General features: G+C 32.2%; 47 protein-coding genes (2 of these 47 cut by a window edge). 13 read left to right on the top strand and 34 right to left on the bottom strand.

Going from position 1 to position 57671, the window contains the following annotated elements:
* The 15 genes from CLRAG_RS01070 to CLRAG_RS00995 all read right to left on the bottom strand — a co-directional run.
* Nucleotides 1-1487: the 5' portion of an ABC transporter substrate-binding protein gene (locus CLRAG_RS01070; protein ID WP_065076678.1), read on the bottom strand. The gene continues 64 nt to the left of window position 1, outside the view; 1487 of the gene's 1551 nt are visible here — the first part of the coding sequence; it begins with the start codon at nucleotides 1485-1487; the stop codon falls past the left edge of the window.
* A gap of 307 nt (nucleotides 1488-1794) precedes the next feature.
* On the bottom strand, nucleotides 1795-3174 hold the full coding sequence (locus tag CLRAG_RS01065) for a sigma-54 interaction domain-containing protein (RefSeq protein WP_207644779.1): 1380 nt from the start codon (nucleotides 3172-3174) through the stop codon (nucleotides 1795-1797).
* A 354-nt stretch (nucleotides 3175-3528) separates the two neighbouring features.
* Nucleotides 3529-4116 carry a class I SAM-dependent DNA methyltransferase gene (locus CLRAG_RS01060; protein ID WP_065076666.1) on the bottom strand — a complete coding sequence of 196 codons (588 nt, stop codon included), beginning with the start codon at nucleotides 4114-4116 and terminating at the stop codon, nucleotides 3529-3531.
* Entirely contained in the window at nucleotides 4106-4645 is a 540-nt protein-coding gene (locus tag CLRAG_RS01055) for an ECF transporter S component (protein WP_065076665.1), read from the bottom strand. Before CLRAG_RS01055 ends, CLRAG_RS01060 begins: the two co-directional genes overlap by 11 nt.
* A gap of 568 nt (nucleotides 4646-5213) precedes the next feature.
* Complete coding sequence (locus CLRAG_RS01050; protein ID WP_065076664.1) at nucleotides 5214-6284, bottom strand: ABC transporter substrate-binding protein; 1071 nt, start codon at nucleotides 6282-6284, stop codon at nucleotides 5214-5216.
* Between the two features lie 47 nt (nucleotides 6285-6331).
* On the bottom strand, nucleotides 6332-7135 hold the full coding sequence (locus CLRAG_RS01045) for an ABC transporter ATP-binding protein (RefSeq protein WP_065076663.1): 804 nt from the start codon (nucleotides 7133-7135) through the stop codon (nucleotides 6332-6334).
* Nucleotides 7132-8211 carry a FecCD family ABC transporter permease gene (locus tag CLRAG_RS01040; RefSeq protein WP_065076662.1) on the bottom strand — a complete coding sequence of 360 codons (1080 nt, stop codon included), beginning with the start codon at nucleotides 8209-8211 and terminating at the stop codon, nucleotides 7132-7134. The genes CLRAG_RS01045 and CLRAG_RS01040 overlap by 4 nt, the downstream gene beginning before the upstream one ends.
* Before the next feature lie 50 nt (nucleotides 8212-8261).
* Nucleotides 8262-11795 carry a cell wall-binding repeat-containing protein gene (locus CLRAG_RS01035; protein WP_065076661.1) on the bottom strand — a complete coding sequence of 1178 codons (3534 nt, stop codon included), beginning with the start codon at nucleotides 11793-11795 and terminating at the stop codon, nucleotides 8262-8264.
* Nucleotides 11796-11847: 52 nt separating this feature from the next.
* Nucleotides 11848-15705: a cobaltochelatase subunit CobN gene (gene cobN, locus CLRAG_RS01030; RefSeq protein ID WP_065076660.1), complete on the bottom strand. Its 3858-nt coding sequence runs from the start codon at nucleotides 15703-15705 to the stop codon at nucleotides 11848-11850.
* Nucleotides 15706-15731: 26 nt separating this feature from the next.
* A complete protein-coding gene (locus CLRAG_RS01025) occupies nucleotides 15732-16790 on the bottom strand; it encodes a magnesium chelatase ATPase subunit I (protein ID WP_065076659.1) in 1059 nt (352 codons plus the stop codon).
* 34 nt (nucleotides 16791-16824) lie between these two features.
* Nucleotides 16825-18855 carry a putative cobaltochelatase gene (locus tag CLRAG_RS01020; RefSeq protein WP_065076658.1) on the bottom strand — a complete coding sequence of 677 codons (2031 nt, stop codon included), beginning with the start codon at nucleotides 18853-18855 and terminating at the stop codon, nucleotides 16825-16827.
* 561 nt (nucleotides 18856-19416) lie between these two features.
* Nucleotides 19417-20778, bottom strand: a complete 1362-nt coding sequence (locus CLRAG_RS01010; protein WP_065076656.1) for an MFS transporter — start codon at nucleotides 20776-20778, stop codon at nucleotides 19417-19419.
* A 169-nt stretch (nucleotides 20779-20947) separates the two neighbouring features.
* Nucleotides 20948-22093: a uroporphyrinogen decarboxylase family protein gene (locus tag CLRAG_RS01005; protein WP_065076655.1), complete on the bottom strand. Its 1146-nt coding sequence runs from the start codon at nucleotides 22091-22093 to the stop codon at nucleotides 20948-20950.
* 53 nt (nucleotides 22094-22146) lie between these two features.
* Nucleotides 22147-23331, bottom strand: coding sequence for an MFS transporter (locus CLRAG_RS01000; protein ID WP_065076654.1), 1185 nt, complete (start codon nucleotides 23329-23331; stop codon nucleotides 22147-22149).
* Nucleotides 23332-23404: 73 nt separating this feature from the next.
* On the bottom strand, nucleotides 23405-24514 hold the full coding sequence (locus tag CLRAG_RS00995; protein WP_065076653.1) for a uroporphyrinogen decarboxylase family protein: 1110 nt from the start codon (nucleotides 24512-24514) through the stop codon (nucleotides 23405-23407).
* Between the two features lie 208 nt (nucleotides 24515-24722).
* On the opposite strand from CLRAG_RS00995, the gene CLRAG_RS00990 reads away from it, so the two are divergent.
* Nucleotides 24723-26279, top strand: coding sequence for a PucR family transcriptional regulator (locus CLRAG_RS00990; protein WP_065076652.1), 1557 nt, complete (start codon nucleotides 24723-24725; stop codon nucleotides 26277-26279).
* Between the two features lie 135 nt (nucleotides 26280-26414).
* Here the strand turns inward: CLRAG_RS00990 and CLRAG_RS00985 are convergent, their stop codons facing one another.
* A complete protein-coding gene (locus CLRAG_RS00985) occupies nucleotides 26415-27389 on the bottom strand; it encodes a biotin synthase BioB (RefSeq protein WP_065076651.1) in 975 nt (324 codons plus the stop codon).
* Nucleotides 27390-27461: 72 nt separating this feature from the next.
* Nucleotides 27462-27845: a helix-turn-helix transcriptional regulator gene (locus tag CLRAG_RS00980; RefSeq protein ID WP_065076650.1), complete on the bottom strand. Its 384-nt coding sequence runs from the start codon at nucleotides 27843-27845 to the stop codon at nucleotides 27462-27464.
* A gap of 223 nt (nucleotides 27846-28068) precedes the next feature.
* Here CLRAG_RS00980 and pduB point away from each other — a divergent pair, with 223 nt between their 5' ends.
* Nucleotides 28069-28773, top strand: coding sequence for a propanediol utilization microcompartment protein PduB (gene pduB, locus CLRAG_RS00975; RefSeq protein WP_065076649.1), 705 nt, complete (start codon nucleotides 28069-28071; stop codon nucleotides 28771-28773).
* Between the two features lie 70 nt (nucleotides 28774-28843).
* Here pduB and CLRAG_RS00970 read toward each other — a convergent pair whose 3' ends face one another.
* The 5 genes from CLRAG_RS00970 to CLRAG_RS00950 all read right to left on the bottom strand — a co-directional run bounded on the left by CLRAG_RS00970 (nucleotide 28844) and on the right by CLRAG_RS00950 (nucleotide 32742).
* On the bottom strand, nucleotides 28844-30640 hold the full coding sequence (locus CLRAG_RS00970; protein WP_065076648.1) for an FAD-binding protein: 1797 nt from the start codon (nucleotides 30638-30640) through the stop codon (nucleotides 28844-28846).
* Nucleotides 30641-30658: 18 nt separating this feature from the next.
* Nucleotides 30659-31120 (bottom strand): L-2-amino-thiazoline-4-carboxylic acid hydrolase, encoded by a 462-nt coding sequence (locus CLRAG_RS00965; protein WP_065076647.1) that lies wholly within the window; start codon nucleotides 31118-31120, stop codon nucleotides 30659-30661.
* A 24-nt stretch (nucleotides 31121-31144) separates the two neighbouring features.
* Nucleotides 31145-31456, bottom strand: a complete 312-nt coding sequence (locus tag CLRAG_RS00960) for a 2Fe-2S iron-sulfur cluster-binding protein (protein WP_065076646.1) — start codon at nucleotides 31454-31456, stop codon at nucleotides 31145-31147.
* Between the two features lie 98 nt (nucleotides 31457-31554).
* Entirely contained in the window at nucleotides 31555-31992 is a 438-nt protein-coding gene (locus CLRAG_RS00955) for a MarR family winged helix-turn-helix transcriptional regulator (protein WP_065076645.1), read from the bottom strand.
* Between the two features lie 114 nt (nucleotides 31993-32106).
* Complete coding sequence (locus CLRAG_RS00950) at nucleotides 32107-32742, bottom strand: YdcF family protein (protein ID WP_242872071.1); 636 nt, start codon at nucleotides 32740-32742, stop codon at nucleotides 32107-32109.
* 460 nt (nucleotides 32743-33202) lie between these two features.
* Here CLRAG_RS00950 and CLRAG_RS00945 point away from each other — a divergent pair, with 460 nt between their 5' ends.
* Nucleotides 33203-34033, top strand: a complete 831-nt coding sequence (locus CLRAG_RS00945; protein ID WP_065076644.1) for a DUF6385 domain-containing protein — start codon at nucleotides 33203-33205, stop codon at nucleotides 34031-34033.
* 330 nt (nucleotides 34034-34363) lie between these two features.
* Here CLRAG_RS00945 and CLRAG_RS00940 read toward each other — a convergent pair whose 3' ends face one another.
* Together CLRAG_RS00940 and CLRAG_RS00935 are read right to left on the bottom strand one after the other, a co-directional pair.
* Nucleotides 34364-35473: a metallophosphoesterase family protein gene (locus tag CLRAG_RS00940; RefSeq protein WP_065076643.1), complete on the bottom strand. Its 1110-nt coding sequence runs from the start codon at nucleotides 35471-35473 to the stop codon at nucleotides 34364-34366.
* Nucleotides 35474-35648: 175 nt separating this feature from the next.
* The gene (locus CLRAG_RS00935; protein WP_065076642.1) at nucleotides 35649-35999 is read right to left on the bottom strand and encodes a four-helix bundle copper-binding protein; all 351 of its coding nucleotides are present in this window, start codon (nucleotides 35997-35999) and stop codon (nucleotides 35649-35651) included.
* Between the two features lie 362 nt (nucleotides 36000-36361).
* Here CLRAG_RS00935 and CLRAG_RS00930 point away from each other — a divergent pair, with 362 nt between their 5' ends.
* From CLRAG_RS00930 to CLRAG_RS00920, 3 genes are all read left to right on the top strand, one after another.
* Nucleotides 36362-38410, top strand: coding sequence for a methyl-accepting chemotaxis protein (locus CLRAG_RS00930; RefSeq protein WP_065076641.1), 2049 nt, complete (start codon nucleotides 36362-36364; stop codon nucleotides 38408-38410).
* Between the two features lie 176 nt (nucleotides 38411-38586).
* Nucleotides 38587-39111 (top strand): peptidylprolyl isomerase, encoded by a 525-nt coding sequence (locus CLRAG_RS00925; protein WP_065076640.1) that lies wholly within the window; start codon nucleotides 38587-38589, stop codon nucleotides 39109-39111.
* 30 nt (nucleotides 39112-39141) lie between these two features.
* Nucleotides 39142-39663, top strand: coding sequence for a metal-dependent hydrolase (locus CLRAG_RS00920; RefSeq protein ID WP_065076639.1), 522 nt, complete (start codon nucleotides 39142-39144; stop codon nucleotides 39661-39663).
* A 108-nt stretch (nucleotides 39664-39771) separates the two neighbouring features.
* On the opposite strand, the gene CLRAG_RS00915 is transcribed toward CLRAG_RS00920, so the two are convergent.
* Nucleotides 39772-41487 carry a methyl-accepting chemotaxis protein gene (locus CLRAG_RS00915; protein WP_065076638.1) on the bottom strand — a complete coding sequence of 572 codons (1716 nt, stop codon included), beginning with the start codon at nucleotides 41485-41487 and terminating at the stop codon, nucleotides 39772-39774.
* Nucleotides 41488-41677: 190 nt separating this feature from the next.
* Between CLRAG_RS00915 and CLRAG_RS00910 the strand changes: the two genes are divergently transcribed.
* From CLRAG_RS00910 to CLRAG_RS00890, 6 genes are read left to right on the top strand one after another with little or no spacing between them, the layout of a single operon-like run.
* Entirely contained in the window at nucleotides 41678-42397 is a 720-nt protein-coding gene (locus tag CLRAG_RS00910; protein ID WP_065076637.1) for a lantibiotic protection ABC transporter ATP-binding protein, read from the top strand.
* A complete protein-coding gene (locus CLRAG_RS00905) occupies nucleotides 42394-43155 on the top strand; it encodes a lantibiotic immunity ABC transporter MutE/EpiE family permease subunit (RefSeq protein ID WP_065076636.1) in 762 nt (253 codons plus the stop codon). The genes CLRAG_RS00910 and CLRAG_RS00905 overlap by 4 nt, the downstream gene beginning before the upstream one ends.
* 1 nt (nucleotide 43156) lies before the next feature.
* Nucleotides 43157-43933, top strand: a complete 777-nt coding sequence (locus CLRAG_RS00900; RefSeq protein ID WP_065076635.1) for a lantibiotic immunity ABC transporter MutG family permease subunit — start codon at nucleotides 43157-43159, stop codon at nucleotides 43931-43933.
* Between the two features lie 37 nt (nucleotides 43934-43970).
* On the top strand, nucleotides 43971-44633 hold the full coding sequence (locus CLRAG_RS00895; RefSeq protein ID WP_065076634.1) for a response regulator transcription factor: 663 nt from the start codon (nucleotides 43971-43973) through the stop codon (nucleotides 44631-44633).
* Nucleotides 44624-44905: a hypothetical protein gene (locus CLRAG_RS21005; RefSeq protein ID WP_242872070.1), complete on the top strand. Its 282-nt coding sequence runs from the start codon at nucleotides 44624-44626 to the stop codon at nucleotides 44903-44905. Before CLRAG_RS00895 ends, CLRAG_RS21005 begins: the two co-directional genes overlap by 10 nt.
* The gene (locus CLRAG_RS00890) at nucleotides 44898-46004 is read left to right on the top strand and encodes a sensor histidine kinase (RefSeq protein WP_242872069.1); all 1107 of its coding nucleotides are present in this window, start codon (nucleotides 44898-44900) and stop codon (nucleotides 46002-46004) included. Before CLRAG_RS21005 ends, CLRAG_RS00890 begins: the two co-directional genes overlap by 8 nt.
* 17 nt (nucleotides 46005-46021) lie before the next feature.
* On the opposite strand, the gene CLRAG_RS00885 is transcribed toward CLRAG_RS00890, so the two are convergent.
* Entirely contained in the window at nucleotides 46022-46468 is a 447-nt protein-coding gene (locus CLRAG_RS00885) for a TM1802 family CRISPR-associated protein (protein WP_065076633.1), read from the bottom strand.
* A 139-nt stretch (nucleotides 46469-46607) separates the two neighbouring features.
* Nucleotides 46608-49025: a type IA DNA topoisomerase gene (locus CLRAG_RS00880; RefSeq protein WP_083985479.1), complete on the bottom strand. Its 2418-nt coding sequence runs from the start codon at nucleotides 49023-49025 to the stop codon at nucleotides 46608-46610.
* Between the two features lie 276 nt (nucleotides 49026-49301).
* Between CLRAG_RS00880 and CLRAG_RS00875 the strand changes: the two genes are divergently transcribed.
* Nucleotides 49302-50411: a DEAD/DEAH box helicase gene (locus CLRAG_RS00875; RefSeq protein WP_065076632.1), complete on the top strand. Its 1110-nt coding sequence runs from the start codon at nucleotides 49302-49304 to the stop codon at nucleotides 50409-50411.
* 241 nt (nucleotides 50412-50652) lie between these two features.
* On the opposite strand, the gene CLRAG_RS00870 is transcribed toward CLRAG_RS00875, so the two are convergent.
* The 7 genes in view from CLRAG_RS00870 to hypF are tightly spaced (at most 57 nt apart) and all read right to left on the bottom strand, a layout consistent with a single transcriptional unit that may run on beyond the window.
* A complete protein-coding gene (locus CLRAG_RS00870; protein WP_065076674.1) occupies nucleotides 50653-51786 on the bottom strand; it encodes a nitrogenase component 1 in 1134 nt (377 codons plus the stop codon).
* Entirely contained in the window at nucleotides 51783-53129 is a 1347-nt protein-coding gene (locus CLRAG_RS00865; RefSeq protein WP_242872068.1) for a nitrogenase component 1, read from the bottom strand. The genes CLRAG_RS00870 and CLRAG_RS00865 overlap by 4 nt, the downstream gene beginning before the upstream one ends.
* Entirely contained in the window at nucleotides 53102-53872 is a 771-nt protein-coding gene (locus CLRAG_RS00860; RefSeq protein ID WP_065076630.1) for a nucleotide-binding protein, read from the bottom strand. The genes CLRAG_RS00865 and CLRAG_RS00860 overlap by 28 nt, the downstream gene beginning before the upstream one ends.
* Nucleotides 53873-53929: 57 nt before the next feature.
* On the bottom strand, nucleotides 53930-54934 hold the full coding sequence (gene hypE / locus CLRAG_RS00855; protein WP_023161798.1) for a hydrogenase expression/formation protein HypE: 1005 nt from the start codon (nucleotides 54932-54934) through the stop codon (nucleotides 53930-53932).
* On the bottom strand, nucleotides 54927-55985 hold the full coding sequence (hypD, locus tag CLRAG_RS00850; RefSeq protein WP_065076629.1) for a hydrogenase formation protein HypD: 1059 nt from the start codon (nucleotides 55983-55985) through the stop codon (nucleotides 54927-54929). The genes hypE and hypD overlap by 8 nt, the downstream gene beginning before the upstream one ends.
* On the bottom strand, nucleotides 55985-56191 hold the full coding sequence (locus tag CLRAG_RS00845) for a HypC/HybG/HupF family hydrogenase formation chaperone (protein ID WP_013238956.1): 207 nt from the start codon (nucleotides 56189-56191) through the stop codon (nucleotides 55985-55987). The genes hypD and CLRAG_RS00845 overlap by 1 nt, the downstream gene beginning before the upstream one ends.
* Nucleotides 56154-57671 carry the 3' portion of a carbamoyltransferase HypF gene (hypF, locus tag CLRAG_RS00840; RefSeq protein WP_065076628.1) on the bottom strand. The gene runs 882 nt beyond the window's last position, so the window shows 1518 of its 2400 coding nt (coding positions 883-2400); the start codon falls outside the window, past its right edge — the gene reads right to left on this strand; the stop codon is at nucleotides 56154-56156. The genes CLRAG_RS00845 and hypF overlap by 38 nt, the downstream gene beginning before the upstream one ends.

Here is a 57671-nt window from a genome sequence, read left to right as displayed (position 1 = left end):
TTAGGTGTATATCCAGATATATTTTTGTCAATGCCATAAAGTGCAGTTAAATATGCATCCATACTAAATGCTGGATCTTCTGCTACTACCTTTTGAAACTCATCATAATATTCTTTTCTCTGACTATCATCAGAAGTAGTTCTTGCCTTTTCAAGTAAATCATCTACTTGAGGATTTGAATAATCTCCAAAATTAAATCCGCTTCCCTTTTCAAATTGATCTGATCTAAATATTTTATACGTATGATCATCTGCATCAAAAGGACTTCCCCATCCTACTACAAACGCTTCTGTATCTTTTATTTTTTCAGCCTTAGGATCTCTTGCATCGACTTTTATATCAAATCCAGCTTTTTTAGCTTGTGAGGATACATATTCTGCAACTTTAACTCTAACTTCATCATTATTTCTTGCAAATAAAGTAAATTGAAGCTTCTGACCATCTTTTTCTCTTATTCCATCTGCTCCTTTTTTCCATCCTGACTGCTCTAAAAGTTGATTTGCTTTATCCAAATTATACTCATACTTTTCTACATTAGGATTGTTGTATTTATTTAATTGAATTGGTGAATATGCTGCTTCACCATATCCTAGGAGTATCCCTTTTACTATGCTTTGTTTATCTGTAGCGTAATTAAGTGCCTTTCTAACATTTACATCTTTAAACATAGGTTTTGTCCTAAAATTAAACATTATGCCTCTATAATCTGCAGTAGGTGCTTTACAAATTGTTACTTTACTGCTTTTTTCAAGTTTTGCAACTTCAGAAGGTGCAACTGGAGCTATATTAACTTCTCCTGTTTGAAGCTGCATAGCTCTTACATTAGCATCCGGCAAAAACTTAAATATTATCTTATCTATATTTCCAGTTTTTCCATAATAGTATTTAGATTTTGATAAAATCAAGTTGCTTCCTTTATTCCATTTCTCAACTTTAAAAGGACCTGCTCCTATAGGTTTTACATTAAAATCTGCAGTATTTACATCTTTTCCTTCCAAACAATGTTTTGGAACCAATCCTACTGTCATTTTATCCAAAAATGCTGGAAAAACTTTTGAAAGAGTTATCTTAACTTCATAATCATTAACTTTCTGAATATCTTTTACATCTTCAAATTCAGGCTTCAATTCTGAATTTACTTTGTCATTTAATATGGTTTTTATAGTAAATACCACGTCATCTGCCTTAATTTCTGTTCCATCTTGAAATTTAAGTCCTTTTTTAAGTATAAAATCATAAGTTAACTTATCCTTAGATATTGTATAAGATTTAGCGATTTCAGGTTTTGGGACATTATTTTCATCAAATTTCATAAGTCCCCTAAAAACTAAATCTGTAGCAAAAGCATGTGATGCTGTTAATACTGAATTTATTTTTTCATCTTCAAATTCAGCTCCATAAACAAGTGTCTTCCCTTTTTCTTCGTTAGATCGATTTGAAGTAGCTGTTGAATTTCCACAGCCTGTAAAGACTGTAGTTATAAGCATTATAAAACAAACTACTATTCCTAAGTATTTTTTCAACCTTATCCCCCCTAAATTATAGTAATATTGGTTAATTTGTCACATTAAATTAACCAGCAATATTTATGCCAAATTGACACTATGAAGTAATATTTTTGCTATAGGTGAAAATATCGTCAAATAATACAGTTTTCTAGACAAAATCCATACTTATGCCAATAAACATCCCCAAAAACAATACCCAAAAAATAAACTATAATATCATTATGATATTATTTTGTTCCATAATGATATTATAGTTTCATTGTGATAAAGTGTACTCAAGTTATGTTTAATTTTCAATTTTACTGCTGTACAAATTCAAATCTATGCCATACTTGCTTATTTTTCTATATATAGTAGCCTTGCCTATTTGTAATAATTTAGACGCCTTCATAGCATTTCCCTTACAATATTGAAGTGCATTTCGTATACACTTCTCTTCTACTACTTCTAAAGGCAATATTTGCTTTGGAGAATCATTATTTATTGGTGCTTCAACCTTCACGCTCTTGCCCATAAGATACTTTGAAGTTATCATAGTTTCCTCACAGAGATAATACGACCTTTCCACAACATTTCTAAGTTCTCTTGTATTTCCCTCAAAATTATACATCCTCAACTTTTCTATGTAGGATAGATTTATATACTTGGGATCACACGGATTTTTAGCATTAAGCTGGCTTACAAAATACTGTGCTAAAAGTTCTATATCTTCCTTTCTATCTCTTAAAGGAATAAGATGAATATTCATAACATTAAGCCTGTAATAAAGATCCCCTCTAAAATTTTTGTTTTTCACCTCATCTTTAAGTGTTCTATTCGTTGCTGCAATCACCCTTACATCAATAGACTTTTCATAATTACCACCTACTCTAACTATTTTAAGATTGTCCAGTACTCTCAAAAGCTTGGACTGAATATCCAGGGGAAGTTCTCCTATTTCATCTAAAAATATTGTACCTCCATCTGCTAATTCAAATTTCCCCGGGTTTCCTCCTTTTGATGCACCTGTAAAGGCACCCTTTTCATATCCAAATAGTTCACTTTCCACTAATTCTCTAGGTATTGCAGCACAGTTTACAGCTACAAAAGGTCCTCTGCTTCTATTACTGTAATTATGAATAGATTGAGCAAATACTTCTTTTCCCGTACCGCTTTCACCTTCTATAAGTATATTGCAGTTTGTTTTTGCCGCTTTTTTAGCCAGTTTTATAACAGTTTGTTCTCTTTCATTTTTAGTAATAACATCATCAAAAGTAAAAGAAGCTTTATATCCAACTACATTGTTTACCATTTTATGTAGATCTTTAGTATCTCTAAGTGCAAGTACTAATCCTATAATTCTCCCTCTCAATTTTACAGGAACCAAATTTATAACACATCTTATCTTATTACTATTTATATAAAAGCTGCAATCCTGGGCTTGTTTACTTTCACCAGTAAGCACTACAGTTTTCAATAAATCATCCTTTAATATATCATTTAAATAAGTTGTATATAATATTTCTTCTTTTACTCCCAATATCTTAACGGTTGTTATGTTTACTTTTTTTATTAAAAGATTTTCATCCGTAATTATGAGGCCATCATAACAGCAGTCAAATATAGCCTGAAGCACAAAAGATGATATATCGTATTCTAGTATACTGTCCATATCAATTCTGCACATGTTATTTACATCTTCTAAAAAGTCTGTGTCTTCCAATTTATGAACTCCCCTTCCAGTATTTAAAACTTTGATAATAAGTTAAAGAAACTAGTATTATTATGATATAAAAGTCCCATTATTATTATAATGATACTAATATTTTATCATAATGATACTGTTTTTAAATAGTTTACTGATATCTCAATAATAATTAACTGGCATAAAAAATGCTTTAATAAAACAATGAATATATGTTTGAAAACCATTTTAATAGCCCTAAAACTAAAACTCTTTAAACACTATTTCTAATTAAAAATAATTCAGCACATCTAATCCACTGTGCTGAATTATTTTTACAAAATTTTATCACAAAAATTAAGACTTCTTACCCACATATATGTAAAATTCACTATCATCTTGTGTATAACTAGAAACAAATCCTCTTTTCTGTGCAAACTCAGCTAATTTTTCTACCTCTACAAGTGCATTGGAATCTAACTTGTCTTCTATTTTACTGTGGCGTAAATTTATTACGTCTTTACTTTCTATATGGGCTATGACAAGCTTTCCTGCTGTTTTTAATAAGCTATAAGATTTTTCAAAGAACTTTTCCTTATTTTTAAAGTGAGGATAGCATGAATAAGCGACTATACAATCATAACTTTTGCTGCTCTCATATTCGAAAAAATCAGCTACCTGGAAATTTAAATTGGGGTACTTATTCTTTCTTTTAGAAACTTGTATCATATTTCCTGCAATATCAAGTGCAGTTATGCTGCCACTCTTTCCTACTTTTTTCTCCAGATAAGGTATTACTATTCCTGTTCCGCTTCCTATATCCAATACTTTTTTTCCTTCAGTAAGACCTATGCTTTCAATTACGTGATCCACCTTTTCTCTTGGATGGCAGCACATCGTATCCCATTTTTCAGCTACTTCATTAAAAAATTCTTTATCTTGCATTTTTCATTCCCACCTTACCAACATTTTTTTCAAGTATATTAACTATAATTGGTATAAATATAAACTGTATTATTATTCCCGGAATTCCTGTAATAAATAGTCCTGAAACTACAGATATAAAATTGAAGGGCCTGGTCATAATAATATGAAGTATTAAAAAAGTTCCTATCATGCTTACTATTCTACCGCCTATCATCCCTAAAATTAAGGATGTATATATTTTAAATTTAAATTTATTATATAAAACAGATATTAAAAATGCATATGCAGCTAGCTCCACTATCATCACATATAAGTACGGTATTGGGGGCATGCCTGTAAACAGTGAACTCAACACTGGAGATACTATTCCTACCATAACTGAATATTTAGGTTCAAGTAAAAAGCCTGCAATTAAGACCGGAATGTGCATTGGAAGAAAAATACTTCCTGCATTATTTATACCATGAAAAAAATATGGTAATATCAACGCTATTGCTACAAGTACCGCAGCTCTTACTAATTGTACTACATCTTTATTCTTTGTCATTTTAAAACCCCCATTAATAGTTATAATATTATTAAACAAAGCAATTTTTATGCCAACTTTTGAAATAAGTTCACTTAATTGTTAAATTACCATATAAAACCATATTTGTAGTAAAATTTTGTAATATCTATATTTCAGAATATAACTCAATTTCAAAAGAAATTTGCTAGCTTTTTTATTGAAATTGCAGGACTTTTCGATAAAACTACATGGCCTACTTTTGTAAAAATAATAGTAAAAAATTTATGCAAATATTGAGTTTATTTAAAGATATCACATTTTGATAACAGGTCAAATACGTTGGTATCATTGTGATAAAATATCAGTTTATTATCATAATGATACCATATTTTTTATCATTATGATAATAAATCAAAATAATATGTTGACATTTCAAGCATACTTAATTGGCATAAAAAATGCTTATATTAAAATAGTGAATATATGTTTGAAAAAACATTTTAATAACCCTTAAACACTTAAACCCTTAAATGTTATTTCTAATTAAAAATACTTCAGCACATCTAATCCACTGTGCTGAAGTATTTTTATATATCTTTTCATTCTTCTATTGTTTAGGATATACCCAATTTCCATTATAATCTATATTATAAAACTGTTTTAACATTTTTTTATGTACATTTTCAGGATTTAAATCTTTAAATAAATTTGGATAGCACAATTTTGCAAGATAACATATTCCTACAACACTTCGAGCTGATGTGCCAATTTCATCTGACATCATATACACCTTTTTATTTTTAACTGCATCAATTTTTTCCCATCCGGTTCTACTTATAAATTTATTATAAAATTGATCCATAGCTTTTAAATCATTAATTTTATAACCAAATGGTATTTTAGTACTAGGCACTTTTATTATATATTGAGGGCTTTTTTCCAGTATCCACTCATTACTTACTTTAGGATAAGCAATAGACTGATCTTTAGCAATATTATTTATACCAGCAATACTTAGCATTTCATCTCCACTTGCCCCTTTTGAAACAGAAGTATAGTCAGAATATCCTTCCCAATATGCTGATACTTTTTCTTCAGGTTTCAATTTAGATGTTCTACCTTTTACCAAATTAAGATATTTATCTATAAAACTTACATATTGTTTAGCTTTATCCTGTTTATTTAATATTTTACCTATTGTTTCTATATCGGCATCAAGAGATTTAATTTTAAAACCATCTATTGATATAAATGTTATACCAGCAGCCTTTAACTTATCTATCTGTTCCTTTTTTACATACTGTCCATATCCAAATACAAGATCCGGCTTCATCTCCATAACTTTTTCTATATCTGGGGTGAAAGCCTTACCTACCTTAGGTTTTTTAGCTAAATCTTCTGGGAACTTCAAATCATTTGATACCCCAACGATCTTATTTTTTCCACCTAATACATAAATTATCTCTGCTACAGCATTATTCATTACAACTACTCTTTTTGGTTCAAAAGGTACTATCACTGATTTACCTTTTGAATCTTTTACAGTTATTGTTTTAGGTTTTTGAGATGAACTGGAACTTGAACCAGTCCCTGAATTTGAAGATGCTTGTCCACATCCGCTCAGTGCAAACACTAATGTAAGTATTAATGTTAAAAATAATGTACTAAATTTTTTCATTTTATTTTTTCCTCCCTGGTAAAATTACAATTAATTTATTTATAATGTTATATTATGATCTCATTTCCAAGTTGTATTTTTTCATCAACCATTTTAGTAGGTATAAAACATGTATAATTTTTTATATTAACTGCAGAAACTTCAATCTCATATACGCTTTTTATATTATCTTTTGTAAGAACTGTATCAGCTTTACCCGATGAAAATATTTTTCCATCCTTTAAAAGAAGCAGTTCATCTGAAAATCTAGAAGCCATATTTAAATCATGTATTACCATTATTACTGAAGTTTTACGGTGCCTGCTTATGTTCTTTATTATATTTAAGACCTCAAACTGATGCTTTATATCAAGACTGCTTGTAGGTTCGTCGAGAAGAAGTATTGAAGGTTCCTGTGCAAGAGCCCTTGCAATAAGTACCTTCTGCTTTTGACCTCCACTCAATTCATCAAGATAGCAATTTGATATTTCAGAAAGCTTCATATATTCAAGTATATTCTCAACTACTTTTAGATCTTTTCTTTCCACAGACCATCCTAAATGAGGTTTTCTTCCCATAAGTACTGTTTCAAATACTTTTTGCGGAAAAGCTTCACATGAAGACTGTGGAACATATGCAATAAACTTTGCACGCTCTTTAAGAGGTATATTTTTTATATTTTCTCCATCTAAATATATATCACCACTATTGTTTTTTAATATACCATCTATACATTTTATTAATGTACTTTTGCCTGAACCATTTGGTCCAATTATACTTAAAACTTCACTCTCATGTGCCTCAAAACTTATTCCTTTAAGTACTTCCTTAGTACCATAGCTGAAAGTTACATTTACAGCACCAATCTTCATTTCCAATAACATCTCCTTCCTTTTAAAAGTAGATAAATAAAGAATGGGACACCAATAAATGAAGTTATAATACTTATAGGAAGCTCCGTAGGACTTATTACGGTTCGGGATAAAGTATCAGCTGCAAGTAAAATAATGCTCCCCATTAAAGCAGAACATGGAATTAAAAAGCGGTGGTCACTTCCTATTATCATTCTGCTTATATGTGGTGCAACAAGTCCTATAAAACCTATAATTCCTGTAAATGCAACACAGCTGGATGCTGCAAATGCAGATATTAAAAGGCAAATAAACTGTACTCTTTCCACATTGATACCAAGGCTCGTTGCAATTTCTTCTCCTGACCCCAATACATTTAAATCCCATGCATATCTCATCATAAATATAAGGCAAATTAAAGTAATAGGTAATAATATAAAAACTGCTTTCCAATTTGAGAGCCAGAACCCACCCATGAGCCAAAATATGATATCTCTTAACTGTTCATCATTAGATGCATATTGTAAAAGAGCTAAAAGTGCTGAAAAAAGATAACTTAAAGCAACTCCTGCTAAAATAAGAGTGCTTGAGCTTGTCCTTTTTATTCTTGCAATAAAATACACCACAATCATAGTAAGCATACCAAAAATAAAAGCACATCCAACCTCTGCATATTTATCAACTAGCATAAAACTTGTTTTAAATAGTTTATCCCCTATAACTATGGCAATACCAGCACCAAAAGCAGCCCCTGATGACAACCCAAGAGTATATTCACTTACAAGCGGATTTTTGAGTACACCCTGCATAACAGCGCCACATCCTGCAAGTGATGCACCTACAATTGCTGCACAGATCACTCTTGGCAATCTCACATTCATAATTACAATATTATTTACTCCTTCTGAAGTTTTATTAAATAGTGACAATATTATTATTTTACATACCTTTACTGGACTTATAGAAGCTGTACCCATTACTGTAGTTAACATTAACAATATAACAAGTATTATAGAAAGTATAAAAAGTACAGCTCTCTTTTTCATTAAAGTTTTTTCATAGGAATTTGCACTTTTGCTAACAGTAGATTTAATCATAGTATCTCCTCAAAACTCATTTATTTTTACGATGCATATATACCATATAATTATTGAGCTGTTATATTTATAGTTATCTCTTTTAAATCATCACTTGATGGTACATATTTAGCATAATTACCGTCAGCATCCTTCTCAGTTTCAATTGATACTGTACTCTTAGGTAATACCTTAATTGTATTAGAAAACGATACTATATTTTTATTATCCTTGTTGAATGTAAATTCAACAGTATTTCCATTTACAGATACCGAATCCGCTTCTAAATTTGTTCCATCTTCAGCAATAAATATAAAATCATCTGTCTTCACACCGCTGTTTTTACAAAGTACTGTATCAAATGTTAAATAAATATTTCCTCCATTTTTATCTTTTGTTGCTGTCCAGTAATTTGCAGCAGTCTTAGGTGCAGCTTCATAATCATATATTGTATTTTGGCTTGTACCTGATGTATTCTGCAAGCTGGATATAGGGGTGCCAGCTTCATCTGTTGTTTTAGCACCTGATTTTATTCCAAGGTATGCTTTTTGTCCTTGAGCTTTTATAAGGTCTATTTTAGTTGTATTTTGATTCTTATTTATTTTTCCATTAGAAAAAGTTATTTCTGGAGCTGAATTTTTTTCACTATCCGAAGCTAAATCCCCCTTTTCAAATGTAAGTGTTACTTTATCATCAGAAGCACTTATACTAGTTGGTGCTGCTCCACCCAAAGTAAAATCGCCTACATTTATGTTATCTACAGATTTATCAAAATAAACATCCGCCTTTAAGTCATCTCCATCATAGTAAAGCTTAATTGTATTTGGTTTTACCTGTGCTGCAGCTGAATTTTCCGATATTACACCTGTATACGCTATATCTAATGGATTTTCACTTTCATCTTTTACATTAGAAACTATTATTTTAAGTACATCAGTATCTATACCAGTATTACTAATACTATCCCCAACATCAGCTGTTTTTACCTTATAATTTGATGGGAATTCTATTATAGCACTTTTGTTGTCTCCTCCTGCGGATATAGTTGTGCTTCCCGGAAGTGTCTTATTATCACCTTTTCCATTTACGAATTTATAATTGTCTTTATTTGTAATAGTCCCTGAATCCATAGCTTCACTAAAGTAAACAACTGCTTCATTTTTTCCTGCAGAACTATTTTGTTTGTAGTATACTCCTGTTACCTTAGGTGCTGTATCGTCAATCCCTACCATAGAAACCGTGTAATCATCCATCGTATTTGGATTATACTCTGTATCTATAATATTTTTAATTGTCAAGCTGTATGTTGAAGCTGTCAATCTCCAATCATCCTTAGCATCATTTGGGTTGTTTTTTTTCAGTTTGATATCATAGATATCTGTATCAGTTGTATATGTCTTGTCTTTAGAATTATATATACCTTCAATATGGTCTGTTATATTTATGCCTCTGCTGTCTTTCAATTTGTAATTTGATATACTTGTGGCATAAGAATACTTTACATTTTTATTAAATTGTACCCGGATAGTTTTATTGTCAATTGGGCTTACACTTATGACCTGGGGTTTTGTTTTATCCCTAACATGTTCAAAGCTTACTCTAGTATCATCGCTAACTTTATTTCCATAAACATCTTTAACACTGCTGTTTATATACACTACATTTGAACCATTTGTAATTGTACCGTCAGTTATCTTTTTTAATTTTACTATAGTATCCTTACTGCTGGTTGTAGTGGATGATCCCTTTATATCAGAAAGCTTTTTACCGTTTATTTCATAATTTGATTTATCTTTAGCTGTTTTTAAATCCATTGATCTATCAAATGTAATGGAAACTTCTCCATTTGCGGTTTCTTTCACAGATTTAATCGATGGTTTAGTTGTATTTGTATCTATTTGAAAATCCATTCTGGATTCTTTCAGTGGAAACCCTGCAGCATCGCTTAAAAGTCCATCCCCATCTCCATCTGAAACCTTTAGTGTATGTTTTCCACTTACAATTGGAGAATCAAAATAGAATACGACTTTTTTTGACCAGTTTTTATCTCCTACTATCATTGGAATCTTAATTTTAGTTAAGGATGAACTATTATCTAATCCATAGCCTTCTATATTTTTCCCATCAATTTGAAATTTACTTGCTATCCTATTAATATTTCCCATATTAATAGGCTCTGAAAACTCTACAGTTATTTGATCATTTCCCTGGGCTGTTACTGATTTTAATACAGGTGCCTGGGTATCATAAAATGTCACATTCTGCGCAAAATCAGCTATACTATTTTTCTTATCTGAAGTTAAAATGCCTTTTTTAACTGAAACTTTTATGTTGTCATTTTGTTTTCTTGGAGCTGCCAGTGTTATCAAAACTGTTTTACCATCAGGAGCTGTAGCTACTGCACTATTTTCATCTACTGCCTTTCCATAATCATCTGCCCGAGTTAACTGCACTCCATCTATTTTATAATTTGTTACATCTTCAACTGAATCGCTGTTGACAGCTGTATTAAAGTGAACCGCAATTTGGTTGAGACTAACTGCTTCTATGGATTTAACTGTTGGTTCCCCCGTCTCAACTTCACTGGTACTTACTGTTTTATTTATATCATCTACTATTGTTTGTGAAATAACATTAGTTCCACCTATAACATTTATATCTGCCGCTTTACTTACATTAGCTTTTATATATGCCAGAGCATTATTCTCAGCATCTGTTCCTTCTCTGCCAATTAACACCAAAGGTGAATCTGTTTTTCCAGCTAAGGCGGATGCAACTAAAGCATCTGCATATCCATCATCTTTTGCATTACAGCTTGAAGATGCAATATATACTTTATCTGTTTTAACAGCATCTTTAAATGCAGATAAAATTTTAAAATTAGTATCCCATCTATTCTTTCCTCCATCAACCCGTGTTCCATTAACAGAGTTTAATACCTCATCGTTTATAACATTTTTATTTCCAACTACAGTGACCTTTGATTTGTTTTTGTTTATAAAATTCAGGACAGGTTTGATACTGTCAGCGTTATTGTTCCCTAATAAAAGAATTTCTCCTTTTGCGGCTGCAATTGGGGATACTGAAATAGCATCTGAGAACCCTTCGCCACCAACCATCATTACATTAGTTGGATTCACTCCAAGTTCAACTAGTTTTTCAGCTACAGCCGCGTTAGTTTCATATCTATTAGCCCCACCAAGTTCTATTAAAGTATATTTAGCTTTTAACGCATCCCTTACAGATTGTGAAACTGATGCCTTTCCACCAACTACATATACATTTTTAACCTTTAGCGTGCTTAGTGCACTTTCTGCATCAGTATTTAATGACCTTGATGTAGTTAAAAGTATTGGTGCATTCAATTTTTTTGCCAGTGCAGATGCATTTACTGCATCTGCATAGCCTTCACCTGATACTAATACTACGTTGTCACTAGTTGTCCAGTTTGCTGCAGCAACTTTAACTGCAGTTGCATATCTGTTAGCTTCGCCTATTCTTGTAACTTGTCCTGCTGCTGCTTTAACATGTACAGTTGATAGTACAGTAGTTAAAACTAAGGACATAAGTGCAGCACTTGCAAGTACTTTTGTATTTTTTCTCATGTGTAATTTTCCCTCCGTCTGTTATATAATTTCAACAAATTAGTATGATCATCTATTTTAATTTTTCTTTTATTTCATCCATTTTAGCTTTCCAATCACCTACTTCTTCCGCAGTAAATATATCAACAGAACCTCCTTGAAAATCACCTTCAACATCTCCCATTTTTTCTTCCATCCATCCTTCTATTTCTATATAGTATTCTTTTAAATCTTTAAGCATTTTAGGATCTGACTTCCAAAGGCCTCTATTTTCAGCTTCTAATAATCTGCGTCCGATTTCTTCTAGAGCCCAGGGGTTATTTTCTTTAAAGAATTCTCTATTTTCCTCATTAGAAATAAAAGTTTTTGTTATATCGTCAAAAATCCAGTCATCTACCTGCCCTGTGGTTGCTTCCCATCCATAAATTTTTCCTATACGTTTTGAAATATCTGAAGCTCCTTTGTATCCATGGCGTTTTTGTCCTTCAATCCATTTAGGATTTAAAATTTTACTTCTTACAACTCTCCTTATTTCATCAGCTAGAGTACGCACATCAACATATTCAGGATCTCTAGTATCTCCATAATAAGCCTTTACATCTTTTCCTGATTCAATCTTTGCAGCTGCGGTCATTCCTCCTTGATTGCCAAAGTAGCAGCAGCATCCAAAAAGATCATGGTCATCTGAAACGACTTTATTATAGGTTATATCTACCGATTTTAAACTGGACTTCAACTGCCCAAAGGCTTCTTTGCCAAAAAACTCCTTACCGTATGCATATCCATTCCAGTATTCAAAAACATCTGCCAGGTCTTTTTCATCTTTCCACGCTGAGGCATAAATAGCCAAACTAACTCCAGAACCATAGGTACCTGGCTTAGAAGCAAATATACGCAAAGTAGCATTTCTAAATGAATCTTTATCTGATTTCCCATTTAATTTTTCAAGAGTGTGCTTTCGTACAAAATTTTTTTGAGCAGGTTCTTCCAGTGCAGCTACTTCTTGTACAGCCTCATCTAAAAGTTCTATAGAATTTGAAAAATTATCCCGTATAATTCCAGATGTTCTTACAGTTAAATCAATCCTAGGCCTTTTTAATTTTTCAAGAGGTATTATTTCAAAACCACACACACGCCCATTCAAACTCCATTTTGGCTTAGTTCCTATAAGATAAAGCATTTGAGATAATCCTTCACCATCAGCCCACATAATATCATTACTCATCCACTGAACAGCTATATTCTCAGGATAACGTCCTTCTTCTTCCATATACTTCTCTATTACCTTTTCGGTCAGCTTTATACCTACCTTAAAAGAGGCTTTTGTAGGAACTCTATAAGGATCAAGAGAATAAAAATTTCTTCCTGTAGGAAGTACATCATCTCTACCCCTATTTATAAGTCCTGCAGGTCCTGAAGGTATATACCTGCCATCAACCCCTGATAAAAGTGATTCAATTTCCCTGCTTTCTTCTATTCTTTTATTCAAATCTGTAATCTTAGGTAGAAGCATATTCACTTCATCTAAAGCCTCACTGCATATAAATTTATCTTTAAGGATTTTCTTTGCGTAAACTTCGTCAACCTTATGTCCACCAAGAAGTAATTTTATAAAATCCATACATACAGAATTTATTTCTTCTAAAATCGCACCATTTGATTTTCCATATTTCTCACAAAAACCTTTCTTATCAGTTTTTAAAAAATCCAGATTTAATCCCATCACTTTTGTCACTGCTTTACGCATTGAAGTATCATTTTCATTGTCAAATTTCAATATGGAGTTTATAAATTTTACCCTTCTGTCACCTTCAGGCACTTCTCCAAAAATATGCTGTCCATCTTCTATAGAACTATTCCTTATAATGGTCAGTACTTCATGAGATTGCTCTATAACTTCTCTGAAAGATTTATAATTATTTATATCTATTTGTTTATCTAAATTTAATTTTTTAATTTCTTCAATAATACTATGCTCCAAAATATGAGTTCTCATAGGATCTCCTATTTTAGCCTTTTCATATTCTCCTAAATAACTATCAAGCTGTGCTAATTTGTCATAAAGTCCGCTCTGCATTGTAACAGTCTGCATGTGATCTACCAAAACTGCATAACTGCGTCTTTTAGCAATTGTTCCTTCAGGTGAGTTATCTGAATTATATATATACAGGTGAGGAATATTTCCAACTGCAATATCTGGATAACAGCTGTTAGACAATCCCACTCCTTTGCCAGGTAAGAATTCAAGATTCCCATGAGTTCCTACATGTACCATAACATCTGCCCCAAAATCTTTTTCAAGGTATTTATATGTGGCTAAATACTGGTGTGTTGGAGGTACATCAGGGTCATGGAGTATCTTACAAACCTGTCCATCACATCTTGTGCCTGCACATCCTCTTTTAGGCTGTACACAAACTACAGCATTTCCATAACTTATTCCTGTAACAATAATATTTCCTTCATACAACATAGCTGCAGGTATTTCGTTAACTTTTTCTCCAGGTGGCTTACCCCAGGCTTCAATTAATTTTTGTTTAACGTTTTCAGGCCATGTATCAAACCACTTTTCATATTCTGATTCAGGCACAAGTTTCAGTACCCCACCCTTTTTTACAATTTCATCTGCTGTAGTCCATCTAAATTCAGAAATGGCTTTTCTGTCCATAATTGTATGTATGAGTTCTTTACCGTTTTCTGGAGGATATACTTCATAATCATTGTCTTTCATACTCCGCATAATCCTAGCTACACTTTCTAAAGTATCCAGATTCGAACCGCATCCTACAGTAGCTTCTACAGAAGCACAGGGATTGTTATGCAGTATAAAGGCAACTTTTCTTTCTGAAGCTGGCTTTTTCGACAACTTTATCCACTTATCTATTCTATCTACAAGGTGGCTGCACCTTTCTAAAATAGGTTCTCTAGTTTCAATGTCGCCATCCTGTTTTCCTGCTGCAACAATAATTGGTTCAATAACCCCTTCAAATTCAGGCATGGATATACACCATGAAACATCCCTATCTAAACCCTGCTCACTTTCCTCCCACTCCTTTATAGTGTTATAAAATGATATTACAGGCTGAAAAACAGGTACATCTAATTTTTTTAATAAATTTACTCCTTCTGAAGCAACTTCTTCTCTAATATAATCACTGCTTTTAGATCTGGACGTCAAAAAGAAAGAGGTCATCTTTACTAAACCATCAATAATAGGATGGCCTTCTTCATCGAAAAAGTAATCTTTTACTACCTCTCCTGCATTCCTAGTACCAAGTTCAGTATCTTTTAGTGAATAACAAAATGCAGGAATTACATTATATCCTTTCGCTTCTAAAAGCCTTATGATTTTATTTTCCGTATTTATATTATTATTTACCCAGTTGCCTCTAGATATAATCATTCCTATTGTAGGCGCATCTTTAATTTTGTAGTACCATTTAAAATAATCATTCAAATTGGAAAAAAATCTTTTTGCATCAGGATGATAAATTCCCTCCCATGGAAGCTTAAGTGGCTCCTCATATTTTAAATTCAAACCTAACACTTTAGAACATACATAATAAATCATTCTGACAAAATTTTCTGTTCCACCATAAACTATGTAAGTCTGACATTTAGCTACTATTTTCATATCCACATTTGAAAGTGACCAAAGTATTGAATCACTAGCATTACATATAACAGGAACATCAATATTTTTAATTTTTTGCTCTATTTCATCCCATACTTGCTCAGAAGATCTATATAACATAATTAAGTCTGATTCTTCCATATCTTTAAGTGCCTGTGTTAAATCTTCCTTTTCTTCATTTAAAAGCCTAGCTGAATACACCTTAATATCCAATAAGTCATTGACATTTAACCTGGCTTTTTTCATAACATTAGCATAAGTATGCCACATTATTACAGTAATTCTTTTTATATGCATATTCCCCCACCTTTTCTGAAACTTATTTAATTGTGAATATGTACACGATTATGTGTAAATTTTCCAAGCACATCTTCCAGCTTATTTTCATCCATTCCTACTTTTTCAAAAGGTTTGCGTCGCATTCTATGACGCAAAGTTAACTCCGCTGATTTATGTACATCTTCTTGAGTAATTTTTTCCCTACCATTTAATGCTGCCATAGTTTTAGCTGCCTTCATCATAATTAAATCCGCTCTATGACCATCTACTCCCATCTCTATGGAAATTGAAACAATTAAATAAAGTATTTCATCAGGTATATGTATTTTAGGGAGTAATTTTCTGGCATCAATAACTTTCTTCCTTATTTCATCCTGCTGATTTTTCCACTTTAAAGCAAATTCTTCTGGATTTTCTTCAAAAGCTGACCTTCTTTTTATTATTTCAATTCTCGAATCAACATCTTTAATTCCTGTAATATTTACACAAAATCCAAATCTGTCTAAAAGCTGCGGCCTTAATTCTCCTTCTTCTGGATTCATTGTACCAACTAAAATGAAATTAGCAGGGTGGGTAAAGGAAACTCCTTCTCTTTCTACAGTATTAACTCCCATAGCTGCTGAATCCAAAAGTATATCTACAATATGGTCATCTAACAAATTCACTTCATCTACATATAAAATAGCTCTATTGGCCTTAGCTAATAATCCCGGTTCAAAATGTTTTTCCCCTTTTTTAATAGCTTTTTCAATATCTAAAGTACCTACTACTTTATCTTCCGTAGCAGATATAGGTAAATCTACAACTCTCATTTTTCTTTTTACTACGGGTAAAACTTCACCTTTTTTTAAACGTTCTCTGCATTTGGGACACATATTTGCAATATCATCAGGATCGCAGCTAAAAGGACAATCTTCAACTACACTAATTTCAGGAAGAACATCTGCCAATGCCCTTACTGCTGTAGACTTTGCAGTTCCCTTTTCTCCTCGAACTAATATTCCAGATAACTTAGGATTAATGGCATTTAAAATCAATCCCTTTTTCATTTCATCCTGGCCTACAATTGCAGAAAAAGGGTATATATTTCTTTTATCTTTCATTTTTTATTTTCTCCTTCTTATTTTCATTTTTGAACTAACATATATTTTCTTTTAAAACTTCAATCAAGTTATTAGCCTTAAGGTCCTCAATTTTGAAATACTTTCCTCCAATATTTTGTGATAACTTTTTAGCCAATCCAAAGGTTACTAAATTTTCTTTTTCTACATCTATGACTAAAGTAGTAATTCTCTCATCTTCTTTTATATCAGCTGCAATCTTCTCCACCTCATTAAGTGGCTTGTCTTCACCCATACTTACATTTCCTTTTCCATCAGATATAACTACTAAGATAGGTGAAATATCTGGGTCTTTTAGGATCTCAAATTTAGATAATTTATATGCTTTATAAAGTCCTGCAGATAATGGTGTTTTGCCCCCAGTTGGCATTTTTTCTAAAAGTTTATATGCTAATTCTACACTGCTTGTAGGCGGTAGAATAACCTCTGCAGAATCATCTTTAAAAACAATCATTCCTATTTTGTCCCTTTTTTGATATGTATCTAAAAGCAGCGATAAAATAGCGCCTTTAGTTTCTATCATTCGTTTTTGTACACCCATTGAACCACTGGCATCTACTACAAATAATATAAAATTACCTATATGTTTTTCACGAAGTTTATACCTTATATCATGGGATTCAATGGCTACAGCGGCATCTTTATGAAATCTGTAAATTTGATAGGGTGCCGATGCCCTTAATGTAGCATCTATTGCTAAATCATTATTGTCAGTAATTGTACTTTTTATATATCTACCAACCTTAGAAGATGTCTTTGTATAAGAACGCCTTCCTGATCCTTTTCGTATAACTCTATCTCTGACATTTGCTATGGATTTAACTTGAAAAGGATTTCCTATAGAAAAAACAAACTTTTTATCTCCACTGGACGATTGAGATTCTTGTCCATCTTGGTCTAAGTCACTGCCATCAAAAAATTTATTATCTATATTAGGATTTGTTTTATTGTTTTTGTTACTAGATGATGTTTTTTTATTGCCATCTCGATTCTTTTTAAGATCTTGATTTTCTTTATTTTTTTTATGATCATCATTTTTATCTGACTTTTTTTGCTGCTTTTGTGATTGAGAGGGCTTTTTTATTCTATGTAATAATACCAATTCAGAAGCTTCTTTTACATCTTCTTCTGTTACTTCTTTATGCCCATAATATGCCGCAATCGTACGGCTTGTCTCTTCCATAAAAATATCAGCTCTATGTCCCTGAACAAAAGCTTTCATACAGAGTTCAGCTATAAACTTTAATATTTTATCTGAAATTACAACTTTATTAATAAAATTTTTAGCTTGTATAATTTTTTCTCTTAATTCTTGTTCTTCGTTTACATATTTTTCATTAAATCTTATAGGATCTTTATCAAAAGCCTCCCTATTTTTAATAACTTTTATTCTCTCAAAAGGATCTTTAATTCCTTTTACTTCCACACAAATTCCAAAACGATCTAACAACTGTGGTCTTAAATCACCTTCTTCAGGATTCATAGTCCCTATGAGTATAAAATGTGCTGGATGTGAAAATGAAATATTTTCTCTCTCTACTACATTTATTCCCATAGCTGCTGCATCTAAAAGTAAATCTACAATTCGATCATCTAATAAATTTACTTCATCTATGTATATAATTCCATTATTAGCTTCACCTAAAATTCCAGGACTAAATTTACACTTGCCATTTTTAATGGCATACTCAAAATCTAAACTTCCTATTAATCTATCTTCTGTAGTGGAAATAGGCAATTCTATAATTGGAATTTTTCTCGACACTGTTTTAAGAAGCTCTCCATTATTTATATGCTCCTTACAATTATCACAAAGATGTTTTTTATCTTCTGGATTACAATTATAAAAGCAATCTTTTACTACATTTATTTCAGGCAATAATGCTGCCAGTGATCTAACTGTAGTAGATTTAGCTGTACCTTTTTCACCAAAAATCAAAACCCCACCTACGTTTGTATTAATGGCATTCAAAATCAGAGCTTTCTTCATTTTTTCTTGTCCAATAATAGCAGTAAAAGGATAAACTACCCGCTTAAATACACTCATAAAATTACTCCTTTCTACTAATTCTCCCGCCACTTTTTCAATTTAATAACAATCTTGTATATTTAATTATATATATTTAGTTTTTTAGAGCATTTTTTATGCCAATGTCAATTTGTTTAAATAAAAATATTTCATATCATATTGATTATTCATGTCATAAGTTAACCAATATATACGAAATCTTTATGGTAATTTTTTTTAAAAATAATAACTATTCCTATTTTGATACAAAATTTTACATCATATTGAGACTTAGTTCCATTATGAGCCTTTAATAAATTAGGATTTATTTCTAAACAAAAATACTTCAGCACATCTAATCCACTGTGCTGAAGTATTTTTATCTGATGGCTACCTACTGTAACACTCCCACGCACTCTGTGAAAGCGACTATCACCAAATCAAAGATTTGGGATATCTGCTTTTCTATAAAAGTGGGAGATAACAGTAGCTACGCCTCTAGATAATTCATCTAAACTTAGTGGGAGAAACTGAACTCCCACTAAGTAAGATTCATTGATAATTATATATCATACAATACTACACTGGTTATTAAAAATCTTATTTCTTTACCATATCAGCCTGCATCTCTATAACCTTTTTATCTGTAAGAGGAAATAACAACAGTGCTATAATACATATAACTGATAAGACAGCAGGTATGCCACTCATTAATAATCTAATTCCATTAACTGCATGAGGTGTTACATTACTTTTTTGAAAACCAACCGCAACAAGTCCAAAACCAAGAACAGCACTCCCTACAGTTGTACCTATCTTTGGTACAAGTGAAAACAATGTCATCATGAAAGGCTTCAAATCCTTGCCAGTTTTCCACTTAGTATAGTCTACAATATTTGAGTATAAAGCTGATTCACTTGCATGTGAAAATGAATAGCCTATATATCCAAGGCACATAAGAACTGTAAAAGATACAGCTGTTTTGCCAAAGAAGTATGCAGATCCAAGGCACAATCCATATATCGCCATACCCAAAATGTACATATTACGTGAACCTTTTGCTAGTCTACTTATAAAAGGTGTAATGAAGGAACCAAAAATCATTAGAAATGTGCTTAAAGATAAAAATGTAGTAAGCATTAATTTACTACCAGTTACATACGTATAATAATATGCCGCAAGTCCTGTAATAATGAAGTAAATTGTGCCTTTGCATGATGCACCAAGAAGATAAAGAAGGAAAGGCTTTGAAATTGTATATTTTATCATTTCCCATATTGATGCATCATATTGATCTTTAACTTTTCCAGATTTATCTTCTAATGGGGTAATAACATCATACTCTTTTGCCGCAAAGAACAGCTGAAAAAAGCCTAAAAAAGCCATGACACTTAGTAATAATGCAAACATGGAATAACCTGTGGACTCACTATTTCTCCCAAAAAACGCTATCAATCCAACACTAGTTAAACTAAATAAAAATTTCCCAGCTGAATTGCACATTACACGACAAGCTGAATATGAAACTCTATCATCAGGAGTCTTAGCCATAAGAGGTAATATACCCATAAAGGCCGAGTAAGCCAAATTGAAAAATACATATCCAAGAATGTAAGTACCAGCAAACCATATTGCCCTACCTGATGCAGTAAGACCTAAATCTGTGAAGCTTAACCAGCGGAATAAAGCAGCAAGTACACCGCCAATAATTAACCACGGACGGAATTTGCCGCCCCTTAACCTGCCTTTTTGAAGTACTATACCGCATATAGGTATTGAAATCATATCAACAATACTGCTAAAAGTTAAAATTGTTGCCATTATTGCTGTTTCAACCCCAACTGCAGAAGTTAAAAATATTGCCCAGTAAGTAGTAGTTACCATTGTCATCATTGTTGTAAAACCATTTGTTACACCATAACGCAAAGATTTGACAGTATAAACCGACTTCTTTTTTTCCATAATATACCCCTCCTAAGATATTATAAACAGAATGCGTTGGAGTATTAGAGCGGGTAGTCATCGGATAAATAGGATTCCCTATATAAGAGAAGCATTCACCGATACTCTTATTACACGTAAAGTATAAATCACATAATAATGCAACTTATACTTTACTCTATAACCTTCTCTATTTACCTAATGTTGCTAATACAACAGCTTCTACATTCTCGCGCTTTGCATTTGGTGGAACACTGCAGCCTGAATTCATAATAAAACCACCATCATCTTTAAATAATTCTACAAGATCCCTGGCATAATTGTAACAATCTTCAGGTGTACCAACAGACGTAAGCGCCGGAGGTACGTTGCCTGTAATACACATTTTATCTCCTAGTATTTCTTTAATTTTTCGAATGTCGGTTATATGGTCAGGATCCCATACACATGAAGCCTTAGGAAATTCTGCAAAATAGTGTAGAAACAATTCCCAATTTCCATCCATGTGCAGCCAGGCTTTTACATTCTTTTTATGCATCATAGGTACCAATTTTCTGTAATATGGAAAGTAGAATTTTTCAAAAACCTTTGATGATATAAAGTCACAACCAGCACGAGTTCCGCCAATGAAACCATATTCACCAGGTATGGCATCTATCAATTTAGCCGATTCTTCTACACATTCATCCTCTACGATATCTAAAGCAGCTCTTACTTTATCTGGAATGCGATACAAATCTCTAAAAAACTTAGGCAATTTACGCGCACCACTTAGCACCTCAAAAGGTGGGAAAGGTAACATTCCCCCTGCCCTGCCAATGTTTTGTTTACCAAGAGCTGCTACTTTTACTTGCAGCTTTTTACCATAATCTATATCTGGTTTTGGCAGTGCATCAGGATCAAATCCAATTCTTTTTAATAGTTCCTGTTTCAAATAATTCCAGCCTTTATTTATGATAGTATCATAGTCTTCTTCAGTCATCGGTCCCTGTTCACTAATTTGCCAGAGTGCATTTTCGGGCAATTCACGGCCAGGTACTTTCATTTTTGCAAACCACTTAGCTGCGAAACTTTGATGTTTAGTTTCCGCTGGCATTCCAAGGGAAACCATTGGTGGTGAATCTATTTCTTTCAGTATAGGAAGCTCTGCAGCCTTTATAAGATTTTCATCTACCAACTTGGGTCTTCTCCAGAAATCAGCCATAACCATTGTTGGATCTATAAAATTATAATAGCAGTGTCCAGAAAACAATATTGGAATTCTATCTGGCTTTTCCATATTCAGAGCAGCCATCATTCTTTTGTTACATATTTCAGTCATTTCTTGTGGAACCATTTTATTGCACCCCCAAATTTAAATATAAATTTATTTTAAAATAGTTCTATTTATTACCTTTTTTCAGCAAATGATCTTTCCTCCGTTTTTGTAAAAACTAATACTAGACAAAGAATTACAGCAATACCTAAAACACCTACTGCAGCAATATGCCATGCTGCCTTTGGACCAGTAATTCCAAACATTCTGGTAACAGCTGTTAACACAAACGGAGATAAAAATTGTCCAAAACCCTGAAGTGCAAAAAGAATACCTGTTGAAATTGCTGCTGGTGCTGATGAACTTTTGATAACTTTAAGAACAATTTCCGGATTAAAAGTTCCAAAACCAAGTCCATAAATAACGCCTGCGACACAAAACATTGAATATGTGTTTACGTTTACTAGTAAAAGAAATGATAACCCTAGGAATCCAACTCCAAGAACAATAGTGAATTTCTTAAATATTTTTGTTATAATTCTGCCATACATCATAGATGCAATAAAAGAACCAACAGTAAATAATGTAAGCACAAAACCAGCTTGAGCAGCATTTCCTATCTTACCTGATACCATAACTATAGATACATTTGTCATAAAGGAAAATGTCATCATATTTAATATCATATTTAATATCGCAATTATATAAGTATTGACCGTCGCCTTTCCTTTTGAAACTGATGTTTCAGTTTGAGCGGATTTTTTTTCTGGTTCCGGAAGCATAAACATTACCATTAAATATGATGGTATCATAAGCAAAAATCCAAGAAAAGCATATCTCCAACTGTACACGGCTAAAATACCGCCAACTACCTGAAATATTATACCAGAAACAGCTCCTACAGATGTCTTATATCCCATTAGTGCATCTCTTTCTTCGCCTTCAAATAAATAAGCTATCATAGATGCAGCATAAGGAAATAACATTCCATGGCCAGCGCCAAACAAAACCCTAGTAAATAATATTAAAGTCATACCCCCAAAGAAAGCAGGCAGGATTCCAATAAACATTAGAATAAACGATAAATATATTACCGCCTTTTTGGACATAAATCGCTCAAGTTGACCAGGTACCAAGGAAAATATAATCATCATCAAAGACGGTATAGTCGAAATCTGTTTAACTTCAGTGGCGCTTACATTAGGAAATGCCTTTGCTATTTCGCCAAGTGCTGGTGTGGTCATACTTGTTGTATATAACATGGCTGCCAAAGTTAACACAGCAATTTTTACTGTTAAACCGTATTTTTTTTCACTCATACTCTTTTGCTCCTTTTTTGTATAATAATTTTAAAAATTATCAAACTCCTGTTATATAAAGTGTTTTATATTCTTACTTACCCATTGCAGCTGCAATCATGGCTTTAACGTTTTCAGGTTTTGAATTAGGAGGTACACAGCAGCCTGCAGCCATAAAGAATCCCTGTGGTGAGAATTCATCTACAAGTTTTTTACTGTAATCGTATACTTCATCCGGTGTTCCTAATGATAGAAGTGATGGTGCAACATCCCCCATAAAAGCCATACGTCCTCCAAGAAGTTCTTTAGCCTTAAATATATCAGTTGAACTGTCAGGATGGAAAATTGCTCTGCCCTTAGGAACATCAAGGAAATAGTCCAGAAAACGGCTCCAATCCAGATCTAAATGAAAATAAATATTGGATCCTTCCTCAAGAATTACATCTATATTCTGCTTCATGTATTTCCACATATAGCGGTCAAAATCTTTCATAGATAAAAAATCTCCTGCTCCACGGCCTCCGCCTACAAATACAGCAAGCGGTTTTTTCTCACGTATTTGTTTTCTTAAATCATTTAACTTATCCACCATAAATGCATCAAATGCCGCTTCAACTTTCTCAGGTATCCTATGCATGTCCCTCATCAATTTAGGTATGGTACGTGCTCCACTAAAAACAGTAAACGGCCCTCCTGCTACTGCAGTTGTTAGCATGACACAACCTGCATCTGTATATTTTTTTGCAATTTTATCGGCAATAGTGCCGTAATATTTCATATCATCAAATGAACTTTTCAGATTTCTTTCGCAAAAGTCTTTAAAAAAGTAATTCCAACCTTTGTCAATGATGATGTCATAATCTTCTTCAGTCATTTTACCAATTTCATCTATCTGCCACTGTGCATCATCTTTAAGCTCACGCCCGGGTACCCTTGAAGCTGAAAGATAAGCTAGTCCACTTGTTGTTGGCAAACGAACTGGAGTAATGACACAATCTATATCCCCTATGGATTTCAATGAATTCACTACTTTATCTTCTGCTGCCTCATTGTCTGTTACAAATTCGCACAGCTTTCCACCTGCATATCTTAGTAAAAATGCTCCTGCGTGAAGCATAATAGGCGTTCTGTCCGTTTTTTGCATTGCAATATTCTTCTTGATCCTTTCCACATGTTCATTATACAATTCCTTATTACTTTTCATACTAATAACACCCCCACATAAATTAGTAAAAATATAAACTCACTTCAGTTTCCTTTCATATCAATGCTATCAAAATCCCAATATTGCTACAATGTTACAATTTGAGAAAAAACAATCAAACTGTTGTAAAGTTTTACAGTTACAATGTTGTTAAAATCATACATATGAACTATAATTAAATTGAATTCTTTACATAAGGGAGATAATTATGTCAGTTTTGATGAGTGAAATTGTTAATAACTTAGGGAAATACAACCCTGCTTTTAGAGTTAAACGCGACTCCTATGTGAGATGCTGTAAGTTTCTTAATAACAATGATTTACCATTAGACTCAAAAGATATATATTTAGCAAATATCTCTAATCTGCCCCCAAACATTTCTTCTAACAAAATTGTGAATTTACTATTTTTCACCAATGAAGATGTACCTAAATATTTGAAGGACAAACCTATGGTAAATTATATTGCAGTTAATCAAGATATAAGCAAAACAAAAATCTTTAATGAGCTTCAGGATTTATTTTTCCACCATGAATATAAAACAAATTGTGCTGAAAAACTGTTTAATGCTTTAAACGAAGGAAGAGATGTCCAACAAATTTTGAATATTTGTGCAGAAATTCTTGGAAATCCAGTGCTTTTAGCAGATTCATTCTTATATTTAATTAACTATTCAGGTTTTGATGATAGTATAGATGAGCCCGTATGGAAGAATTATATTACAACTGGACATATACCATTAGAATACATAAATCAGCGAAATTTAAACTTGACAGTACAGAACAGAATAGCTCCAGACATTATGTGGAATACTAGTACTTTAAAACACAAACAAATTATTGGAAGAATACGTTTAAATAACACTTTAATTGCTTATCTCAAAATATTGGAATATAACAAAGAAATCACGAAAAGTGATATAATGATTATCCCTATAATTTGTAACACTCTAGCACTAGCAGTAGAAAAAAGCAAATACAGTTTTTTTATACCTGAATCTCCTATTGAAACATTAATGATACATTTGTTAAAGGGAGATATGATTTCAGAAATTTCTATTGAAGAAATACAAAATCAATTCATCGCTAATCAGTATACTACTTACTACATTTTAAGTTTTTATGTAAAAAATGATATTCCTGACTTAACCCTAAAATTATACCATATGAAAGGATTAATAAACAGCATTTTTCACCACTACCACACAGTTATATATAATGATCATATAGTTACACTAGTTACTAAAAAAAATACTAAGGAGCCGGTAATAGATAGTTACCTGCATAATTCTTTTATAAAATTATTATTAGATAATCAAGTTGTTGCAGGTGTAAGCCGATGTTTTCACAATATAATGGAAATTTTCAAATTTCATATACAGTCAATTAAAGCTGCCAAACTAGGATACAAGTTAAATAAGGAAGATAATCTCTATTTTTACAATGACTATGCTGTCTATCATTTATTTGAAGCCTGCTCTTTTAAAGAAAAACTTGAGGAATTTTGTGATCCTTCTATTTTAAAATTGATTAATGATGATAAAGAAAATGGGACATCTTATGCCCTCAGTCTTTATACTTATATTCAAAATAACTTTGATATACAAAAAACATCATATTTTATGAATGTACACTATAATACTATAAAATACCGTCTTCAAAAGATTGAAGATGTTTTAGAAATTGATTTAAAAGACAGTAATGTCGTATTTCATATTAGCCTTTCTTTTCGTATTTTAGGATTCCTAGGATATTTTAAATTATAAACCATAGCTTTAAAATTTTTGCCAAGTGAGATTCTATGAGAAAAAGTGTGCAAAATAGAATAAGCTTTCTATGATAAAATCATAGAAAGCTTATTCTATTTTTATACAAATCTATAGATACTCCCATATTTAAAGCTAATAATCCCTTGATATTTCATATTCTGCATCTTCAAATAATTTTTTTATATTTTTTACTGATAATCCACGGCTTTTTTCAGTATTGGATATACTATCTCTGGGATTAGCACCTGCTTCAGCATACAACTGATTTACTCCACAGATTAAACTCATCTGAATGGTCTCATGTGCATTCATAGCCCTATGAGGTCGTGTAACTATTCTTGTAACTGCCGCAATTTTAGAAAGCTCAACCGATGAAATTTGGCCCTTTTCATACAAAGGAGTGCCTTTAACCGGTATTCTTCTCATGGCAGCCATAACTCCTACATTATAATCTCTAGCTCTTAACATTTCATCAACTATTTCCTCATAACTGTGCTCTGGACCAATAGGTTCTACACAATAGTATAATTCCAATCCTGCTTTTTTTATTGAATCGAGAGTTTCAATTCTAGCTTCAGGTTTAATAGTTGTGTCTATTCCTTCCCTTAAACGCTTAATGTGATATGCTCCAGTAAAGCCCACTTCTTTTAATTTAAGTGCTGTATCATAGTCAAAGTCTCCAATATTAGCTACTAATCTTACATTTTTAGGTAAAATGTTTCTTACATTCTTTGATATATTTAAGAAATCATTTATTGGATAGTCAGCAGTTGTCATTAGGAATAGATCATTGATACCTTCATTAACAATAGTTTTAGTTTCAGATAATATAGAGCCCATGTCCTTTCTCCATGTACTTTCCATAGTATAATGGTTTTTACCCATGGAACAAAACTTACAGTTTACAGGGCACGGTTCTGCGTTCAATCCTATTTGAGCAAATATAAAAGCCTTGTTATTAAATTCAGAACGCGTCATTTCGTTTGCAAGTGATATAATTTTATAAAAGTCACTGGAATTGTTTTTTACATTTAGCAATGATATTGCCTCTTCTTTATTAAGTAATTTGCCACTTTTAGCATCATTAAGGATTCTATCGATAGTCATATAGATACCTCCAATCATTAAAATAATTTGTACTAATAAAACAATCACTTTGTAATACAAAATGATATATTTTTACTGGGCTGACTTGTCGTTACTAATAACACTTTTTACTTCATTAAGAAATGTGTCAATTGTATTTTTATAGTCTTCTAATGTTGAAATCCATGTACATAAGCATTGATAGCCATCTTCAGTAATTTTAAAAATTTTTTTAGCTGGACCAGAATTATTTGTATCCCAAGTTGATATAATGAGTCCATTACTTTCCATAGTTTTTAAATGACGATATACTCCTGTGGGGTCAGGTTTATTTCCATTGAACATGGCTGTTTGTGCAATTCTCTGGATAATCTTATAACCGTGTAATTCTTCTTTTACAAGAGCTGCAAGTATAGCAGGCTGAATCATTTTATCCAAATTGCTGCCTTTACATGGACACTGCTTTAAATTGTTCATTAGATCGCCTCCTGTATTAGATTACATCTAATAATAAATATAATTATACTATTTATATACTTCATATACAAATTATCTTAACAAGCTAAACTTTATATAGAGTAATTTTAAAAAAATTTGACTCTGAAGAAATAAATTAGTAAAATTATAAAATCGACATATAAAAATTTAACAGAGGTAAAAAAGCACAAGAAAGTATCGACCTCAAAAGGAGACATATGTAATGAGCGTACCATCATCAATAACTGAATTTGTGGGAACAGTAAAATATGGAGATACAGTAGGTCTTGTTATAGCAAATGTGGATAGTTCTTTGCATGAGAAGATGGGATTAGATAAAAGACATCGTTCAATAGGAATTATAAGTAACAGGACAGGAGCAGGTTCTCAAATCATGGCTGCTGATGAAGCAGTAAAGGCTACTAATACGGAAGTTGCAAGTGTTGAACTTCCAAGAGATACAAAAGGTGGGGCAGGACATGGTTGTTTGATCGTACTCGCAGCAGAAGATGTATCTGATGTAAGAAGGGCAGTAGAAATCGCCCTTAGTAAAACAGAAAGAAATTTCGGAGATGTTTATGGATTTGATGCAGGTCATATTGAATTACATTACACTGCAAGGGCAAGTCTTGCTTTAAACAAAGGTTTTGGTGCCCCTATTGGAAAAGCTTTTGGAATAATTGTAGGTGCTCCAGCGGGAATTGGTGTAGTAATGGCAGATACCGCACTTAAAACTGCAAATGTTGAGCTTGTTAGTTATTTAAGTCCAAGCCAAGGAACTGCCCATTCAAACGAAGTTATCATAACTGTCACAGGCGATCCAGGTGCTGTAAGACAATCGGTAATTGCTGCTAGAAAGGTAGGATTGTCTATTGCCAGATCAATGGGTCAAAACCCTGTATCTACTACAGGAAAACCTTATATCTAATAGTTTTTATACTTATTTTTAATAAGACATACTTTTTGAGTAAAAATTCACTCAAAAAGTATGTCTTATCTTACTTTAACATTGAAAGCATATAATCAGGAATATTCTTATTTTTACCATTTGGGAGTTCCATTGTTGTTACTTTAGGCTTTCTGGTTGATAATTTCATAGTTCCGTCTTCACTTTTTAAACTCATAATCCTTAAAAGCCAGTTATCATTATCTACAAATTCATAATCATCACGTATATGTGTACCCCTACTTTCTTTTCTCATAAGGGCAGCTCTTACACCTGCTTCTGTGCAAGTTAAAAGATTTCGAACCTGTACTGATTCTATCCATTCATAGTTATAAACTCTATTTTTACTTTTAGTACTCATTGCGCTTATGTCATATTTGTGTATTTTTAAAATATCATCTAAAGCTTTTGTAAGTCCCTCTTCATTTCTTCTAAAGTTGAATCCAGCATCAGCTGTCTTTTCTATATTTCTGTGTATTTTTATAGGACTTATCCCTTCTTTTCTTTCAAGAGGTGAAAAAATATCTTTAATTATACTATCAATATTAGTATTTTTCATACTTGGCTCATTTACATTTTGTATATATTTGCAAGCGGACAATGCTGCTCTATAACCATGTACAAGCATTTCAATAAGTCCGTCTGCAACCCTCATAGCTCCAAATACACCACTTGTAGTCTCACCAGCTGCATAAAGTCCTGGTACTCCAGTGTACATATTTTCGTCTACTTCAATGCCACCCATGCTGTATTCTGAGCCAATACCTACTTCCCATGGAATGCCCTTTCTTATATTTTCAACAAAAGTATCCAAGTTGTTTCCTTGATAGAATCCTTTTCTATACCACATGTTCATTAATGGCTCAGATTTTTTTAAGGCTTTTTCATAAATATCAAAAGGTACATTGGAATAATCAAAATATACTCCTCCATTTGGAGTTGCTTTTCCTTTTGCAATTTGATCTCCATAATAATACGTAAATATAAGCTTTCCCATTTCACTTTCCTTGGCCATTTTAAGTAAAGTTTCAGGTATATTGTCTAAAATTGATTCTCCTTTGCCATTTTTAACAATGGGCATAAGCATACTGGAATGTAAGAAAGGATAAATTGAACCTTTATATACTGATGGTGAAAGGGCAACTGCTGGTATATATAATAAAAATTCCATATCTGCAAGCTTGACTCCTGCACGGTACGCCATAGCCATTCCATCGCCAGTCATATCGGAAACAGTGCATTTAAAGGAATAGGGCTGATATCCGCCAGTAGCTAAAATAACTGACTTTGATCTAATTTCAATAATCTCTCCTGAATATATATCTATTCCAACTGCACCTACAGCTCTTCCATCTTCCATCAAAACATCTGCAACCATAAAATCTTGTATAACATCAATGCTGCCTGCCTCAGAAACTCCATATCGGCATCCATCTGCAACAGCTTTACCTGATGTTATATATCCTTCTTCTCCAAAGAATGCAACCTTATGTCCTGCTTTTTCAATCCACTGTTTAAGTTTCCAGCAGCATTCACCACAATCATTAACAAACTGCTCAACCATATTTTGATCACTTAGATAAAAAGACTGCTTTACAATTTGTTCAAATAATTTTTCCTTCGTATTTCTAGGATCTGCTTCCTTGAGTCCATATTTATAATATGCAGTTTCTCCATCCATAGAAAATCCTGCTCCTGCCATAATAGCATTACCACTTTTCCCAAGCTTTCCTTTTAATGCAAGCAGTACTTTTGCTCCTTTTTCAGCAGCTGTTACAGCTGCCATTGACCCTGCTCCAGAGCCTCCAACAACTAATATGTCAGTATCAATTATCTTATCTATTTGCATTTTAACAGCCTCCTAATTTTATAACATTTTTAGATTAAATTTACAAACTTTATCACCTTTTGCAATGCAATAGGGTCTTTCCAGCTTCATACCAAAAGCTTCAAACAAAATATGATCTATTTCACAATATAGATGTCCTAATTCCATACCAGCTTTTCCATATTGTGACCATATATCCCCCATAGGACAATAAGTAATTTCTGATTGATCATTATCTGAATATTTCCAAGCATTTGAAGGCATGTCTCTAACGGCAGCATAAGTTCTAGGATTGTTTAAATCCAAACCTTTTTCTTTTGCTTCAGCTTTCATCGCATCTACCCTTGCCTTCCCAAACTTCTTAACTGCAGATGAAATTGCATCTTTTCCATTTTCTTCTCCCATTCTTTCAACCATTTCCTGTGCCATAAAATAATACAGTTCAGCCATAAGCTTTGCAAATTTAACTGCTGGTTCCTCACTACTTTTTAAATTACTCATTTTATTTACCTCCCCCTATAATCTTTATATAGTAACCAAATCTTTTACTTTTTTTCTTCCTTTTAAAGGCTCAAGGACAATTTCATCGCCCTTCTCTATTACATGTGTGCATGCAAGAGAAGGAATACCATCAACCATAAGAGTGCATCTTCCACAAATTCCATGGCCGCAGGCACTGTGTTTGTAATAGCTCAAACTGCTATCACAATGTTCCTGGATATAATCGAGAACATTCATTACAGTCCACTTTTCTTCAAAAATTACTGGAATATCAAAACAGTCATAATGTTCAGCTTCTTCTACTGTTGGTTCAAATCGATATACTTTTACTTTCATTTCAATACCTCCGATTAATAAAATTTTTAAAGTATAAATATTTTGTAGTTCGTAATAATTTATCAAAAAAAATTTGTTTGAATTCAAACAAATTTATATCATAAAGACTTTGCTAATCTCCTTAAAAATTTAATAAGAAATTCTTTTCCCTGATCATTTTCTGTTGCTTCCAAGTATTTTTTAGCAATTTCATAATCAAACTTCATATGTTCTTCTTGAATAGCTTTGCCTTCATCAGTGATTTCAAGATTAAATGAGCGTCTATCCTCTGGACTTATAACTCTCTTTACAATTCCACGCTTTTCAAGACGATTTATAACACTTGTAAGTGTACTATTAGGAATTTGCAATATATTAAGTAAATCCTTTATCTGTTTTCCTGGATTTTCTGCTACTACTCTTAATACTCTAAAATCAAGCATAGACATTTTTTTTGTTTTATCTGAATAATCATTTAAAAATTTGCTGTTAATCATTTTATATACGAGTTCATGTATAGCTTTATCAACAATTCTAATATCCTCATCTTTTATCATAGTGTATTTTCTTCCTTACTTCGTAATATTTATATTATGTAATAATACTAAAACATCTTATAAAATTTGTCAAGATAATTATATGATTTTTTAAACCAATTTGTTTAATTTCTTCTATCTATCAAAAATAAAAGATTTAACAACCCCAAAATATTCTCTTACACAATAATTAGGCAACAGCAAATAGTTTACAGATGCAGGAACACCTTCAACTTGAAATCCATATCTTTTAGCCAAAAATTTAGCTCTAAAAACATGAAAATTACTTGTAACAACAGCTAGCTGTATATTTTCCCTACCATCTATTTTCTTCAAAATCTCTCTAGTATATTTCATATTTCCCAAAGTATTTTTGGATTTTTCTTCCTTTATTATGTCTTCATTCTTTACTCCATGCTCAGCAAGGTATATCCTCATAGCTTCTGCTTCTGATATATCTTCTCCAGGTCCTTGTCCCCCTGAAGCAATGACTTTTATACCTGGATTTTGTTTTATATATTTAAGTGCTTCTTGAGTCCTCTGAAGTTGAACTAGAAGCATATTTCTTCCGCTAATCCCACCACCTAAAATCATAATGTAATCAGGTTTCTTATTATGACTTTCATTAGCACTTACAAAAATGCATCCTTCAACAAAAATAAATGAAATAGCAATTATGGATATAAAAACTTTTAAAACTGTCAAAAACTTTTTCATTACTTTATTAAAGTTATTTTCATGAAACTTTATTTTATAAATTCCTAAAATCACGCAAGCAATTCCTAACATAACAAAAAACTCTGAAAAATTCACAAACCTGCTAAATACTATGAAGCAGCTAATAAAATATAATATGTTGATTATTCCAAAGGCCACTAGGAAGTATCCTATACCCTTGTGATTTTTTAAATTTTTAATCTTAAACACCATCCTAAAACATAATATTTTATAACCCAGTTTTTTTAATCACTTATATCATTAAAATTGTAATCTATCATATACCCCTCAAATCATATTTACCACAGTTTTCATTCTTATATACTTCCATTATATACTATATTGAAGCAGTTATAATAGTAAAAATATCTAAAATATAAGTCAACTTTTCAATTAAATTTTCTATACTGATACTATGGGCATTGAATTTGTTTATAAAATATACCTTATATTACTTCTATTAAATTATTATGTTATGCACCTGTTACTTACAATAAAAAGGAAGTGATATATTATGGAAGATACCTCTATAGAAATACCTGCTTCAAAATGTTTCACCGCTACTAACTTAAACCCTAAAAATATTATACTAAACACACTTTTTACTGGACTTGAGTCTGATAAAGATTATAAAGGTTATATCTTTTTTGATATTTCTAATTGGTTAAAGGATTTTCATATTAATTCTATAATTTTGAGGCTATATTTAAAAGAGTTAAAGACATTGTCTCTGAGTCCTAATCTATATATATCAGAAGTGGACAAGAATATTTGTGAATTAAATGAATGTAGTAATCCACAAACTCAAATATCCTATACAGTAAATAAAGATTCTCATGGATCTATTGATATAAATATAATGGATCTATTTTATAATAATAATTTTGATATTATAAAGAACAAACTATTTATGTTAAGTTCCGATGAAAAAGAAAAATCACTCTTTATATTTAGCTCAAATTCCACGGAAGATGATAAATTAAGTCCTAAATTATTAATTACCTGCTGTGATAAGCAACCTAAAACAATCAAACGTTTTATGGGAGTAAAAGAGTATCACTGGACTTTTGATTTGTATAAAAGTACAGTTTCTGAAGTAGTAAATATTGAAGACATCAATGAAGGTACTTTTTTCGTTACCAATGAAAGTAATTATCCAGTTGCTGCGGCAGTACAAGTTAGTGGTAATTTAATGAACTGGATTACCGATACAAAAGTTTTAGTTAATCCCCATACTACAAATGTGCTAATTTCAAGGTACTATGGTAAATACTCCAGATTACTTTTACTTTGTAAAAATAGTGCTCATATAAAAGCATCATTTGTATTTCAATTTTACAAATAATTTGTATATATTTTATATGACATTTATTTACACTGAGAAATATGCTGATAAGTTTGATTTCAATTTATCAGCATATTTCCCAGTATAATGTTATTTAAAAAAATTGCGAAACAATTTTTTTAAATAACAAAGTACAAAGTTCAAATATCAAATAAGGATAATTTTCTTCCTAACGTCAGAAAATATTAAAATTATAGATTTCCTGAGGTATGAGGGAAATCATCTTTGCCTGTTCTTTGTTATTTGAACTTTGTTATTTTCAAAAGCTTTGTCTCACAATATTTTTATATTAAGTCAAAATTTCATATGTGCAAAAGTTGCGTTATTAATTTATATAACATTTCTCCATATATTCGTCAGCTTTTTTCCGTCATCTTTATAGTATATATATGCTGGCTGCCAGTAACTTCCTATATACTCCCGCTGACGGGTATTTACTGATACAAGTATTTTATCAGGTTTATCTGTTTTGGATATTTTTATTACATTGTACCTTTCAGGAACACCAGGCCATAAGCCACTTTTCCCAACGCTTAAGGCTCCAGCTCCAATCATAACCATGTTAGGATTTATATTTTGAGGGTTTAGATAATCCAAACTTATGCTCCTATGAACATGGCCATGCAAGTAAATTTTAAAATTTTCATTTTGAAGTGCATTTGCAAAGGGAATATCATTTCCATAGCTATTTGTAAGATCTACAGGATGATGTCCTACTGCTATTTTTATTATATTGTCCTGAGGCAGCTGTCTTGAAACCTTTATTAATCCATCCGTATCAAAATAAGTTACTTCACGATTGAACTGGTCAATTTCAGCAGCAGTATTTAACATGAAGAATGCTACTTTTTCATTATCTATAAAATCCCCCAATATAACTTTAAGCTGTTCTTTAGGATTATCTGGAAAAGGAACTTTATATAACATCTCATACAAATATCTGCTGTAGTTTGTAAATTTTTTATACCATTCTGCATCATTTCTTTTTAAATAAAACAAATCAGTTCCAACATTAGTAACTACTTTATCGTTAGGTCCGGGAGTACCAATAGTTAAATGATAGCTGCTCATAGTAACACTCCAACTTAAATCATGGTTTCCAGGTACTATAACTATTTTTTGATAAGGTACATTAAGTTCTTTACTCAATATATCTATAAACTTGAATGCTTTTTCAAAGGATGATTCTGAATCGCCACGTTCAACAAAATCTCCACTAATTACTACATAATCAATATCAGTTAGCTTTATACTGCTTTCAGGATTATCAAAGTAAACCTTTTTTAAGTCACTTATTAAAAGGTATGCTTCATTTTTTTCATCGATGTCTGTTGTATAGTGCAAATCACTTAAGTCTAGTATAATTCCTTCCTTTTTAGATACTGAACTAACTTCCCTTTGTGAGTGAGTTTTTATTTTTCCTTTTGAATCATGTTCCATATTCTCATCCCCAAATTTAACGATATTTAATTGTTTGAAATTTTTATTTTGCTATTATATAATACTCATTAATAGGGACAAGGTTCCAATATCTAATAAAAATACTGCAAAAACCTCTTCGTGAAAACACAAAGAGGTTTCTTTTTGTCATTATACTTTTATCACTATACTTTTTTTACATAGTCCTCATTCTTCTGCACTCATCAGCACATTGACGACATGCATCTGCACACATTCTACAGTGTTCATCATTGAATTTGCTGCATTCGGATGCACATTCATCACAAGTTGTTGCACACAAATTGCAAATATCATTTACATGATATCCTCTTCTAGCCATGGTAGTTGCAGCTGTTCTACAAATTTCTGCACAATCAACTAAATCAACTATACAATGTTCTCTTGCCTTTACATCTGGTTCTGACAGGCACATTCTGAAACATTCCTCACATAATTGCATACATTTATTACAAGAATCAATACATGATTGATACTGAGCATTTGGAGCCATTAAAGTTGAATTCATAATCTAAACCCTCCTTAAAACTTTTATGTCTACATTTTATTTTGCTCTAAATATTTGACTTTATGCATTTAATAGCATCTCTTATTTTAGAAAAACCCCCAATAAATAATAGAATAAATAATTTTCATGACTAAATTTAAGAAAATGTTAACAAGTATAGAATAATTGTCACAATATATTTGAGAATATATACTTCTTTTCAAATATAATTGAGTTAAAATTTCCCTTATGATATGGTAGAAAGGGGATTTTTATAATACTAAACTAATTGCACTTTTATATGTACAAAACATAAATAATATACGCAATCCACATTAATATTAAAGAATCCATATAATAACACTTGAAAAGGGGTAATTTAGTTGAAATTAAGAAATATGCAAGGAAAAATTTTAGCATGTATCTTACCATTAGTTTTACTAGGAACATCTATAGTATCCTTTATTGGATATACTAATTCTAAAAACATGATCAATGCTCAAATTGATGAAAAAATGGACTATAAGTTACATGAGTCTGTAGAAAATATTCAAAAACTTTTATTAAAGGATGGTAAAGTAGCTGAAACTTTGGCCAAAGTAGCCGAGACTTCAGGAGGCACTTTAAGCCCAGATGCTTATAAATCCTTATTGGAGAACTTTGTAAAAACTAATGAGGAAACATATGGTTCAGGAGTCTGGTATGAACCAAATAAATATAATGCAAGTCAAAAGTACTATGGACCCTATGCATATAAAAATAACGGTAATGTAGAATATACAGATGAGTATAGTAATGAAACTTATAATTATTTCAAGTATGATTGGTATAAAAACGCCAAAAATGCAAATAAGAGCTTAGTTTGGTCTATACCTTATTATGATGATACTAGTAAAGTTACCATGGTTACTGCAGCATCACCTTTTTATGATCAAAACAAACAGTTTATTGGTGCTACTACAGCAGACATGGATTTAACTAGTCTACAAAAAGCTATACAAGACATGAAGTTTGGTACAAGTGGTAGAGCCTTCCTTTTAAGTAGTGATGGGACATATATATCAGCCCCAGATAAAAGCAAAATTATGAAAGTTAAAATTTCAAATGACAGTAATAGTAGTTTAGCAGCTATTGGAAATGACATTGTAAAACAGAAAAGTGGTGAAAACACTTTCTACCAAAATAATGATAAATATAGAGTATATTATACTACAGTCCCAGAAACAGGTTGGACAATAGCCATAACTGTTTCTCAATCAGAATTATATGCTCCACTTAAGTCTTTTCTTTTTAAAACAATACTTACATTTTTGATAATTATTGCACTAAGCGTACTTGTAGCAATCTGGTTTAGTAGACAAATTAGGAATAACATATCAAAAGTTAACGAATTAGTACATGCTGTTTCTAAGGGAGATTTAACAAAAACATTAGAAATAAACACAAAAGATGAGTTAAATATTATGAGTAAAAATTTAAATAGTATGACTGCAGGCTTAAAAAATATGATTTCAGGGGTTTCTGAAAGTATAGAGCAGATAGTTTCTATTTCAGAGGAATTAGCTGCTAGTTCTGAGCAGACAGAAACCACTGCAAGTCAAATAGCAACATCTGTATCTCATATAGCTGAAGGCAGCAACAACCAGGTAGCAGATGCAGATAAAACAGTAAATAGTATGACCAATATTTATGGAGATATAGATAAAATATCCGAAAAGGTACAGGACGTTACAAATCATTCTGTTGAAACTTATAAAAAAGCCGAAGAAGGTACAAGTGTGGTAAATAATGCTGTAGAACAGATGGAAATCATAGATAATAATACTACAGTATTATCAAAAGTTGTAAATATACTAAATAGTAAATCAGGAGAAATCGGAAATATAAGTTCTATTATTATAGATGTATCGGAACAAACTAATTTACTTGCCTTAAATGCAGCTATAGAAGCTGCCAGAGCTGGAGAACATGGAAAGGGATTTGCCGTTGTAGCAGAAGAAGTCAGAGTATTAGCAGAACAGTCATCTAATTCATCTACTCAAATTAATGTACTTATTAAAGAAATACAAAATGAAATTCAAAAAGCAGTAACTTCCATGCAAGAAAGCAGCAAATCAGTTAAAGTGGGTATTAATTTAGTTAAAAATACAGGGACTTCTTTTAGTGAAATATTAAAAGATATAAGTAGTGTTTCTGATCAAATACAATATGTAGCTAAGGGAGTACACCAAATTACAATTTCCATACAGGATATGGTTAATTCAGTAAACAAAATATCAGATATTTCTAAGGAATCATCAGAAAGTATACAAAGTATAGCAGCTTCCTCCGAGGAACAAATGGCTATTATGAAAGAAGTAGCAGAAGTATCAGAGAATTTATCTAATATGGCTGTAAAATTAGGCTCAGATATAAATACGTTTAAGATGTAAAAATAATAGAATATATCTAAAATGGAACGTGCCTAGATCAGTGTAAATTAAATCTAGGCACGTTCCTCTTTTCACTTATTAATTGTTTATTTTATTTCAATATTACTTACTTGACAGAAGCTGTAATAAAACTTATTGTATAAATACATACAAATTTAATGAAAGAAGGAAGATAAATGAAAAATCCTATAGTTACAATTGAAATGGAAAATGGTAAATTAATAAAAATAGAACTTTATCCCGACACCGCGCCAAATACAGTAAATAATTTTATATCATTAGTTAAAAAGGGATTTTATAATGGTACAATTTTTCACAGGATTATACCAGGATTCATGATTCAAGGAGGAGATCCTGAAGGCACAGGAATGGGCGGCCCAGGTTACTCAATTAAGGGTGAATTTTCATCAAATAATTTTGAAAATAATTTGAAACATGAAAAAGGTGTAATATCTATGGCTAGAACTATGGCTCCTAATTCTGCAGGCTCTCAATTTTTTATAATGACAGATAATGCACCTCATCTCGATGGTCAGTATGCTGCTTTTGGAAAAGTTGTAGAAGGAATTGATACAGTAGATGAAATTGTAGCACAAGAAAGAGATTACAATGATAAGCCTTATGAAGACCAAAAGATGAAAAATGTAACCATAGATACTTTTGGCAAAGAATATGATGAACCACAAAAGACAAATGATTAAAATAAATAATTAGGTTAGGAGATAAATTATATGGTTTTTTTTGGACACCTTGGCCCCACAACAGCAGCTTTTAAACTTTATGAAAAGATACATAAAAAGGAGACAATTGACTATAGATTTGTTCTTGTTGGGGCAATTCTTCCTGACCTCATAGATAAGCCCATAGGAGCATTTCTATTTAGAAATACCTTCCATAATAGTCGTATATTCGGGCATACTCTTTTATTTTCACTTATACTTTTATCAATAGGCATAGGTCGTATTAAAAGAAATAAAGGAAACCGTATTTTCACACTTGGGGTTTCAACTTCAATCCATCTAATACTTGACAGTATGCAGTTATATAAAGGAATACTTTTTTGGCCATTTTTAGGATTTAAATTCCCTGAAAGACCAGAAGGAAATTGGTCACAAGGAACGCTTCAAAGACTTCTTACAGATCCCTCCTACTACCTAACTGAAATAGTAGGATTTATAATTATTATGTATTTTTTTATAAAACTTATAAAAAACAAAAGATTAAATGAATTCATACGAAATGGTAAACTCTAATTAAACACAGTATCCTAAATCAAGTAATTCTTCGGATAAAAAAAACATGCGATTAGGTTCGCATGTTTTCTATAATACTTAGAACTTATAAAATAAATTTTTAAATATCTATACAGTAAATTTATGAATCATTTCATCAAGATTTTGTGCAAGTTCCGATTGAGTTTGTGCAGATTTTGCTATATCCTGTATTGCAGTGGAAACTTCAGTTACACTACCTAATATTTCTTCAGACCCTGATGCAGATTCTTGTGTAGTTGAGGATATATTATCAATAGCTGCTGTTACTTGATCTACAGTTTGACTCATTTTATTTGCAGCTGATGCTATATCTCTAGCCATATTATTCATAAATTCAGAATCCCTATCATATGCCATACCTGTTTCCAGAAGCAGTTTCTGGCTTGGTTTTACATTATTATTTATATACTCCAGTATATCTTTTGCACTGTTAGATAAATTATTAAAAGCATCTTGAACTTGTACTACCATACTCTGAATTTGCGTAACAGCCTTTGCTGATTCCTCTGACAGTCCCCTTACTTCCTCTGCCACTACTGCAAATCCTTTGCCGTGTTCTCCAGCACTAGCTGCTTCTATAGCTGCATTTAAAGCCAATAAATTTGTCTGTTCTGCTATATCTCCTATGGAATCAGCCATTACTTTTACCTTATCAACAACTTTTCCTGCTTCTATGGCCTTTATAATGTTCTCATGCTTTTCACTATAAATTTTATCTCCATTTTCTATATCTGCTTTAGCCTTAGTTTTAACCTCAGCTGCCCGTGTTTTTATTTCTTTTACTGAAGATGATGCATTATCAGCTTTATTTGAAAGTTCAGCTGTAGTTGAGTTTATTTCCTGAACAGCAGCATCTACTTCTTCCGTTACAGCACTTAAACTTTCATTTCCCTTTGCTATTTGTTCAGTGGACTCATTTACAGTTTCTATACTAGCATAAACTTCTTCTGTTGTTGCAGATAGTTCTTCACTAGAAGCACTTATATCTGTAGAACTATTACTAATTTGTAAAATTAAATTTCTTATATTCTCCATTGACTTATTTAAAGCTTCAGCAAGCTTGCCAATTTCGTCCTTACTCTTAACATCTATTTTTTGTGTTAAGTCCCCACTTCCAATAGCTTCTCCCAATTGCAATATCTTTTTTACTTTCTCCGACATCAGTTTAGCTATTAGTATTCCTAGTAAGACAGAAACAACCAACCCTAAAACAGTTACAATTACAATAAAAATAAAAGCACTGGCCGTCATCTTGTCATTAACATCATCCTTATCATCAGCCCACTTAACATTGAGATTAATCATATTATCTATTTGACTATTCATTTTTTTCCTTACAATACTAACTTTAGGGTAAACTTTAAGTGCTTCATCATAGTTATTTTCACTAACAAGCTTTATAAGTTGCTCACGAATGTCTCTATACTCATTTACTGACTTTTTTAGTTCTTCAAATAGCTTTCTATCTTCATCCTTCGTAATAGAACTTTCATAAGTATTCATAATTTTAGTATTATCTTCTTTTAAATTAGCTATTTCTTTTTTTATATCATTAAATTCATTTTTATCCCTTTTGTATACAAGAGAAAGTAGGTCTGCCCTAATTTCCGTTTGATTGTCCTTTAAAGCTCTAATAGCATTTATACCAGCTAAATTGTCATTATGCATGTCAGCTGCATTTTTACCTATCTGTCCTATATAGATGCCTCCAATTATGCCTACTATTATTATAAATAAAGATGTTAAAATAGATAATGACATTATTTTTTGAACCATTTTTAAATTGCTAAACCACTGTTTCATTAAAATTCTTCTCCCTTCACAGTTTAATACCCCAGTTTAATATTCGATATATTTCTGGAACTCTTTATCAATTATTATTGTATTACATTTTTCGTCTAAATGACTTTCTTATTTATCCAAGCAGCATTTTGTTAAAATCTTGATTTTTATTTGATATTCTCTTCTTATACATAAGGAAGGAGTATTTATTATGGGAAAAGATTATTTATTGGAAACTCAAAAATTAACAAAAATATTTAAAAGGGATTGTGCTGTAAATGGCCTTAACATTTCAATTCCAAGAAATCATATTTACGGACTTCTTGGTGCTAATGGTGCAGGAAAATCTACTACATTAAAAATGTTAACAGGACTGCTAAAACCAACTTCAGGTAAAATCAATTTTGATGGTCATACATGGACCCGTAAGGATTTAAGAAATATTGGTGCCTTAATTGAGCAGCCTCCTATTTATGGAAATTTAACTGCAGAGGAAAATCTAAAAGTTCACACCACCCTTTTAGGGTTACCTAACAAACGTATTAAAGAAGTATTAAAAATTGTAGACTTAACAGATACAGGTAAAAAGGAAGCTAAAAATTTCTCCATGGGAATGAAACAACGTTTAGGAATTGCCACTGCAATCTTAAATCATCCTAAGTTACTCATACTAGACGAACCAACTAATGGGTTAGATCCTATTGGTATTCAAGACTTACGAAAACTCATAAAATCCTTTCCTGAGGAAGGGATGACTGTAATACTATCCAGCCACATCTTAGCAGAAGTAGAACAGATCGTAGATTATGTGGGAATTATGAGTCACGGCATATTAGGTTATCAAGGAAAAGTTAACCCAGGTGAAAATTTAGAAGAACTATTTATGAGTGTTGCAGAAAAAACTACTAGAGGAAGAAGGATTGCCAGATGAACAAGTATCTAATTGCTGAAAATTTTAAAACAAAAAGAACTATGCTTCGTAAAATACTTATTTTTATGCCTATATTATGTACTATTCTTAGCTTTACTTTTGATTATTTAGGCTTTGGATATTTCACTTCTGACTCTGTTTTTACTTCTATAAATCATTGGTCTTTATTATGGATGCCAGCTTTAATTGCTTTAACTACAAGTATGTTTCACAAACTTGAACAAAACAGCACAGGTTATAAGACGATTTTTTCTTTTCCTATTGATTTAAAGAAAACCTGGATATCTAAAATTACAATTTTATCATCATTTACATTGATATCCTCTATTTTTTTATGTGTAATTCTTACTATATTAAATATGATCTTTACTAGGACACAAGCAAATAGTGTACCATTTTACTATTGTCTTATAGCCGCTATCATAGGCTGGCTTACATCCCTCTGGCAGATTCCTCTATGCCTATGGTTAAGTAAAAAGATAAATTTCTTTGTCTTATTACTTGCAACCTGTGCAGCTAATTTAGAGCTCGGTGCAGCTTATGCCCCATCCTCTTTGTGGTGGCTATCTCCATGGACCTTTCCCCTTAGACTGCAGTGTCCAATATTGCATCATCATCCAAATGGACTACCCCTAGAACCAGGAAGCAGCTTATTGAATCCGTCAGTTATTCCAGTTGGTATTTTAATAGGAGTTTTTCTATTTTTAGTTCTAATAACTTTTACCACTTATTCGTTTAAAAAAAGTGAGGTACATTAATATGAGTGAACTTTGGCACAGCTACAAAGCAGAATTTTTTAAAAATAAACACAGTATTTTTCTCCGGGCACATATTGTGCTGCCTTTTCTCTTAGTTTGTCTTATGACTTTTACAAGGCTTGGTAAATCAAGTGATTTGGGGATATTTAGTAACTTCTTTAAACTGATGGGATTTGCCTTTTCATTACTTGCTGCAGTACTTTGCGCGCTAATTGCTGATCAAGAAAAGCAAGCTGGGCATTGTCAAATAATGCTTAGCAAACTTTCCCATAAAACAACTTCTTTTGTAAGTCAACTGTGCATGTTACTTACAATGTGCTTAGGAGCTATATTTTTTGCTATATTACTATTTTTCATATCCATGAAACTCATATTGCATATAAACAGCATAAACTATCTTTTGTATTTTAAAACAGGGGCTTTCATATTTTTATGTGTTATTTTCCTCTATAGTTTATACTTAATTTTAGCTTATCATTTTAATACAGCTGTTTGTAATATAACTGGATTTGCCGGGGTCATAATTTGTGCTGTAGCCTCTACAGCACAGGGAGACAGTGTTTGGATGTTCTTGCCCTGGGTGTGGCCCATACGGTTTATAAACTTTATAGTTATGTCTCAATACAAGCTTCAAGGTAAAATTCCCCCAAAAGAAATTTTTTTCTCATATACCCAAAATGGGCTAAATACAGGACTAACATCTATGATAATAATGACAATTTGCTGTATTATATTCTATATACTTTCCTTTCACTTTTGGGAGGGTAGACAAAAATAATCAATAAAAGTATCATGTAAATAATGGGGGGTAGAACATGGCAAAAATTTTAGCTGTAGATGATGACAGGCGAATTTTAAAATTGATAAAAAATGCTTTGAAATTAAACCATCATGAAGTAATTACACTGCAAAATCCAGAAAATATTCCTATAGAAGATTTTTGTGGATATGATCTGATTTTGCTGGATGTAATGATGCCAGGGATAGATGGCTTTGAACTTTGTCAGAAAATACGCAGTGCAGTAGATTCTCCAATTATTTTTTTAACAGCAAAAACAGACGAATCAGCAATCGTAAAAGGGTTAGCCTTTGGCGGAGATGATTATATAGCAAAACCTTTTGGAGTAATGGAATTAAATGCTCGTGTTGAAGCATACCTTAGACGTGAAAATCGCGGCAAGTCAACAAAAAAATTAGTATATGGTGATATTACAATTGATTTTGATAAGAAGGAAATACTGGTCAATAATAATGTCATTGCTTTTACTAAAAATGAATATAATATTTGCGAATTTTTAGCACTTAATCGAGGTAAAGTATTTACAAAACAGGCAATCTTTGAGGCAATTTACGATTTGGACAGTGACACTCAATTTTCAGTAATCACTGAATATATAAGATTAATCCGTAATAAATTTAAAGGATATAACTGTTTTCCTATAGAAACAGTGTGGGGAGTTGGATACATGTGGAAGTAAAAAAAACATCCTTTCAAATGTACATTATTAAATTTATCTTAAAAGTGGGGTTTTCTTTTATTATACTTTTACTTGCTTTACTTTTTGTTTTTAGTTATATCTATAATAACAAAATGCTGCTGCCATCTAAATATTCAGAACAATTAGTGGAAAAAGTAACGCCAAGTATAAAAAGTGCTAAAGAAGTGACTTCTGAATTAATACCTAAAAATTTAAAATATACAATTTTAGACAAACAAACTTTAGATGTAAAAAAAAAGTACCATGAATAAGTCCCAAATTAAAAAAGCAAAATTACGTATTAAAAACCACCAATTTACAGGAGCTGATTTTTTCGGAAATGCTTATGCTATAATCGAGCGCCCAAAAGAATACTGCGTAATTCATTACAAATTGATCATGCAATTTGCAAACCCAACCCTTCGAAATCTGATGCCTTATCCTGGATTAGCTATTGCTTTGCTTTTTACCATTATTTTGTTAATTACACTGTATTTTCTTTCCCTGCAGTTTTCAAATAAGATAAAAAGAGAATTAAACAAATTTAGCTTCATTACTCAAAAAATTGAAGATAAAGATTTAGATTTTGAGGTGCAAAATTCTTACTTTGTAGAACATCAAAAAGTTATGGATTCCTTAGATAGTTTGCGCCGCAGCCTTAAAAAATCCTTAACCTGCCAATTTGAGCAAGAAAAAAACAAAGGTGAACAAATTAGCGCATTGGCTCATGACATCAAAATACCCATTACTGTCATTAAAGGAAATGCAGAATTATTAAGTCTTACACAAAAAGACGAAAATGCATTAGATTATACAAATGAAATCATGGAAGCAGCAGGTGAAATAGAACATTATACTGAGCTTTTAATTGAAACTTCTAAAAATGATCAGTCCATTGCCCTGCACAAAGAAAAAAGCAATGTAAATAAATTTCTACATGTAATTGAGAAGGATACACTATCCTCTATTGGAAACCATCATATTCATTTTGTACTTGACATCAGTATTCCAAAAGAACTAATGTGGAACATTGACTTTTCCTCAATGAAACGAGCATTTATGAACATCATTATAAATGCACTTGAGCATACTCCAGATGAAACATCATTAAGCTTACAGGTCCATTTGAAAAACAATTTAGCTTCTTTTGTATTTACTGACTCTGGAAATGGCTTTTCACCTGAAGCACTCAAAAAAGCTGCAGAACTATTTTATACTGATAATAAAAGCCGAAGTCAAACAGGTCATTATGGTATTGGATTAACTTTTGCAGATAAAGTAATTAGGGCTCATAATGGCACTCTTCATATACAAAATGATACATATACGGGCGGTGGGCAAATTGTAATTTCATTGCCTGTAGAGCTGTAGATCTAAAAACTTAAATGTCAAACTGCCCTCTTCCCCTTTTTATCACTTAACATGATGCTTGCAGTATTGTATACATAACCGGACAATACATAAAACAAATTTTCCTGCTTATTCATATTCCACTTTTTAATATTTAAATCCACAATCCTCTTTAGCTCATTAGAAATTGCCCTAGTATATCCTCTCACTTTTCCTTGTTCCATCTTTTCAAAAATTTCTTTAGTAAGCCCTATAATTTTGATTTCGTTTATGCCAGTGTAATTGAGTTTATTAAATATAGATTCCTTATCTTCTGAGTTAATTGAACTTTTTTGAGAATTTTTATGGATATCTTTCCATTGTGCATTTCTCATTTCTCCCATAAGATACCCTAATAAAAACATAGCTATTTCTTCTTGGTCGTATTCCATTTTTTCTACATAACTTTTAATGTCGCCCTTTAGATGGAAATTTCCCCTATCCATAATCTTTCCTCCTTCATATACCCTTTTTGCTTCTCACTATATTCCTATATCTTCAAATAATATAGGAACATAGTCAATCATTTTACTTTTACTATTCTATAAATAACCATGTTTTCCTCCTTTTTGTTATATAAAATTACTATTTTGTTATTTGCATTTTCCACTTATATGGATATTTATCCTTATTTTCATTTCCATTTTTTATTAACATAAAATAGGCATCAAAAATATTTCCATCTTTGCCTTTTAAACCTTTAATTTTAACTTTACCATTTTTGAGAAGCTCTCTAACCATAGTTTTAGTAGGTTTTTTGCCCATACAAGCCAAATACTTATCATTCTTCCATATAGTAAACTTACATCCCTCTTTCCAGTTGCTACATCCAAAAGCATTTTTACCTTCTACAATATCGTGTCCGCAGCATGGACATTTTCCTAAGACTTCATTTTCAAAATTAAATACAATTTTTCCTTCTTTATCAATTACCAAGGAGGCATTAAATTTCTTTCCGCTTTTACTCTTAAATCCTTTTATGACATTAGTTTTACAATCTTTAATAAGCTTTTTTACATGGGTTTTTAAAATCTCTTTTCCTGCTATTTCATTGCCTACAAAAAACTTGCAACCTTCTTTCCATCTATTACAGCCATACCCTGATTTATTTTCAACAACCTCTCCTTCATGACATACAGGGCACTTTCCAATGCTTTCTATCTTAATTTTACTATCTGATTTATTGTTATATAGATACAGCTTTTCTATTTTAATTTTATTACCATTTTGGACAATGCTATTTAATTCATCTTTTACTTTATCTATTATTTCATTTATTCCTATTTCCTCTTTATAAACTTTTTTAAGCTGCCTGCCAAATTCAACTGTTTTTTCTTTATTTAAATCAATCTTTAATTTTTCAAGTGCTTCTATAAGTTTTTTACCTTTATTCTCACACTCTAAGTGACCTTTCAGCTCTTTTATATACTCATATTTTTTTGCATTTTTAATTATTCCTGCCCTTGTTGCAACAGTACCTATCTCACAGCCTTCAAGTATCAATTTATATTCTTCATCATCATTTTCACCTTGTAAATCTTCTACTTCTTGCTTTTTAAAAGGATTTTTAAGGAAATTGTTTAGTTCTGATTCTGTTACTCTACCAGGCTTTTGGGTTTCTTTCTGATCTACTGATAATTTAGTGTCTAATTCCTCCCCTTCTACAAATTGAGGCAATTCATTTTCCCTTTTAGATTTTTCGTATTTTAAAAAGCCAGGACTTTTTATAATATTTCCCTTTAATTGAATAATTTCATCATCTATTTTTATTAATACACTTGTTTCTTCTATTATTGTTTCTTCATTTAAAAAATTACTTATAAATCTATTCTTTATTGCAGTATAAACCTTTTTCTCACCTTCCGATAATTTTTCCTTTGATGGAATTTTTATGGTTGGAGTGATTGCACTATGACTTTCTACTTTTTTACTATTAAAAATTTTCTTGTTATCTTTAAAAGATATATCTGCATTAAAATTTTCCTTTACTGCTGCAATTACACTTTTTATTCTATCTTTTTCATTTTCCGCCAGGTACTCTGTATTAGTCCTTGGATATGTAGTATATCCATCTTCATATAGTTTCTGCAAATTTTTTAAAGTATCATCCAAAGACATTTTTTCTTCCTTAAACATTTTATTTTGTAAAGTATCCAATGAAAAAAGCTTAGGCGGCTGCTTTTTAACTTTTTTCTTTTCAACTTTATCAACTATAGCCTTTTTATCTTTCAAATTATCCAATAGTTTTTCAGCTTTATCTCTTTCATTTGCTGCAAACTTTCTATCCTTTAATTTAGCTTTTATATGTAAGTTATCTTTATTTATGACAGCCCCTATCTCAAAATAAGTTTCTGGCTTAAAATTTTCAATTTTTTCATCTCTATCATATACATATTTCACAATAGGAATTAAAACACGTCCTACAGGTAAAAATGAACCTGATTTTATACTTAAATACCTGGTTAAATTTATTCCATAACTCCAGTCTAAATATGTTCTTGCCAATCCTTCGTCATATAGATTTTTGTATTCTATATCATCTCTTAAATCTTTTAAACTTTGTATAATTGTTTGTCTTGTTTGTTCTGGCAGCCATAATCTTTTAACAGGTTTAGTAACATGTTCTTCTTTAAAAGCTCTAAATATTATATTATTTACAATTACTTCCCCTTCTCTATCTGCATCACCACAATTCACTATCTCCTGTACATCATTTCTTTCTATTAGTGATTTTATTATTTCATATTGCTTTTTTACTCCTTCGTCTTTTCGTAATCTAAATTTAAATTCTTTTGGTACAAAGGGTAATTCTTTCAAAGTCCACTTTGTTTTTTCTCTTCCAAAATAATCATCTACATCGTAAAGTTGAAGCAAGTGACCATAGGCAAAAGTAACTATATAATTTTTATTTTCAAAATATCCATTATTTCTTTCCATATTACCAATACTCTTGACAATACTCATTGCCAGACTTGGTTTTTCAGCTATAATAAGTGACTTCAATTTAGTTAATACCTCCAAAGTTTATGTCTTTAACTTTATTTGTAATAAATTTATACAATAATAATCATGAATAATAAGTTCCCATATAAAAATATACCATTGTACTATCATAATGTAAAAACTTAAGGGCAACATTAGTATTAATTGCAGTAATATGCTATTATTAATTGACTTAACTAAATAAAAATACACATTAGGCATTTGAAAGAAAATAACAAGTCAAAGATGCGATGGATATTTCTTTGAAAATGCCTTAATAATGAAAGGTATGAAAAAATGAATTTTAAGGAACTAGAAATTAGTGAAAATATAATAACTGAATTAAAACACATGGGTATTACTAAACCAACACCAATTCAACAAGAGAGTATTAAATTTATTAGAGAAGGAAAAGATGTTATAGCTGAATCACAAACGGGTACTGGAAAAACTCTTGCTTTTTTGATTCCTATTTTTGAAAATATATCACCTAATGTAAATTCAACTCAAGCACTGATTGTAACTCCTACAAGAGAACTTGCTATTCAAATAACTGAAGAAGTTCTAAAACTAAAAAAAGCTAAAGATATAAATATTTTAGCTGCATATGGTGGGAAAGATATAGGTTCTCAGTTAAAAAAACTAAAGAGAAACATTCATCTAATTATTGCAACTCCAGGTAGGCTTTTAGATCATCTTCATAGAAAGACTATAGATCTTAGCAAATTAAAAACATTAGTATTAGATGAAGCAGATCAAATGCTGCTTATGGGATTTAAAAATGATGTAGAAGACATTATAAAGGAAATCTCTAAAAAACGTCAAACATTGTGTTTCTCTGCAACTATGAATTCTGAAGTTAAAAAATTAGCTTATAGATACATGACTGATCCTTTAGTGGTTTCCATTAAAAAGGAAGAAGTTACACTTAATAATATTAAACAATATGTAATAGAAACTACTGATAAAAAAAAGCAAGATGCCTTGTGTAATATTATGGATCAAGATAATCCATTTATGGCTATTATATTTTGCAGAACTAAAAGAAGAGTAGATGATCTTGAAATTGCACTATATCAGCGTGGATACAATTGTAAAAAGCTTCATAGTGATATACCTCAATCAAAACGTGAAAGAATAATGAAATCTTTTAGAAATGCAGATATTCAGTATTTGATAGCTACAGATGTGGCCGCTAGAGGACTAGATATAAGTGGAGTTACTCATATATATAATTATGATATTCCAGAAAATGTAGAGTCATATATACATCGTATTGGTAGAACAGGAAGGGCCGGTGAAAAAGGCTGTACTTGTCTATTTGTAGATCCAAAAGATAAAAGGACTTTAGAAGAAATAGAAAGAGGTATAAAATTTAGGATACCTAGAAGAGAGTTAAACATATAAAATTTTGACTTAATATAAAAAAATTGCGAAGCAAAGCTTTTAAAAATAACAAAGTTCAAATAACAAAGAACAGATAAAGATGATTTCCCTCGTACCTCAGGAAATCTATAATCTTAATATTTTCTGACCTTAGGAAGAAAATTATCCTTATCTGATATTTGAACTTTGTTCTTTGTTCTTTTAAAAAATTTCTTCGCAATATTTTTAAACAGTGAAAATTTGTATATAATCTTATATCAATTTACCGTATTATATCTATATTATCAACTAAATCTGGAATATCTTTTCTATAAATTCTTCCTGAAAAAGCTTCATGTGGAAGTGATATAAATTTAGTGCCAGGCTGAATAATCCTGCGATAAATAGGATCTGCAATAACAGCTTTTGCACCCTTCAAATATGTCATAATACTATCTTCATCTTCTGCCAAAATATCTTCTGATAATAACAAATCAGCTTCCGTTTCCAAAGGGCATAAGACTTTAACTTTCATATTCCTTTCAAGTGCAAGTGCTGCAGCTAATGATTCCGAATAAATGCTTTCTCCTATAATAACTGTGTCACCACCACACATAGCTCGTTTATCATATGCAATTTGGGATTTTCCTGTACTAATTGCCCTATCCAGTGATTTCATTACTACATCTGCAAACTGATCTCCCATTGGAACGCCTACAACATATGGTGTTCCAAACTTCTTCTGTAATTCTTTTGCTGCTAAAAGTCCAGTAGAAGAAACAACTAAGTTTACTTCTGCAGCTCCAGCTTGTTTCATTTGCTCCAATGTACTTCCCATTGCCCATACAGATAAAACCTGAAAATCAGCTTCAGTTAATCGTCTTTTAATGCTGTCTATACTGCTGTTTACTGAATAATCCAGAGGAGTAGCTCCAAGTACATTTACACTTTTTGTTCTTTTAGGTATACTAGTTAGAGTAAATCGTTTTACTATTTCAGCAAGAGCCTGTTCTGCTCCACATATGTAAGAGTGCATTCCATTTGTTTGAATAGCAAACGTAGGAATTTTAGTTTCATTTTCAATCACTTCTGCAATAGCTGGAAAATCTGTGCCTATCATCATTGGAATAGGTGTACCTGCAATAGCTATAAATTTAGGATGTAGCTCATTTGCAGCTGCCACAATATCATGTATTAATTTTTCATCATCACCCATGATAGCTTCCATTTCAGAAAGTCCTGTAATATAGATCATGCTGTCCATATCATACCAACGTGGTTCGTCATGAGTAGTATATGTTGAATTGCACCCTGATGCATCATGCATTACAGTCATCCCGCCTAATTCATATAGTGCGGAACAAACACCTGACACATCTGCCGTATATGTTGAAATAAATGCTGATGCCTGTTTCATAGTAAGCAACCACACCTCCATCCTTTGATTTGTATAAGCTTTCGTACATCTTTAGGACATGTAAAAGCTTCTTTCATAAGTCCAGCAAGTCTCACAATTCCATCAAAACCGTACATGCCGCCGCCTTCTACTACATTTACAAAATATTCACTTCCTGTAAAATAAGCAGCCTTTTGTCCTATTGCAAGGCTCTTTTCACTACATTTTCTATCCAGAACACCCATCTTTGCATGTACTGTAGCATACACTTTAATCTCAGGTTTGTTTTTTACAAGCCAGTCAAAATCTGTCTTGTCCCATTTTGTAAATGAATCTACATACAGCCTGTCCACATTAAATCCATTTTCCACAAGTAATCGAGCAAGTCCTGCTGGTCTCGGAACAGCTGTATAATCTATGGAAACCTTTGCGCCACCAATGACTTCTTTTGCTTCTTTCAAAGCATTTAAAGCTGCTGACTTTTCATCTGCGTATTCTTTCTTTGGTAATTCCAAATATTCATTCAATATATTTAAATTTTTTACTATTTCATCAAATCCATAACATAGAGGCAAATGTAGGTGCTTCTGTCCCAACTTTTCTTGCAAATAGTCTCCACCTGGTATTGCAACAGGCAGATAGGATATATTAGCACAACTTTCAGCCATTTTAAGGTATTCATCATAGGTTTTGCAAAAAGTAATATCTTTCAGTTCATATCCATTTTCACGAATGGTCCGTATAAGTTCACTGCTTTCATCCGTAGGAATATTGTTACCAATGATATTAATGCTTTTTTTATTAATTTCCATTGGTTGAAGGATACTGTATAATTGACGTTTCATTTTCTCATCTGGAGTCAGGCCACTTTTTCTCATAATTGGATCCATATAACAATCCGTGAAAGCCACATCCGGATATCTTTTTCGTAATTCTGTGTAAACTAGCTCCAAATCACATCCCATAAAATAATGTATGCAGGCAGTAAATATTAGAACTGCCGGAGGTTTTTGTGGAAGTTTATTGAGTATATCCGATACACCCTCAATGATAAGTTCCTCCATATCACCTTCAAGTACATTATTTTCTTGCACAGCTATAGTTGAGAATCTGTCCAATGTGCCCATTTCTGCTGCTGTAAGAACAACTCCTCTTAAACAGTTTGCTGCACATACATATATCTGATGCGACTTTGGAATAAGCATTCCAACATGAACTATATTCCATACTCCCCTAGCAGGAGCGTTATATTGCAGGCCAGATACAAATGGCTCAGGAAATGCAGCATCTTTTATCAAAGTACAGGTGCCAGTGTCATCAACGTGTCCAGATACATTTATAAGCATGATATCTCCTTTCCACATATCCTCATGATAATCTCTGCCAGCTTTCTATACTGTTTTGCCATATCACTTTCAGGAAATGCTTCTATTACTGTCTTATTCAAGGTTTCTGCTTCCTGAACGACTTCACTTCTGTCCAGAGTGCCAACTATTTCTGAATGAATATCCTCTGCCAATTCGTCCACTTTTTCATATTCATTTTTCACATCTTTTCTGTTAAGAATAAGACCTCCAAGACCAGCATAACCTCTGTTTTTAAAATTTTCTATAGCCATTGCAATATTGGCGGCTGCATGAATAGCCATGTTTTCACCTGAGGTTATAATAAATACTTTATCTGCGTAGCCCTTACGCATTGGCATAGAAAAACCTCCGCATACCACATCACCCAATACATCATATATTACCACATCTGGTTTATATATCTCATACGCACCTTTTTCCTTCAATTTTTCAAGTGCTGCTATAATTCCCCTGCCTGCACATCCAAGGCCTGGATTAGGTCCACCTGCTTCCACACATATAACACCATTATAACCAACAGTGACCATATCTTCTAAATCAAAATTATTCTTCTTTTCCCTTACAAGTTCAAGCACCGTATTCACGTTTCTTTTTTCATGAAGTGAAACTGTAGAATCAGCTTTAGGGTCGCATCCTATCTGCATAACCCTTATTCCTTTATCAGAAAGTGCAGCTGATATGTTAGAAACTGTTGTAGATTTTCCAATGCCGCCTTTTCCATACACTGCAATTTTTATCATAATGTGTTTCCTCCATATTCTAATTTACTAGAATTCATCTATTATAACTTTATTATATTAGCATATTCTTGGAAGTAATTCTCCTCCTGGAGGTGGCAGCAATGTTTCAGCACCGATTTCTGTTTTTACAATAACACGTCCCGGCATATCACAAGTGACCTCACCAATAATTGCCGCATCTTTTGAATATTTACCTTTATGTAATGTGTCCACAAGTTTTGGAGCAATTTCTTTTGGAGCAAAAACTACAAGTCTTCCTTCACATGCAAGATATAGTGGTTCCAATCCGAGCATGCCACATACACCTTTTACACCATCTGCTACCGGTATACTCTTTGAATCTAATCTAATTCCGACTTTGCTCTGCTCGGCAATTTCATATAATACCGTGCCGACACCTCCACGTGTAGCATCTCTGATTACATGAATGTCTTTTGACGTATCAAACATAGCTTTTACTGTACCCCATAATGGTGCACAATCACTGGTTACATCTGCTTCAATTCCAAACTCATCTCGTGCCAGTAAAACAGTACATCCATGTCGTCCTATATCACCGGTTACAATAATTGCATCACCTGGTTTTGCATTAAAACCAGAGGTATTAGCATCATCCATAATCTGTCCTATACCTGTTGTTGTTATAAATACTCCATCAACTTGTCCTTTTCCAGCAACCTTTGTATCTCCTGCGGCTATTTTTACCCCTGCTTCCTTTGCAGTCTTTTCCATAGCTGCTGCAATTTTCTCTAACTTGTCCATTGGAAAGCCCTCTTCAATAACAAAAGCACAGGATAAATACAGAGGTTTCGCTCCCATACAGGATAAGTCATTTACTGTACCACAAATGCTTAATTTACCAATATTTCCACCTGGAAATTCCGATGGAGAAACAATAAATCCATCTGTTGTAAAAGCTAGTTTTCCTCCCTTAATATTCAATACTGCAGCATCATCTGCTGTCAGGTCAGGATTCGAAAAATGAGCTCTAAAAACCTGATCTATTAATTCTGATGTTTGTCTTCCTCCAGCTCCATGAGCTAGTGTAACTGTTTTATCCATTTATTTTTCCTCCATACTGATAATATGCTGAACATGCTCCTTCATTAGATACCATACAAGCTCCAACAGGATGTAGTGGCGTACACCCTTTGCCAAATACTTTGCAATCTGACGGCTTGCATTTTCCTTGCAAAACATCACCACATCGGCATGCTGGATTGCTTCTTCCTTCTACTTTTCCTAAATGAAATTTATCTCTGGCATCAAACTCTTTATAAGCTTCCTTCAATTTAAGACCTGAATTTTTGATAATGCCAAGACCTCTCCATTCAGAATCACAGTCCTCCATGACTTCAGATACAATAGTCTGAGCCGCTTTACTGCCTTCATTCGTTACAACTCTCGGATAACAGTTTTTAAAAAAGCTTTCTCCTTCTTGTAATTTTGTGATTACTACAGCAAGTGCTGTCATGATTTCATTTGCAGTAAAACCTGTTATTACTCCGCTAACACCTTCGTTAACTAAAGACTCACATAACTCCGTACCTGTAATAGCATGTACATGGCCAGGATATAAAAACGCATCTGCGCTATTTTTTAGTGTTTTGTATACTCCCGGCATGGTTTTGTTTGCCGTAAGTAATGCAAAATTCTTAAGTTCTGCACCTTTTGCCTTTTTTACAGCCAGACAGCTGGCAGGTGTGGTTGTCTCAAATCCTACTGATAAGAATACTACCTGCTCATCAAGGTGGTCTCTAGCATACTCATAAGCATCAATAGGTGAATATACTATTTGAACTTTGGCGCCTTTTGATCTGGCTCCAGCAAGGTTCATTTCTGAACCAGGCACTCTTACTAAATCTCCAAAGGTACATATGGTGGCATTATGGTCAAGGGCTAGCATAATAGCTTCATCAATAAAGCCAACGGGCGTAACACAAACCGGACACCCTGGTCCTGATATGAGTTCAATATTTTCTGGTATTATATTTCTGATTCCAAGTCTGAATATCTCATGGGTATGCGTTCCACAAACCTCCATAATACGGATCTTTGGTCCGTCATAGGATTCAATAATCTCCTTTGCAGTTTTTTTTATGTTCTCAGCCATTATAATTCCTCCATGATTTTATCTGTTTCACTCTGATCATCATTTGTAATTTTTGAAATGGCGATTCCTGCATGAACCATAACGTAATCGCCTGGTTCCAATTCATCGATTAATTCTGCAGATACCTCTCTTTTTGCTCCTGAGGCATCAATTAGAGCCATTCCTTCTTTAATCTTTACAACTCTTGCTGGTAAACCTACACACATAGTTATTCTCCTCCCCTTTTTTCAATTTATTTATATGTTCCATTGCTGCTACTGCCTGACCTAGTGCTATTCCACCATCATTTGGCGGCAGCAAACTATGAATTAAAACTTTAAATCCAAGTTTTCTCAAACGGTCTAGGCTCATTTTTAATAATAATTGGTTTTGATATACTCCTCCGCTTAATGCTATAGTTTTGATTCCAGTGTTTCTAGAAGCTTGTATACATCCAGCTGCAATCATATCTGACAATTTTTCATGGAAAAAGTAAGCAAGCATCGCTGCATCTTTCCCAACTAAAGTTTCCTCTATGATTTTCTTTACTAAAACATCTGTTGCCAAAATTAGCTGTCCATCTGAATTTTTATAAACAAGATTTGAAAATTCAATACTATCCTCATCATAAATTTTGCTGCCACTATTATGGACTGCATGTTTTTCTTCATAAGCCTCTGCTGCAAATTCAAGGGTAGTAGAAGCTTCCCCTTCAAAAGATGATTGTTTTCTGATATTCAAGATAGCACTTACAGCATCAAACAAACGCCCTGCACTTGTAGATGTTATGCTGTTTATTTTATTATCAGCCATCATAAACTGAACATCGCAGTTCTTCTCATCACATAATTTAAGCTGTCTTACAACTTCATTTGCTTTTGCTTTATCTTTGTATATGCTGTAAATCATGGATACTGCAATTCGCCAGCCCTCTTTAGCTGACATGTCACCACCAATCTGAACAAAAGGTTTTATGCTGCCAAGCCTTTCAAATCCATCATAAGTAACTTCTAATAGCTCTCCACCCCAAATGGTTGCATCTGTTCCATATCCTGTTCCATCAAATGAAACGCCTATAACTGGATCAGAATAATCATTTTCAGCCATACAGGATAGAATATGTGCATAATGATGTTGAACCTGCAGTACAGGAATTCCTATTTCCTGTGCCATGTAAGTAGTATTATACTTTGGATGCATATCGCATGCCACAATTGTTGGCGTCGTCTCAAGCAGAGTTTCCAATCTTGTAATAGACTCTTTCAATGCTTTTACTGTTCTCAAATCTTCCATGTCACCAACATATGGAGACTGATAAAACAAATCATTTTTACCTATACAAAAAGTATTCTTGAGTTCACCACCAACTGCCAGTACTTCTCCTTTAAATCCGTTTGAAACCATAAACGGCAGCGGCGCATATCCTCTGGAACGCCTTATCATATAAGGTTTTTCTTCAAAGAAATCCATAACCGAGTCATCTGCACGAATACGAATCATTCGGTTATGTGATAAGATAACATCACACATCTTTGATAATTCTGTTATTGCATCATTGTCATCTCTACATATTGGTGCACCTGATGTATTACCACTTGTCATAACCAGGCAATCTGGCATAACTATATCATCATCATATGTAAATATCAAAAGTTGAACAGGAGCATAGGGAAGCATCACCCCAACCTTGGGATTATCAGGTGCCAC

Origin of the sequence: Clostridium ragsdalei P11 (genome assembly GCF_001675165.1) — a bacterium.
Classification (GTDB): domain Bacteria; phylum Bacillota; class Clostridia; order Clostridiales; family Clostridiaceae; genus Clostridium_B; species Clostridium_B ragsdalei.
Note: the sequence above shows the minus strand (reverse complement) of the source record. Positions and strands in the feature narration are given on the sequence as shown.

What these genes read in the sequence shown, in the direction of transcription:
- CLRAG_RS01065 (WP_207644779.1), bottom strand. Translation starts at nt 3,174, where the DNA reads ATGTGCAGAATTGATATGGACAGTATACTAGAATACGATATATCATCT.
- CLRAG_RS01060 (WP_065076666.1), bottom strand. Translation starts at nt 4,116, where the DNA reads ATGCAAGATAAAGAATTTTTTAATGAAGTAGCTGAAAAATGGGATACG.
- CLRAG_RS01055 (WP_065076665.1), bottom strand. Translation starts at nt 4,645, where the DNA reads ATGACAAAGAATAAAGATGTAGTACAATTAGTAAGAGCTGCGGTACTT.
- CLRAG_RS01050 (WP_065076664.1), bottom strand. Translation starts at nt 6,284, where the DNA reads ATGAAAAAATTTAGTACATTATTTTTAACATTAATACTTACATTAGTG.
- CLRAG_RS01045 (WP_065076663.1), bottom strand. Translation starts at nt 7,135, where the DNA reads ATGAAGATTGGTGCTGTAAATGTAACTTTCAGCTATGGTACTAAGGAA.
- CLRAG_RS01040 (WP_065076662.1), bottom strand. Translation starts at nt 8,211, where the DNA reads ATGATTAAATCTACTGTTAGCAAAAGTGCAAATTCCTATGAAAAAACT.
- CLRAG_RS01035 (WP_065076661.1), bottom strand. Translation starts at nt 11,795, where the DNA reads ATGAGAAAAAATACAAAAGTACTTGCAAGTGCTGCACTTATGTCCTTA.
- cobN (WP_065076660.1), bottom strand. Translation starts at nt 15,705, where the DNA reads ATGCATATAAAAAGAATTACTGTAATAATGTGGCATACTTATGCTAAT.
- CLRAG_RS01025 (WP_065076659.1), bottom strand. Translation starts at nt 16,790, where the DNA reads ATGAAAGATAAAAGAAATATATACCCTTTTTCTGCAATTGTAGGCCAG.
- CLRAG_RS01020 (WP_065076658.1), bottom strand. Translation starts at nt 18,855, where the DNA reads ATGAGTGTATTTAAGCGGGTAGTTTATCCTTTTACTGCTATTATTGGA.
- CLRAG_RS01010 (WP_065076656.1), bottom strand. Translation starts at nt 20,778, where the DNA reads ATGGAAAAAAAGAAGTCGGTTTATACTGTCAAATCTTTGCGTTATGGT.
- CLRAG_RS01005 (WP_065076655.1), bottom strand. Translation starts at nt 22,093, where the DNA reads ATGGTTCCACAAGAAATGACTGAAATATGTAACAAAAGAATGATGGCT.
- CLRAG_RS01000 (WP_065076654.1), bottom strand. Translation starts at nt 23,331, where the DNA reads ATGAGTGAAAAAAAATACGGTTTAACAGTAAAAATTGCTGTGTTAACT.
- CLRAG_RS00995 (WP_065076653.1), bottom strand. Translation starts at nt 24,514, where the DNA reads ATGAAAAGTAATAAGGAATTGTATAATGAACATGTGGAAAGGATCAAG.
- CLRAG_RS00990 (WP_065076652.1), top strand. Translation starts at nt 24,723, where the DNA reads ATGTCAGTTTTGATGAGTGAAATTGTTAATAACTTAGGGAAATACAAC.
- CLRAG_RS00985 (WP_065076651.1), bottom strand. Translation starts at nt 27,389, where the DNA reads ATGACTATCGATAGAATCCTTAATGATGCTAAAAGTGGCAAATTACTT.
- CLRAG_RS00980 (WP_065076650.1), bottom strand. Translation starts at nt 27,845, where the DNA reads ATGAACAATTTAAAGCAGTGTCCATGTAAAGGCAGCAATTTGGATAAA.
- pduB (WP_065076649.1), top strand. Translation starts at nt 28,069, where the DNA reads ATGAGCGTACCATCATCAATAACTGAATTTGTGGGAACAGTAAAATAT.
- CLRAG_RS00970 (WP_065076648.1), bottom strand. Translation starts at nt 30,640, where the DNA reads ATGCAAATAGATAAGATAATTGATACTGACATATTAGTTGTTGGAGGC.
- CLRAG_RS00965 (WP_065076647.1), bottom strand. Translation starts at nt 31,120, where the DNA reads ATGAGTAATTTAAAAAGTAGTGAGGAACCAGCAGTTAAATTTGCAAAG.
- CLRAG_RS00960 (WP_065076646.1), bottom strand. Translation starts at nt 31,456, where the DNA reads ATGAAAGTAAAAGTATATCGATTTGAACCAACAGTAGAAGAAGCTGAA.
- CLRAG_RS00955 (WP_065076645.1), bottom strand. Translation starts at nt 31,992, where the DNA reads ATGATAAAAGATGAGGATATTAGAATTGTTGATAAAGCTATACATGAA.
- CLRAG_RS00945 (WP_065076644.1), top strand. Translation starts at nt 33,203, where the DNA reads ATGGAAGATACCTCTATAGAAATACCTGCTTCAAAATGTTTCACCGCT.
- CLRAG_RS00940 (WP_065076643.1), bottom strand. Translation starts at nt 35,473, where the DNA reads ATGGAACATGATTCAAAAGGAAAAATAAAAACTCACTCACAAAGGGAA.
- CLRAG_RS00935 (WP_065076642.1), bottom strand. Translation starts at nt 35,999, where the DNA reads ATGAATTCAACTTTAATGGCTCCAAATGCTCAGTATCAATCATGTATT.
- CLRAG_RS00925 (WP_065076640.1), top strand. Translation starts at nt 38,587, where the DNA reads ATGAAAAATCCTATAGTTACAATTGAAATGGAAAATGGTAAATTAATA.
- CLRAG_RS00920 (WP_065076639.1), top strand. Translation starts at nt 39,142, where the DNA reads ATGGTTTTTTTTGGACACCTTGGCCCCACAACAGCAGCTTTTAAACTT.
- CLRAG_RS00915 (WP_065076638.1), bottom strand. Translation starts at nt 41,487, where the DNA reads ATGAAACAGTGGTTTAGCAATTTAAAAATGGTTCAAAAAATAATGTCA.
- CLRAG_RS00910 (WP_065076637.1), top strand. Translation starts at nt 41,678, where the DNA reads ATGGGAAAAGATTATTTATTGGAAACTCAAAAATTAACAAAAATATTT.
- CLRAG_RS00905 (WP_065076636.1), top strand. Translation starts at nt 42,394, where the DNA reads ATGAACAAGTATCTAATTGCTGAAAATTTTAAAACAAAAAGAACTATG.
- CLRAG_RS00900 (WP_065076635.1), top strand. Translation starts at nt 43,157, where the DNA reads ATGAGTGAACTTTGGCACAGCTACAAAGCAGAATTTTTTAAAAATAAA.
- CLRAG_RS00895 (WP_065076634.1), top strand. Translation starts at nt 43,971, where the DNA reads ATGGCAAAAATTTTAGCTGTAGATGATGACAGGCGAATTTTAAAATTG.
- CLRAG_RS00890 (WP_242872069.1), top strand. Translation starts at nt 44,898, where the DNA reads ATGAATAAGTCCCAAATTAAAAAAGCAAAATTACGTATTAAAAACCAC.
- CLRAG_RS00885 (WP_065076633.1), bottom strand. Translation starts at nt 46,468, where the DNA reads ATGGATAGGGGAAATTTCCATCTAAAGGGCGACATTAAAAGTTATGTA.
- CLRAG_RS00875 (WP_065076632.1), top strand. Translation starts at nt 49,302, where the DNA reads ATGAATTTTAAGGAACTAGAAATTAGTGAAAATATAATAACTGAATTA.
- CLRAG_RS00870 (WP_065076674.1), bottom strand. Translation starts at nt 51,786, where the DNA reads ATGAAACAGGCATCAGCATTTATTTCAACATATACGGCAGATGTGTCA.
- CLRAG_RS00865 (WP_242872068.1), bottom strand. Translation starts at nt 53,129, where the DNA reads ATGTGGAAAGGAGATATCATGCTTATAAATGTATCTGGACACGTTGAT.
- CLRAG_RS00860 (WP_065076630.1), bottom strand. Translation starts at nt 53,872, where the DNA reads ATGATAAAAATTGCAGTGTATGGAAAAGGCGGCATTGGAAAATCTACA.
- hypE (WP_023161798.1), bottom strand. Translation starts at nt 54,934, where the DNA reads ATGGATAAAACAGTTACACTAGCTCATGGAGCTGGAGGAAGACAAACA.
- hypD (WP_065076629.1), bottom strand. Translation starts at nt 55,985, where the DNA reads ATGGCTGAGAACATAAAAAAAACTGCAAAGGAGATTATTGAATCCTAT.
- CLRAG_RS00845 (WP_013238956.1), bottom strand. Translation starts at nt 56,191, where the DNA reads ATGTGTGTAGGTTTACCAGCAAGAGTTGTAAAGATTAAAGAAGGAATG.